Origin of the sequence: Shouchella shacheensis, assembly GCF_001484965.1 — a bacterium.
GTDB lineage: Bacteria > Bacillota > Bacilli > Bacillales > Bacillaceae_D > Shouchella > Shouchella shacheensis.
Genome location: NZ_LLYY01000022.1, coordinates 1 through 56,063, shown reverse-complemented (window position 1 = coordinate 56,063; position 56,063 = coordinate 1). Strand labels below are relative to the sequence as shown.

The window sequence follows — 56,063 nt, the reverse complement described above, 5'->3', positions numbered from 1 at the left end:
GATTGTTAAGGTCGAGGATGCAATGGAAGAGATGGAATTTTCCATTGCGCTAACAGCAATCTGGCAACTGGTCAGTCGCACGAACAAGTATATTGATGAAACGCAGCCGTGGATGCTTGCGAAGGATGAGGACGAGCGGGAGCAGCTCGGAACGGTGATGTATCATCTCGCCGAGTCACTGCGCATCATCTCCGTGCTGATTCAGCCGTTCATGACGCGAACGCCGAAGAAAATGTGGACACAGCTTGGCATTGACGAAGCGATCACGACGTGGGAGTCGATGAAGGAATTCGGTCAGATTCCTGAGGGCACAGTTGTGACGAAAGGGGAACCTGTCTTCCCACGCCTCGACGTGGAGGAGGAAGTGGCTTACATTGTGGAGCTCATGGGTGGAAAAGCAGAGCCTGAAGTGGAGGAAGTAGAAGACGAAAACGAAAACGAAATTACTATCGACGACTTCTCGAAGGTCGAGCTTCGCGTCGCTGAAGTGACAGCGGCCGAGCCTGTCAAAGGCGCAGACCGCCTCCTAAAAATTCAGCTCGATCTTGGCTATGAGCAGCGTCAAGTGGTCTCCGGCATCGCGAAGCACTATACGCCGGAAGACCTCGTCGGCAAAAAAGTGATCTGCGTCGCCAACTTAAAGCCGGTCAAGCTTCGTGGCGAGCATTCGCAAGGAATGATCCTTGCGGGAAGCAAAGGCAAGAAGCTTCAGCTGGCCACGGTGGATGGGAGTTTGCCGAACGGGGCGCAGGTGAAGTAAATAAATCGAGAAACCCCGCTGTTTGCGGGGTTTTTTTGACGAAAAACGTCGCAGGATAATGAAAAGGAGGCGTTTAACATACGGGGAAGCGCGCTTAGAGTTCAGGACTCCTCTCGTTTTTGATCATGAAGTGCTTTTTTACGCCCTATTTTCTAGGTATAATAGGAGCAAGAAAGGATGTGACCAGATGAGCATTCCTGAAAATCGTAGATATTCCATTGTTGAGTATCAAGAAATTTGTGAAAAATACCCTGCTAAATGCGTAGAGTATTTGGATGGGTTCGTTCTAATGAGTCCCTCTCCATCCGTGGAGCATCAGCGAATTTCGATGAGGCTTTCTGCGACTCTGTATAACCTTTTAAAAAGTTCTAGTTGCGAACCGTTTGCCGCGCCGTTTGATGTCGAACTTACGAGTGATGACGTTGAAGGACTGCACATCGTCATGCCAGATTTAGCTGTCATTTGCAATCAAGAAAATTTGACGAACAACAAATACAAAGGTGTACCTGAACTCATCTTAGAAATCCTAAGCCCATCGAACCAATCACATGATTTAGTGTACAAATTGGATCTTTATATGCGATATGGCGTGAAAGAGTACTGGATTATCAATCCATTGAACCGGTCCGTGCAACTCTATGTACTAAATGATGAACGATCGTATAATCAAGTGGCAGCAGCAAACGTTGGGATCGTTACATCGCACATTGTGGAAGGGTTTGAAATCGATACTTCTTCATTTTTTGGGGATTAATTAGGGGCATCTATAAGGATGTTTTCCTAGAAGCGTTCTTTACAGCCCGTGTCAAATCGTATATCCTATTTATAATGAATGAAAAGGAGGTGGGTAGAGTGAATCTTTCAAGTGGTAGCGAAGCAGCCATCCGTTCGTACTTATGGATCTGTCGAGCGATTTTTTCCGAAGCCGTTGCAAAATTGGACCAGTCTGTCCTTTTTGAGAATGCAACTGCATAGAAAAACCACTAGGAAGAGACATCTACCCGCAAACGGAATACGTATGAAGGCGGTACGAGGAGACTCTGCCGCTTTTTTTGGCATGGGAAAAACGTCTCTTCCTAACCACGGGAGGAAGAAGCATGGTGATTTGTCAGCTGAAAAATGTTACTCGAACGTTTGGAGCGCATACGATTTTTACAGGTCTGTCCCTAGAGGTGAAGCACGGAGATCGAATTGGACTCGTAGGACGAAATGGGGAAGGCAAAACGACGCTGCTGCACATTCTTGCAGGAGCAAGTGAGCCGAGCGCAGGGACGATCGGCTGGAGAAAAGGGCTCACGAAAGGGTTGCTCGAACAGATTCCCGAGAAGTCTGAGAACTGCACGACCCGCGAGGTACTGCTTGAGGTTTTTGAAGAATTACGAGCGATGGCGCAAAAAATGACGGAGCTTGAGCGCACGCTTAGCACGGATTTATCGCCTGCGAAAATGGAGAGAGTGCTCTCGGAGTACGGAAGACTACAGGAGCAGTTTGGCGAAGAAGGCGGCTATGAGATGGAGGCCAATATTCGCCGCGTTGCCGATGGACTGCAGATTGATGCTTTACTTGAGAAGCGTTGGTGCAGCTTAAGTGGAGGAGAGCGGACAAAAGTTGGTCTTGGGCGGTTACTTTTGCAAAGACCGGAGCTGTTGCTGCTTGACGAACCGACGAATCATCTGGATTTGCCGGCACTTGAATGGTTAACGGAATGGATGGGGCAACACGCGGGCAGCATCGTCGTGATTTCCCACGATCGTGCCTTTCTTGATGAAGCCGTCAACCGCATTGTCGAGATCGAAGGCGGGGAATTGCATGAATATCACACCAACTACTCAGGCTATGTGCAAGAGCGGGAAGAACGTTTGTTTCAGGAATTCCAGCAGTATCAAGATCAGCAAAAGAAAATTAAAAAAATGCGCGACACGATTAAACGCTTAAAGGAGTGGGCAAACCGAGCCAATCCCCCGAATGATGGTTTGCATAGACGGGCGAAAAGCATGGAAAAGGCGCTTGCAAGAATTGAGCAGTTGAAGAAACCGCTGCTCCAGCGCAAAAACGTCGAGCTGGCATTTGCTCATCTTGGTCGTAGTGGCCTGGACGTGTTGGCGCTTGCCGGTGTATGGAAAAGCTTTGAGGAACGTGACGTGCTGCGGGGGGTTGATCTTACGCTTCGCTATCAGGAAAGAGTAGCGATTGTTGGTGCGAATGGAACCGGCAAGTCGACGATTTTTGATTTGATTTTAGAGAAGGTCATGCCGGATGAGGGAGAGGTGCGTCTCGGCTCGAATGTGTCTATTGGCTATTTATCACAGCATGGCACGGAGTTGCAGGACGATCTGACGGTACTTGAGGCTTTCCGCGAAAGTGCAGCCTTAACCGAGGGGGAGGCGCGCGGTCAGCTGGCGAGGTTTCTGTTCTTCGGGCACGCGGTTTTCCGAAACGTCTCGAGTTTAAGCGGTGGAGAGCGGATGCGCCTGCGTCTCGCGCAGCTCATTTCTGAGAAACACAATGTGCTGTTGCTTGATGAGCCGACAAATCATCTGGATATTGATTCGAAAGAAGTACTCGAGGAAGCACTTAGTGAGTTTAATGGGACCATTCTTAGCATCTCCCACGATCGTTATTTCTTGAATAAGTTGTTTGAGGTCACATACTGGCTGGAAGGTGGAGAGCTTGAGCGGTACGAGGGCACGTATGCGTATGCCCGAAGTAAGAGGAAGAACGGATAAAAGAGAGCCCTGGAGATCGTAAAATCTCTCAAGGGCTCTTTGATCCAGAAAAGCTAGCTTTCATCCACGTCTACTAACTCATGGACGATGTTTTCGTCCACACGAACTTCAAAGACCTTATGATCTTGGGTAAAAGCGAAAATCCCATTGTCAAAATCGGTATGCAATGACTTAAAAAAGACGCCTTCGTAGGTGAATCCTTCGATGTCATCGAAGTGCAGCTCGTAAGTACCATCGTCTTTCGCAAGCAAAAACGCATGCACGCCGCGTTCGAAATTCCAGTCGTCCTCTTCCCCTGAGCGCTGCTTTGGTACAACATGCAAGTCGGCAAAAGGCACTTCATGAAGCAAAACGTCAATGATAGAACGACCAAGCAAGTTGGTCCAAAGACTTTCCACGACTTGTCCAATAATGATTTGGGTCGCCTCTTTTTCTTTTGCAGCTTTCGTGATGATCTTTTTGATGTCAGGGGCACGGCTTTTTTCGATTATAACCTCTGCCCCTGCTTCATCGGCAAGCTCTTGGAAGATCGACATATCCACTTCTTTATCATGTTTGAACTCGTCTTCTGGCAAGGAGTCAAAGACGAGAATGGAGAGCGGCGCCTCAAGCTGATGGGCGAGCTTGGCTCCACGTTTAATCAGACGACTTCCGTTATGCCCATAATTGACACAAACGAGAATACGTTCTTGTTCATGGCTAGATGACATCCAATCACTTCCTTATCTTTAATTAGCACGTAGGTAGAGAGTAGTATACCCGCTCAAGGCTGGATATAAACGGAAAATGGATTTCGAGGAGAGAGAACTTTCAGGAGAGATGCAAAACAATCCAGATAGCTCAAGCCGCTTTTGTCGACCCACCTGTGTCTTAGATCGCTGTCCGTTTATTTGCATCCCTCGTGCGAAAAGCATAAAATGCAGGCAAGGAGTAATAGAGGTGAAGAAGATGTTATTTGATACACATGTACACTTAAATGCCGATCAGTTTGAAGAGGATGTTGAAGAAACCATCGCCCGTGCTCAGGAAGCGGGTGTTCGTGAAATGGTCGTTGTTGGCTTTGACGAGCCCACGATTAAACGTGCGCTCGAACTTGTTGAGACGCACGAGGAGCTCTATGCGGCTGTTGGCTGGCATCCTGTTGATGCCGTTGATATGAGGGAGGAACACTTCGCGTGGCTTGAGGAGCTCTCGACTCATCCAAAAGTAGTGGCACTGGGTGAGATGGGGCTTGACTATCATTGGGACAAGTCACCAACGGATGTTCAAAAGAACGTCTTCCGGAAGCAGATTGCCCTAGCGAAAAAAGTGAACCTGCCCATTATTATTCATAACCGTTCAGCGGACCAGGACGTTGTCGACATTTTGCGAGAAGAGAACGCTGAAGAAGTGGGCGGCATTATGCACTGCTTTGGTGGCAGTGTAGAGATTGCGGACCAGTGCTTGAAGATGAATTTTCATATTTCGCTCGGGGGTCCCGTCACGTTTAAAAATGCGAAGCAGCCGAAGCAAGTGGCCGTACACGTGCCGCTAGACCGCCTTCTGATTGAAACGGACTGTCCATTTCTTGCTCCGCACCCTTACCGAGGCAAGCGCAACGAACCAGCGTATGTAAAACGAGTGGCCGAGGATGTGGCCGAGCTTCGAGGGATGAGCTATAAAGAACTAGCGAGTGCTACGCGGGAAAACGCTCGGGTGTTGTTTGGTTTGAAAGGCGGAGACTGAAAAGCGCTGAGAGTGAGTGACGCATACGAAGCACAAGCGTTAATTTCGATTCACAACAGCGAAATACGAACGAAGCACAAGCATTAGAATACGACGCATAGACAGAAGAATATGGGGCATAAGCGCTAGAATACAACGCAGGAGCAGATGGATACGACTCACAACAGCAAAAGACAGACACCAGCATCCAGCGCACGGAGGGGACAGGGGGAAGAAGGAGCTTTTCGTGTCCTTTCATTACAACTCGTTTACATTTCTGTAACATTCATTGACATAGGTCTTTTTCCCCCCTATATTAGCTTCGGGGAGGAATGAATATGAACCATACTTCGAATCAAGGCGTGTCGCAAGCAAAGCGAATAACAGTGATCGTAACAAGCGTATTTGCTGTCCTTGTTGTCGCTGTTTTTGCCCTCTATGAGTGGACAAAGACTTCTGTAACCGTGGAAGCGAGTGGCGAGGAGCAAGTCGTACGGACACACGCGGGAACCGTTGAAGAATTGCTTGAGCAACTAGGGATCGAACTCGAGCATCATGATCAGGTGGAGCCAGAGGTACATACAGATGTTTCTCACGATTTAACCGTACGTTATAAAGAAGCACAGAACGTCACGCTAATGCTTGGGGAGGAAGAAGAACGCTTCTGGACAACGGCTTCAACCGTTGGAGAGATGCTCGAGGAAGAGGGATTCTCTTTGAAAGAGAAAGACGTTCTCGAACCTAGCGTTGAGACTGAAATCGAAGCAGGGATGAACATTGCGTACCACCCAGCCGTTCAAGTGAGCTATACCTATGACGGTAAAGAGCATCAAGAGTGGAGCGCATCAGCGACTGTCGCTGACTTTTTGAAACAAGCTGACGTACCCCTTGGCGAGTATGACCGAGTAGAGCCAGGCTTAGACGAACAGATTGAAGCGAATACAACCATTCAGATTGTGCGTGTTGAAAAAGTCACCGATGTCACTGAGGAAGCAGTTGCTTTTAATACGACTCACCAAGAGGATGCTACTCTAAACAAAGGCGAAAAGAAAGTGATTGAACAAGGGGAAGAGGGACAGTTAGAAAAACACTACACCATCACTTTAGAGGATGGGGAGGAAGTATCGCGCGAGCTGGAGAAAACAGAAACGGTTGCCGAAGCAAAAGATGAACGTGTTGCAGTTGGTACAAAAGAGCTGCCGACACAGGAGGACGTCCAGACAGCACCAACGGCCGTCGAGACCGTTGCCACTTCTCAAGAACCGAAGAAAAGTGAGCCTGTAGAGCCAAGCGAAGAAGAATCAGTCGAGGAGACCGAGTCAAAGGACTCCAGCAATGGCAAGGATTCGATGACGATGCAGGCAACCGCCTATACGGCTGGATGCGATGGATGCAGTGGAGTGACGGCGACAGGAATCAATTTATCGAACAACCCAGGCAAGAGGGTGGTGGCGGTAGACCCAGATGTCATTCCACTTGGATCGCGGGTTCATGTTGAAGGATACGGAGAAGCGATTGCTGGAGATACCGGCGGAGCCATCACAGGCAACAAGATCGATCTTCATGTGCCGAGCAAAGGAGAGGCGAACCGTTTCGGTCGGCAAAGTGTAAAAGTGACCGTTTTAGATTAGGGGAACGTTGGGCTCAGCAGCTACTTAAGCAGCTGGCCTTCTTTTGTTTTCCTGCAAAACAGGCTACAATAAGAACAAACAGACAGGAATGAGGAAGCTCGGTGTACATACATGAAGTGATTGTCGTTGAAGGGCGTTCGGACACGGTTGCTATTGGGCGAGCGGTAGAGGCAGACACGATTGAAACCAACGGGTCTGCGGTTGGAGAGAGTGTCCTAAAGCAAATAGAGCTCGCCCATAAGCGGCGGGGAGTCATCATTTTAACCGATCCCGATTACCCGGGAGACCGCATAAGGCGAATTGTCGCAGGCCGCGTCCCTGGTTGTAAACACGCCTTTCTTCCAAAGAAAGAGGCCGTCAGAGCCGGACGCAATATCGGGGTCGAGCATGCTTCACCAGAAGCGATCAGGCGAGCGCTACAGGAAGTCAAAAAGGAATGTAGCGCCCATCGTCCGTCCGTTGAGGAGACGATTACGCTGGCGGATCTACATGCGGCGGGGCTCGCTTCCGGTGAACATGCGAGGTGGCGACGAGAGAAGCTCGGCGAGTATTTATCCATTGGGTATGCCAATAGCAAGCAACTCCTCAAGCGCCTCCACGTATTTCGAGTGTCTAAGGAAGAATTTAAGGAGGCGCTGCGTGATGTGTACGAGAAGGAGGAGTGCTTGCGATGAAGGATATAGCAACGCCGAATCGAACGAATGAAATTTTAAAAAAGCACGGCTTCCACTTAAAGAAAAGCTTAGGCCAAAACTTTCTCATTGATACGAATGTGCTCCATAATATTGTTGAGGCTAGTGGTGTGGGGGAAGAAGACGGCGTCATTGAAATCGGGCCGGGCATCGGCGCATTAACGGAACAGCTTGCTAGGGCTAGTAAAAAGGTAGTTGCCTTTGAAATCGATGAGCGACTGATTTCTGTACTCGTTGACACATTGTCGCCTTATGACAATGTTCAAGTGATTCACTCTGACGTTTTAAAAGCGGACGTGCGTGCAAGCATTGAAGACATGTTTGCTGATGTTCGTCATGTCCATGTTGTGGCAAACTTGCCTTATTACGTCACCACTCCAATCTTAATGAAGCTTCTGGAGGACAAGCTGCCTTTAGCAAGCATCACGGTGATGATTCAAGCGGAAGTGGCGGAGCGAATTGCTGCAAGGCCAGGAACCAAGGAGTACGGAGCGCTATCGATTGCGGCGCAGTACTACGCAGAAGCAGAGGCCGTGCTGCATGTGCCTGCGAGCGTATTTGTGCCACAGCCGCGGGTGGACTCTGCCGTGCTTCGCTTGACGTTAAGAGAAACACCTGCCGTCGAGGTCCTTGATGAGGACTGGTTTTTCAAGGTGTTTCATGCAAGCTTTGCCAACCGCCGCAAGACTCTTTTAAATAATCTCGTTCATAATTTGGCAGGCAAGGAAAAGAAGCCTGAAGTGGAACAAGCCCTCGCTCAAGTGGGCATGGACCCAAGACGAAGGGGAGAAACGCTTTCTCTGGAGGAATTTGCTGCCCTAAGTGATGCCCTCCTGAAGCCACTCGGAAAAACAGAGTAAAATGCACAACACGCCCTCTCTGGTCATAGGCTACAGACAGAGGGGGCAACGCAATGACAATTCAAGTAGGAGACATCGTGGGCCGACTCTCTTATAAATGTGATGTGCTGTTTCGTGTGCTGAAGTTGGAATCTGGAACGGCGATCCTCGCAGGCGAGGAGATGCGCTTACTCGCTGATGCGAGCATTGATGATTTAGAAAAGGTGACGGCAGCGGAGCACAGTAAAAGAAGAGAGGCGAGCAAAGAAATTGAGGAAGTTTCATACCGTCTCTTTCGCCAAGATGCGAAACTGATGAAACGACGACATGAATACAATGCGACATCAGGATATGAAACAAAGCCACATTTCTTTGAGCTTAGGGGTCGTGTCCTGCATTTGGATGGCGATTCCAATTATCTGCAGCGCTGCACAGCCCTATACGAAAAACTTGGCGTGCCCGTATACGGCGTGCATCTTACAGAAAAGGAAATGCCCTCGCAAATCAGTTCGCTCATGGAGATGGTGCAGCCCGATATCATCGTGATCACCGGTCACGATGCGTATTTAAAGGCTCGTGGCGATGAGGATGATCTAAGATCCTACCGGCATACCAAATACTTTGCCGAGTGCGTGAGGATCGCCAGGAAGTCCGTATGTAGTCGAGATGAGCTCATCATTTTCGCGGGTGCTTGCCAATCCCATTTTGAAACGTTAATTAAAGCAGGGGCCAATTTCGCCAGCTCGCCCAACCGTGTGAATATTCATGCCCTTGACCCTGTATACATTGCTTCCAGATTGAGCCGAACGTCTTTTATGGAATCCGTCAGCTTATGGGATGTGATCCGAAACACCATCACAGGTCAAAAGGGGCTCGGTGGAGTAGAGTCAAGAGGCTGCATGCGGCTCGGCATGCCATTAAAAGACGAAACGTCATCATCTACGTGAGATGGCGTTTTTTTTGTTTGAGCGGCCCGCCTACGCTTTTTTAGATTCCATACATAAAAATACGGAGTATGCACACCCTAGTAGTACCAGAAATCGACAAAAGTTCCGTATTGACACTAACACATATGCTTGGTATAATTTTAAACTTTACTTTTTTCCTTGAATGTGATATGCTATATGAAACAGTGAGGTGGTTGTGCAAATGGCAAAATCGTTAATTGACATTAAACGAGCACTTGATCAAAATGTAGGAAAACAAATTACAATAAAAGCAAACGGTGGACGGCGCAAAACGCTTGAGCGTTGCGGGATGATTGAAGAGACGTACCCTTCTGTCTTTATTGTGAAGCTTGATGAAACGCAAAATGCGTTTGAGCGTGTATCGTATAGCTATGCGGATGTTTTAACGGAAACGGTAGAACTACTACTTACTGGGGAAAATGGCAGCAAAGCAACCCTTATATAAACGCAGTACTATAAAAAGGACTGGCTTTCTTTTCTACATAAAGAAAGTCATTTTTTTTGCCTCAATGAGCAAACTAAGTGGGCTGCTGAGTGTTGAAAGCAAGCAAAAAAGGAGCTGTTTTTATCATGGGTAGGAGACGAGGAATCATGTCTGACCGCTTCAAAGAGGAAATAGCAAAAGAGCTTGGGTTTTATGACACTGTTCAGAAAGAAGGTTGGGGCGGAATTAAATCACGCGATGCAGGAAACATGGTCAAGCGCGCGATTGAAATTGCCGAGCGCCAGCTAACTGAAGATCAGAATCGCTAACAGCAGCAGGGCCAGGTTCAACGCAGATGTGTTGCACCTGGCTTCTTATCTACATGGCTGAACATTTCAAGTTTAAATCGCTCCTGTTCGGGAATACTAAGATTACCAACCTACTAAAAGGGAGCGATAAAACATGAGTTTACAAGAGTACATTCATGACATTAACGAAATGCTTGAAGAGGCCAAAGATGAGGTACATAGTGAGGAAGCGGCGGAGCATTCTTGCTGAGGCAAGGGTGCTTTTTTCGCGAGTAGCAGCACTACGCTAGCGTTCAGGCTTTCTTTCCTTTAAATCAAAACAAGCGTCACACTAACCGCTATATAGATACTTAGGAGCCACTTGCGGAACAGTATTAGCTTTTTTAATGGCTACTCATTCTAGGAGCGATGAAAAAATGAATTATCTTCTAAGGAAATTGGTAGTAGGGGTTATCATCGTATTAACGACGAGCATAATAATGGCGATCCCAGACCCCCACCCCTTTGGCGCAATGTATTTTATTATACTCTATACGTCTCCTGTCGTTTTGCTGTTTGGTACTCTTGCTTCCTATTTTTCAGATTTTTTAATGAAGAAGTTATTTCATAATGACAGTCTTTGGCCGTCTCTATTCCTACACTCATTGCTGGCACTATTAATTATGCTTGGGTTCATACTATACTTTGCTGCTATGAGTGGAGACTCGTACTTAACAGAATTAAGGGTATGGAGAAGATTAGTTATTCATGGCGTCGTTTCAGGTTTTTCTTTCGCCATTCTTGATTACTTATTCAAAAGAACGAGATGGTTTACGCCAACTGTTTAAGTAAGCCTATTTTTTTGCTGCATTCTCTACGTTTCAGGAGTAAGAAAGCTGATTGCCCAAAAAAGAACTTTTGTTTGATCTATGTTTTGTACGACCCGCCTGCGCTTTTCTTGATCCAGCTCCGGCGGGTAGAAGCTCGGGATTTTTCGCCCCGATAACGAAATCCAAGACCGGGATTTCTTTTATCGGGTCTCCAAAATCCGCACTTCTGTCAGACCCGCCTGCGCTTTTCATTAAAGTTGTTATGTTAGACGTAGGAATGATAAAATAACGTCAGCATATGGAAGCATAGAAGGTGACGATGTGAAATGTTCAGTAAAAGCCCCGGCAAAGATCAACTTGTCGCTTGATGTTCTCGACAAAAGATCGGATGGCTACCACAACGTTGAAATGATTATGACAATGGTCGACCTTGCTGATCGGATTGATTTAACGAAGAGAGAGGACGGACGGATAAGCATTGATGTATCAGAGGGGTTCGTCCCTGTAGATGAACGCAATTTCGCTTATCAGGCCGCCGCTTTGTTAAAGAAGCGATTCTCTGTAAAAGCGGGTGTCCACATCTATATTACAAAGCGTATTCCTATAGCTGCGGGTTTAGCTGGTGGAAGCAGCGATGCAGCCGCCACGCTTAAAGGCTTAAACGAGCTATGGGGGGTTGGCCTCTCGGTTGAAGAGCTTGCCACTCTAGGGGCAGAGATTGGGTCCGATGTCCCCTTTTGCGTGTATGGTGGCACCGCTCTTGCGACAGGTCGAGGAGAGATCATAGAGCCGCTTCCGGCACCGCCTCCGCTTTGGGTGGTCCTGGCCAAGCCGCCCATTGGTGTTTCTACGGCTCATGTTTACGGTGGGCTAGACGTGAATACGATTCAACATGCCAAAACAAGCGAGATGATTGACGCCCTCAAAAGGCAGGATGGACAAGCGATTTGCCACTTGCTTCACAATGTGTTGGAGGGGGTTACGCTTAAGCTTCATCCGGAAGTGGCTCATATTAAGGAGCAGATGCAGCGTTTCGGCGCTGACGGTGTGTTGATGAGTGGAAGTGGTCCCACAGTCTTTGGTTTGATTGAAAAAGAGTCACGCGTTAATCGCGTATACAATGGACTTCGAGGATTCTGTGTGGATGTGCATGCAGTGCGGCTGATCCGATTGGGAGAGGCTTGCTTGAATACGGATAAAGATGATATGTTATAGATACATTATTCGGTTTTTGGCGGAGGTATTATGAAAAAACTAAAGCGCAGTGGGCGCCTTGTTGATATGACGTATTTTATGCTGCAGCATCCGCATGAGATTATTTCCTTGTCGCATTTTTCGGAGCGCTACCAAGCAGCCAAGTCCTCTATTAGTGAAGACTTGGTCATTATAAAGGAAATGTTTGAAGAAGAAGGATATGGTTCGCTTTTGACCATCCCTGGAGCGAGCGGTGGGGTGAAATTTATCCCGAAGATGAAGGAGGAGGAGGCACACAGCCTTGTCGATCAGCTCGTTCTTGATTTAAATGCCCCGGAGCGTATTTTGCCAGGTGGGTATTTGTACATGATGGACATGCTTGGTAGCCCCCGTCTCATGCATGAGGTGGGGCGACTGTTTGCATCCGTGCTCCATCATAAACCAATTGATGCTGTGATGACGGTGGCAACCAAAGGCATTCCGCTTGCCTATGCCGTCGGTCACTATTTAGGGGTGCCGATTAGCATTGTCCGACGAGATCATCGTATTACGGAAGGTTCGATGGTCAGCATTAATTACGCGTCTGGTTCGTCCGACCGTATTCAAACGATGACCCTTGCTAGAAGGAGCCTTGCCCCAGGTTCTCGTGTGTTTATCGTCGATGATTTCATGAAAGCTGGGGGCACGATTCACGGGATGGTCGATTTGCTTACAGAATTTGGCGCAGACCTGGTTGGCATTGGTGTCCTCGTGGAATCGGCCGAAGTGGAAGAACGGCTAGTCGATGACTACATCTCTTTAACGAAACTGTCGAATGTTAATGTGCGCGACAAAAAAATCAACGTCACGCGCGGCAATGTCATGGAGAAGCTTTAACGCCTGAGAGGAGAATGGAAATGAAAACGGTACATACAACGAATGCGCCACAAGCGATAGGGCCTTACGCTCAGGGGATCATCGTGAATAATCTAGTTTATAGTTCTGGCCAGATTCCGCTTACGGCTTCTGGAGACCTGGTGGCAACGACAGTGGAAGAGCAAACCCATCAAGTGTTTGCGAACATCAAAGCGGTTTTAGCTGAAGCGGGATCGTCGTTGGAGCAAGTGGTGAAGACCACCGTCTTTATTAAAGACATGAATGATTTTCCGCTCATTAATGAGGTGTACGGCGAGTACTTTAGCGAGCATCAACCTGCACGCTCCTGTGTAGAAGTGGCGCGCCTCCCCAAAGACGTACAGATTGAAATTGAAGTGATTGCTCTCGTAAACTAAGAGGGGAATGGGTATCCTTCTGGCTTTGTGCTAGAAGGATTTTTAGTGAGGTCTCAGAATTCTCCTTTTTGTGTTGTCTAGCACTCGTGCCAGTAAATTTACCGCTCACTTTAGAAGGACCACCGTCCCATCCCTTAAGCGCCACGAGGGCCCCTTCTTATCACGAGCTAGAGCTCTCGCTCCAGAAATTGCGCCGCGAAGCTTTTTAACAAAAGTTTCAATATTCAAGAAGGGTTTCTAAAAAAAAACGCGAATGGTATAGATATAACATCATTTAATGAGGTGACTAACGTGGAAATAACGGACGTGAGGCTTCGTCGTGTAAATACTCAAGGTCGAATGAGAGCGATTGCATCCATTACGATCGATCATGAATTTGTTATCCATGACATTCGCGTGATTAATGGGCAAAATGGTTTATTTGTGGCGATGCCAAGCAAACGCACGCCAAACGGAGAATTTCGTGATATTGCCCACCCTATTTCATCAAAGACGAGGGAGAAACTCCAAAGAGCGATTTTAAATGAATACGATCGCGTGGGAGAGTACGAAGATTCGGCCAGTTATCAAGGGGCGGGGGCTTCCTAGTCTCTTTGAAGCGAAATCGTAATAATTAGCTATGGTCCTTAAAGGGCGATAGCTTTTCCGTATCCAACTTGTCTATGTATGTGCAGCACCCAGACCTTCCGACAAAACCGTCCATTTAACCGCTCACCCCTTCATCTCTGCGACCAATTTACCTTGAAATACCGCTGTTTTTAGGATATAGTCGTATTGAAAAAGAAACGCGTGGGGGGAAACTATGAGCGGTCGGTTTGCAGTGATTCTTGCAGCTGGGCAAGGGACGCGAATGAAGTCGAAATTATATAAAGTGCTCCATCAAGTGTGCGGAAAGCCGATGGTACAGCATGTTGTGGACCAAGTGCAAAACGTGGGCTTTGATGAAACAACCGTCGTGGTAGGACATGGCGCAGAGCAGGTCAAAGACACGCTGAGAGGAGAAGTGACCTTTTCCGTTCAAGACGAGCAGCTAGGTACAGGGCATGCAGTGCGCTGTGCAGAGGATGCACTTACGGGGAAAAAAGGAGTCACCGTTGTGCTGTGCGGAGACACGCCGCTTCTCACGGCGAAGTCGATCGAGAAATTAATCAAGACCCACGAAGCAGCTGGGGCAAAGGCTTCTGTTCTAACGGCGGTCGCTCCAGATCCAACGGGCTATGGGCGCGTCATGCGAAACGAAGCTGGACATGTACAGAAAATCGTCGAGCACAAAGATGCGAGCGAGGAAGAACGGCTGGTTTCCGAAATTAATACCGGGACCTATTGCTTTGATAATGAACAGTTATTTGCGGCTCTTGCCGAGGTGACGAATGACAATGTCCAGGGCGAGTACTATCTGCCCGACGTTATTGAAATCCTACAGCAGCAAGGGCAAACGATTGCCGCTTATCAAACCGAGAGTTTTGATGAAACGCTTGGAATCAATGATCGGGTCGCTCTCTCTTCGGCGGAAGCTGTGATGCAAGCACGCATCAATGAGTATTGGATGCGTGAAGGGGTCACCTTGATTGATCGCAAGACCACTTATATTTCAGCTGAGGCAAGGATCGGCCGGGATGTTGTCGTGCATCCAAATGTAACTATTAAAGGTCCTTCGCTGATTGGGGAAGACTGTGAGATCGGCGCTGGTTCAGAAATTGTCAACTCAACGCTCGGTTCTCTTGTTCATGTTCGACAGTCGCTTGTTGTCGATAGTGAGGTTGGGAGCGGGGTGGCGATTGGGCCCTTTGCTCATCTAAGACCGAACACGAAGCTTGAAGACGATGTGCGAGTCGGCAACTTTGTCGAGCTTAAAAAATCAACCATAGGCAAGGCAAGCAAAGTTTCTCATTTAAGCTACATTGGGGATGCGGATATTGGATCTGATGTCAATGTCGGTTGCGGGGTCGTGACCGTGAATTATGACGGGAGGAACAAATTCAAAACCACAGTGGAAAAAGAGGCCTTTATTGGGTCTGGTTCCAACCTCATTGCTCCAGTGCAAATCGGGGAGCGCGCCTTTGTGGCCGCTGGCTCAACGATTACAGACGACGTTCCAGGGGAGGCACTGTCCATAGCGCGGGCCCGCCAGGTGAATAAAGAGAACTATGTTAAGAAAGAAGATTGATACTAACTGGAGGTACGACCGAACATGGTGAAGTACAGCGATCCAAGCTTAAAAGTATTTACGCTTAATTCCAATAAAGAATTAGCTCAAGAAATTGCTGAACACATTGGCATTTCCCTTGGGAAAAATTCGGTGATGCGCTTTAGTGATGGCGAGGTGCAAATTAATATTGAGGAGAGCATCCGCGGCTGTGATGTCTATTTGATTCAGTCCACATCAGCGCCGGCAAATGAACATATCATGGAACTGCTCATTATGATTGATGCACTGAAGCGAGCATCTGCTAGGACAATTAATGTGGTGATGCCTTACTACGGGTATGCACGTCAGGATCGCAAAGCACGCGCCCGTGAGCCGATTACGGCGAAGCTCGTCGCCAACCTGCTAGAGACGGCAGGAGCCACGCGTGTACTTACACTTGATCTCCATGCCACGCAAATCCAAGGGTTTTTCGACATTCCCGTTGATCAGCTTATGGGTGTGCCGATCTTATCTGACTACTTCCAGAGCAAAGAGCTTGATGATCTCGTTGTCGTGTCTCCAGATCACGGGGGCGTGGTCCGCGCCAGGAAAATGGCGGACCGACTCAAGACACCGATTGCGATCATCGATAAACGTCGCCCTCGCCCGAATGTTTCAGAGGTGATGAATATCGTCGGAAACGTAGAAGGGAAGACGGCGATCATCATTGATGATATTATAGATACAGCAGGAACCATTACACTTGCAGCGAACGCCCTTATTGAACAAGGGGCGAAAGAAGTGTATGCTTGCTGCACGCATCCTGTGCTGTCCGGCCCGGCGATTGAACGCATTCATAACTCGAAGATTAAAGAGCTTGTCGTAACGAACACGATTGAGCTTGAAGAAGAAAAGAAAATCGACAAGGTCACGGAGCTTTCAGTGGCAGCATTAATGGCCGAAGCGATTGTACGTGTGCATGAGGATGCATCCGTGTCTACGTTGTTTGATTAAGTTGTGGTTTTAAAATCAATGTTTTAGGGAACACATTAGAAGATGTGCAAAATTCAGTAGAGGTGATAATGATGGCAACAGTACTACATGCGCAAACACGAAAGGATCTTGCGGGATCTGCAACGAGAAAAATTCGCAAAGAGGGATTCGTTCCCGGCGTTGTATATGGTAAGAAAATGGAAAGCGAAGCAATTTCCGTAGACAGCATCGCGTTCTTGAAAACCGTACGCGAAGTCGGACAGAATGGCCTTTTCTCTTTAACCATTGAAGGTGGAAAAAGCCACAAAGTAATGATTCAGGATCTTCAAGTCGATCCACTGAAAGACCACTATGTGCACATTGACTTCTTTGAGGTAGACATGAAGTCCGAGCTAGAGGCCGACGTTCCCGTCCACCTCGAAGGCGAAGCGCCTGGAACAGGTGAAGGTGGCATTCTCGCTCACATGATGTATGAAATCAAAGTACGCTGCTTGCCAGCTGATATTCCAGAGAACATCACGGTTGATGTGTCACAACTTGGCATTGGGGATTCGGTTCAAATTTCCGATCTTCGCTCAAGCGTTCCGGTTGATCTCGTGAATGAAGACGACGAGACGGTCGTTACGGTGCAACCACCAACGGTTAACGAAGATCCGGAAGAAACGGAGGAAGACACGACCGACGCTACTGGTGTGGAAGCAACAGAAGAACGTGAAGGCGACGACAAGAATCGTCCAGGCCGTGAAGAATAATATACGCTTCACTGCGTGAAAGGTATAGCTTCTGCTATGCCTTTTTCGCACATGGAGCGTTTAGGGTGGAGAGCGAAATGAAGGTAATTGTAGGACTTGGGAATCCTGGAGTGAAGTATGCAGGAACGCGCCACAACATTGGATTTGACATTGTTGATGCCTGTGCGGATGCTCTGGACATTCCTATTGATAAACAGAAATTCAAAGGCATATACGGCGAAAAGCTGATAAACGGTGAGAAGGTCATTCTTCTGAAGCCTCTGACGTATATGAACTTGTCCGGAGAGTCGGTGGCGGCCTTCATGAATTACTATCACATCGGGGTAGAAGATCTGGTGGTCATTTATGATGATTTGGATTTACCGACGGGAAAAATTCGCCTGAGGCAAAAGGGAAGTGCTGGAGGCCATAACGGCATGAAATCACTGATTGCGCAACTTGGAACCCAGACTTTTAATCGCATTCGCGTCGGGGTGGATCGCCCGGCAAATGGAGAGCCTGTGGTGAATTACGTTCTCGGGCGTTACCGGCCGGAGGAACGAGAGAGGATGGGCACTTCCGTGGAACACGCAACAAACGCTGTGAAAAGATGGCTTGAGAAACCGTTTTTAGAGGTGATGAACGAATTTAACAAAGCATAGAAGCATCGACTCCCGTCCATACTAAAGTCAAACTGAACCTTAGGAGGATGGACATGTCGATTTATTACACATGCAGCCACTGCAACGCCCATATGGGAACGCTTGAGGAAAAGATCTCAGAGACAAAATTAGGTTTTGCCCAGCTCGACCCTATGATGCAACGCGAGCTATTGACTTATAAAGAAAATGGTGATATACATGTGAAGACGATATGTGAGGAATGCCATCAAGCATTCTTGCAAAACCCTGATCTTTATGAGAGGGGAAATGTTATACAGTGATTGTATGCACGAGCTTTGGTCGAGTCGTTGAACCAAAGCGTTTTTCTATTCTTACTCGCACAAAAAGCGCATTAATCACATAATTTTTGAATAAAAAGTATAGTCGTTTCGCTCCTCGGAGAAAAGGCGGCTACTTCAACATGCATTAAAGCGCTTTCTAGTAATGTTAAAATACGTGAAGAAGGTACAAACAGGGGGAAAGAAACATGTTAGGACTTCAACATTTTGTGGGTTCGACCTCGGAGGTAAGGGGGGTTGCCGAGGGCTTTGAAAAAGGGATGAGTGAGCAGCTTCTCTCAGGGTTGAGCGGGTCGGCGAGAACGGTTTTTGCGGCGGCTCTTTATCGCGAGACGAAAAAAAGTCAGCTTGTCATCACTCATAATTTATATCAAGCACAAAAATTATATGAGGATCTCGTGGATTTGCTCGGGGAAGACAACGTGTACCTATACCCTGTCAATGAGCTTATTTCCGCCGAAATTGCGGTAGCGAGTCCTGAAATGAAAGCTCAACGCCTCGACTTGCTGAATCAGTTGGTCGCAGGCTTTTCTGGCGTTGTGGTGGCGCCCCTTGCCGGCGTGCGCCGTCTGCTCCCGCCAAAGAGTCTTTGGGAAGCCAGCCGTCTGACGCTGGAAGTGGGAGCCGATATTGGCGAACTGGATGAATGGCTCACGCGCCTCGTTTCCCTAGGATATCGACGAACCGAGATGGTCTCAGCTCCTGGAGATGTCAGTGTTCGAGGGGGCATTGTTGACTTGTATCCGTTAACGGAGGAAAACCCGATACGGATGGAGCTTTTTGATACGGAAGTGGATTCGCTGCGCTCGTTTTTGCTTGAGACGCAGCGCTCGATTGAAAATATAACACAACTTGTAATCGGCCCGGCGGAAGAGGTCCTGCTCACAGATTCCCACTACAGCCACGCCGTGCAAGAACTGGAAGAACAATTGGCGGCAACGCTAAAGAAGGTTTCCTCCAAGCCAACCCGTGAAAAGCTGAACGAGCGCATCCCTTTTGAAATTGCTCAGCTGAAACAGCGCAGCACGTTTGAAGGAATGTACAAATATATGTCCTTCTATTATGACAGCCCGCAATCGCTCTTGTCGTTCATGCCGGAAGATAGCGTCATCTGGGTCGATGAAATGACGAGAGTCAAAGAAATGTCCGATCACCTGCAAAAAGAAGAAGCAGAGTGGCATACGCAAATGATCGAGCAAGGAGAAATCGTCCACGGAGCGACAATGTCCATTGATGTGATCGAGCGCTTCTCGAAGTCGCCGCAGTCGGTGTTGTATGCGTCTCTTTTTCAAAAGCATGTGCCCTCTACAAAGCCGGAAAAAATCACGAACATCGCCTGTAAGTCCATGCAGAATTTTCACGGGCAAATGCAGCTCCTCACTTCAGAAGTGAAGCGCTGGAGTGAACATGCCTATTCGATCGTATTTGTGGCTGGTACAAAAGAACGAGCGAAACGCCTCGCTCTTAATTTAGACGATGAGGGTATTGATGGTCACTTAGTGGAATCGGCAACAGAGCTAACGCAAGGGACGATCCACATTGTGGCCGGACACTTGCACACGGGATTTGAGTTGCCGGAGCACAAGCTGGTTGTGATTACAGAAGAAGAGGTCTTTGCCAAGCAAACCAAACGCCCACAGCGCCGTCAGAAGCTTACCAACGCTGAGCGAATCAAGAGCTATTCCGAGCTAGCCGTTGGCGACTTGATCGTGCACACCAACCACGGTGTCGGCAAATACTTGGGTGTGGAGACACTGGAAATTAACGGTGTGCATAAAGACTATTTGAACCTACGCTATGCCGGCAATGACAAGCTCTATGTTCCTGTTGAACAGATTGATCAAGTGCAGAAATACGTCGGTTCTGAAGACAAAGACCCGAAAATTTACGCCCTCGGCGGCAGCGATTGGAAAAAGGTAAAGAAAAAAGTACAGTCGACAGTGGAAGATATTGCCGATGATCTGATTAAGCTTTACGCGGAGAGAGAAGCCAGTGTAGGTCATCGCTTTTCAGAGGATGGACCAGAGCAGGCAGACTTTGAAGCTTCTTTCTCTTATCAAGAAACCGAAGACCAAGTGCGAGCGATTGCAGAGATCAAAGAAGATATGGAAAAGCAACGCCCCATGGATCGTCTTCTTTGCGGAGATGTGGGGTATGGCAAAACGGAGGTGGCAATTCGTGCCGCGTTCAAGGCGATTATGGACGGGAAGCAAGTAGCCATCCTTGTGCCAACAACGATTCTTGCGCAGCAGCACTTTGAGACGATTGTGGAGCGTTTCTCTGAGTTTCCAATCAATATAGGCGTGTTAAGTCGCTTTCGCTCTCGTAAAGAACAGAATGAGATCATCAAAGGGTTAAAAGCAGGGGCCGTTGATTTGGTGGTCGGCACGCACCGTCTCTTGTCCAAAGATTTAACGTTTAAAGATTTAGGGTTGCTCATTGTGGATGAGGAACAGCGTTTTGGCGTGACGCACAAAGAGAAAATCAAGCGGATGAAAGCAAACATTGATGTACTGACCTTAACGGCCACTCCGATCCCACGAACGCTGCATATGTCGATGCTTGGGGTGCGGGATTTGTCGGTCATTGAAACACCACCTGAGAACCGTTTTCCAGTGCAGACGTATGTGGTTGAATTTAACGAAGCGATCGCTCGGGAAGCGATCGAACGTGAAATGACTCGAGGGGGGCAAGTGTATGTGCTTTACAATCGGGTAGAAGACATTGAGCGCATGACCGAACAAATTTCTGAACTTGTCCCTGATGCGCGCGTCACGTATGCTCATGGCCAGATGAATGAACGTGAACTAGAGTCCGTCATTTTCGACTTTTTGGGGGGAGAGAGTGATGTGCTTGTGACCACAACGATTATCGAGACCGGCGTCGATATCCCGAATGTGAACACCTTAATTGTGAGCAACGCCGACAAAATGGGGCTCTCCCAGCTGTATCAGATCCGTGGACGTGTAGGACGCTCCAACCGCGTCGCCTATTCGTATTTTACGTATCAAGCCGATAAGGTGCTCTCCGAAGTTGCCGAACGTCGCCTGCAAGCGATTAAGGAATTTACGGAGCTTGGTTCAGGATTCAAGATTGCCATGCGCGATTTAACAATCCGCGGCGCTGGGAATTTACTCGGCTCCGAGCAGCATGGCTTTATCGATTCGGTCGGGTTTGATCTCTACTCGCAAATGCTGAAAGAAGCGATTGAAGAACGGAAGGGCGAGAAACCGAAAGAACCGGCCTTTCAAACGGAGCTGAATGTAAGTGTCGATGCGTATATTCCCGAGCGCTACATTCCAGATGCCAAACAGAAGATTGAAATGTACAAACGTTTTAAAGGGGCAGAGTCCACCGCAGAGATCGATGACCTACGAGACGAAATCATCGATCGGTTTGGGGAGTACCCAAAGCAAGTGGATTACCTGTTTACGATGACCAAAATAAAGCTTCTTGGCGATGCAGAACGGGTCGAAAAGATCGCTGAATCGAAAGACACGGTCACGATTCTGCTTACTCCTGAAGCGACCAAGGCCATGGATGGATCCAAGCTCTTTGAAATCGCCAATGAGCAAGGAAGAGCCATCACGCTCGGGACGCAAGGCGAGCAAATTAAGTTCACGATTAAAACCAAGAACATGCTCGATGACGAGGTCTTGCGTCATACTCTCGCCTTGCTCACTGCGTTTAAAGGCGCGCGTAAAACAAAGACGACCACTCCTGCTTCATAGGAAGTGCGCGCAATTAATTCTTCTATTGGTGAATAGTTCATGTATTCGGTAGGATACTACAGGTACAGCCAATGATTGCAATTTATCCTGCATGCATCATTTTGTTACTACACCCTTAGAAAGCGAGGCACCTATATGAAAGCAACAGGAATTGTACGTCGCATCGATGATTTAGGCCGGGTCGTTATTCCAAAGGAAATTCGCCGCACTCTTAGAATTCGTGAAGGCGACCCCCTAGAAATTTTTGTGGATCGCGACGGTGAGGTTATTTTAAAGAAATATTCCCCAATCTCAGAGCTTGGAGATTTTGCCAAGGAATACGCGGAAGCTCTTTATGACAGCCTGAATCAAAACGTATTGATTTCGGACCGTGATACCTTTATTGCCGTCTCTGGAGCTTCAAAGAAAGAATTTGCAAACAAAGCCGTCGGTGAAGTCATTGAGTCGGCCATGACCGATCGCAAAACTCATTTTGAACCGAATGCTGGCGAGTACAACATCGTTGGTGAAGTGAAAGACGACTATAAAGGTTATGTCGTGGTCCCTATTATCGCGAGCGGGGATCCGATCGGTGCGGTAGTGATTTTCGGAAAAGAGGAGGCGATCTCCGGGTCACTTGAGCAGAAGATGGCAGAGACCGCCGCTAGTTTTTTGGCGCGTCAGATGGAGCAATAAGGAAAAAGGACTGTGTTTCTAATAGGAGACGCAGTCCTTTTTTTGTTAGCTCCGGTGGGGAGAGAGTGCAAGGCTCGGATGCGGGGAGAAGAGCCGTATGCGAGAGAGAAGAGAGAAGGGCTCGGATGCGAGAGAGAAGAGCCGGGATGTGGGGGAGAAGAGCTCGGATGCGAGAGAAAAGAGCTCGGATGCGAGAGAGAAGAGCCCGGATGCGGGGGAGAAGAGCTCGGATGCGAGAGAGAAGAGCCCGGATGCGAGAGAGAAAAGCTCGGATGTGAGAGAGAAGGGCTCGGATGCGAGAGAAAAGAGCTCGGATGCGAGAGAGAAGGGCTCGGGTGCGAGAGAGAAGGGCCCGGATGTGGGGGAGAAGAGCTCGGATGCGAGAGAGAAAGGCCAGGATGCGAGGGAGAAGAGCCTATAGGCGGCGGAAGGGAATGCTAAGGCCAGTCATGCCACCGTGGCTTGACTGGCCAGAACGTGCCGCTCGTCATCGGGACGAGCTTCATTTTTCTATTGAATTATAGCGTCTCTAATCGCTCAATAATACGAGGAACTGCCTGCGAGGCTTGGGCACTCGCCATCGTCTCTGTGATCAGATCTCGGTCTTGATACAGACTGGAGATCTCGTTTAAGAGCGTTTCTTGAGTTAATTCTTCCTCTTCAAGCATTCGCCCGTAGCCCTTCTTCTCAAACGCCTGGGCATTTAAAATCTGGTCACCCCGGCTTTGGTGACGTGATAAAGGAATGATGAGCATCGGAATCTTGAGAGCGAGAAACTCAAAGATGGCATTGGACCCTCCACGCGTGACGACGAGGTCAGCGGATTGCAATAAATCAGGGAGTTCATCGTAAACATATTCGTACTGCTGGTACCCATGTTTCCCCTCTAGCTCACGGTCCACGTTGCCTCGCCCGCAAATATGAATAATTTGATACGTCTTGGAGAGTCTCGGCAAAGCTTCACGCACGGCTTCATTGATGCGCCTCGCCCCGAGACTTCCTCCCATAACAAGAAGAACGGGTCGTTCTCGCGTGAATTCAGCAAAATGTAGACCTTGCGTTCGCGAGCCTGTCAGCAATTCCTTGCGAATAGGGGAACCAACGACCGTTGTGGCGTCCTGCGGGAAATGAGCGGCCGTTTCCTCAAAGGAAGTGTAGAAGGACGTCGCAAAGCGTTTCGCAAGGCGATTTGCAAGACCCGGCGTCAAATCACTCTCATGGAGATGAACAGGGATTTTAAGCGTAGAGGCTGCAGCAACGACAGGGACGGTGACAAAGCCCCCTTTGGAGAAAACAACATCCGGCTTTTGCTTGCGTAAAATTGAGCGGGCTTGCCTGAAGCCGTTCAAAATGCGAAACACATCTGTGATGTTCTTCCAATCCACGTAACGACGCAGTTTTCCACTGGAAATTCCAAAGTAAGGAATGTTCTTTTTTTCAACTAATTCTCTTTCAATCCCGGTATAGGAACCGACATAGGAAATAGCCCATTCCTTCTGGTCAAGCTCTTGAATGACAGCGAGGTTCGGCGTGACGTGCCCTGCCGAACCGCCACCCGTAAACATAATTTTTTTCATAATAATCCTTTCCTTGCGAGCGTCTAAACTCATTCTATGAAAATAGGAAGTGCGGATGAAGGGAGATGCGATGACGATCATCGTCGAAAGCGACTATACTCATTGACTCAACGTTCGAACATGAAAAAATAGATCTTGCCCACTGGTAAAAGGGGATTAAGTGAAGCTATCCGGAGAAGAACAGCGCTCCTCCCGACAAGAAGAGCGAAAATCGAGATAGGAACGGCGCTCCTCCACCATCAAGTGTACGATCACAAGAACGTAAATATGAACCCTCTTAAGCAATGAGTGCATGCACGATCATACTGATCCCAATAATAAGCACTAAGACGGCCGCTAAGAACACGAGGCCAATTAAAATCCCTTTCCAGGCCGAGACGCGGTGTGCTTGTGCGATACCGAAAACCGTAAGAATCACTACCCAACCATTGCCGATGCTGATCAGTAACTCTAGCTGGTCTTGAAGAAAGGAGAGAAAGCCCGTACGTTGACCGCGCAGCTCCATAGCAATGGTGAAAAAATGGATAAGGGCAAGAAGCGAAACGAGGATGGCCGGCATGAAATGCGTAAAAAGAAGAGCCACTTTCACATCCCTTCTGTTGCCTGTTCCACTGTACCACTTACCCACGGTGCCAATAAGTAAGCTCATTATATAAAGAAAACTTGGACCAAGTAAAGAACCAATGAGGCTAATGCCAAGGAATAAAGGCAACGAAAGATCTCCGAGAAGAAGAAGGGCTTGCAAGTCACTATTGGTTAACGTCATCAAACACCCAAAAATCAGCGACAAAATCAAGACGCTCCGCTGATTCAGCTCATGCGCCGTAGCGTCGGCAACAACCCGTCTTGGCTTAATCCAGACGTGTAGCCAGGGGTTGACAGAAGTCTTCGATTTGTTCAATGGATCACCTGCTCTAGTTAGCTCTTCCTATAATAACATGGCACGTCTGAGGATGGAAAATGCTAAAAGAAATTAGTATCATAAGAGGATGTTCAAAAAGTCTGGGAAAAGTAGCTGTCTCCTCTCTGTTGGCTCAACCTTCTCCGCTCTTTTTCTCCTTTTTGAAACTTTAGAAGGAAAACGGAGGGTTCGGGATTGAGTGAGCCAAAACAAGACAATCAATCACTCATCAAAGGGGCGATGCTTCTCACCCTTGCCGCCCTTATGGCCAAGATATTAAGCGCGGGTTACCGCATTCCGTTTCAAAATATGGCGGGGGACATGGGCTTCTATGTCTACCAACAAGTCTACCCTTTCTACGGTGTGATGACGACGCTCGCTCTTTACGGTTTTCCCGTCGTCATTTCAAGGCAGCTTGCCCAGGCGCGGGCCAAAGGATTGGAAAAGGAAGCGCGGCTTTCGTTCGCTCTTGCCATCGCCGGGCTTGCCGTTCTCTCTCTTCTCAGCGCCTTCCTTTTCTTCTTTTTTGCGCCCCAGATTGCCTTTGTCATGGGAGACGAGCAGTTAACGGGCCCTCTTCGTCTAGTGGGGACTGGATTTTTGTTTCTGCCTATACTTAGTGCGTTGCGTGGGTTTGGCCAGGGCCATGAGCAGATGGGTCCAACCGCACTCTCTCATGTTGGGGAGCAGTTGGTTCGAGTCACCTGCATCTTGCTGTTTGCCTATCTATTGCTAGAAGCTGGCGCAGGGGCGTACGGGGCTGGCCAAGGCGCGGTCTATGGTTCGCTTGCGGGAAGTGCAGCTGCCTGTACGCTTCTACTGGTGAGCGCGAGGCGCGTGAGGTGGAGAGAGTGGGTCAGGATAAGCGGGCTTTCTTTGGTTGAGATAGCCAGAAGCAGTGGTCAGGTGTTGATGCAGAGTCTTTTTATCTGCTTGAACGCGCTCATTTTATTATTGTTTCAACTGGTCGATGTGTTCACGGTGATCCGACTGCTTGGTGCTCATGGCATGAGCGAGACGAGCGCCTATCTAGCCAAAGGGATTTATGATCGCAGTCAGCCGCTCCTGCAGCTTGGCACCATTCTGACGACGACTGTAGCGCTTGCTCTCGTGCCCCTGCTTGCAAAAGCGGTAGGGAGTGGGCAGTACAAGGAGGCGAGGCGCTACCGGGATGTTGCCTTGCGTTTGGCGCTGCTTATCGGCGGCTCGGCAACGATCGGCCTCTTTGTCATCATGGAACCAGTCAATGCGATGCTTTTTACCGATTCGTCTGGTTCCAACGTGCTTCGTGTGATGGCAACAGCAATTGTGATTGGTTCGCTCTACATGTCAGCCGCAGCGATCCTGCAAGGCTATGGGTATACGCATATTCCGGCCATCTCGATCGCCTATGGCCTATTTGTAAAACTAGTGGCGAATTTTATTTTCATTCCCCTCTATGGAACGATGGGTGCTGCGATTGCAAATGTGCTGGCCTTTTCGACGATGGCGATCATCGTCTTAGCAGTCATTCGCCGAGTGGATCAAAAGATTATGGTCAGCAGACGGGCCTATGCGGCCATCGGGATCACTCTTGTTTTCTTAGCGGCTGGCGCCTATGGATGGAAGATGGCCGCAGAGAGAATTCTTATCTCTACGAATCCCTCACGACTGACCGATACACTCATTGCGCTTTCTACCTCGCTTGTGGGTGGACTGATCGTACTGGCCTGCCTCGCCTTTCTGCCGATTTTAAGCGAGCAGGAGTGGAAGGAAGTACCGAAGCTGGATAAGCTGCGGCGGTTGATAGCGCCGAGAAAGTAGGGCCCAGCTAGCAAAACAGGTGGATATTCAGTATGATAAAGGAACGAGAACCTAAAGATTTTGGCGCAATGCCGTGAAAGGATTGAAACACATGGGCAAGCTGCAAATTTTGGGACTCGGGGCAGGCGATCTCGCGCAAATGCCTCTGGGGTTCTATCGCGAGTTGAAAAAGGAGCAGCCGCTCTTTGTACGTACAGCAGACCATCCGGCTTTAGCGGAGCTTGGGGAGGAGGGCGTGACGTTCACGTCGTTTGATCAGGTGTATGAACGTCATGAGCAGTTTGAGGATGTGTATGAAGAGATCACGGATACGCTCCTCAAAGAGGCGCAAGCACAGAACGTCGTTTACGCGGTCCCTGGCCACCCCTTTGTCGCTGAACGCACCGTGCAGCTGCTTATGCAGCGGGCAACAGCTGCGAGCGTCGAACTAGAGGTGCTTGGCGGGAGCAGTTTCCTTGACGGCATGTACACGGCTCTGGCCATTGACCCTGTTGAAGGCTGTCAGATTGTTGATGGCACGGCTCTTAGAAAAGATGAGCTTGAACTCACGCATCATATCATCATTGTCCAAGTCTATGATGCGATGATTGCGTCGGAGGTAAAACTGACGCTGATGGAACGGTTGCCCGATGATTATGAAGTGGTGGTCGCCACAGCGGTTGGGTCTTCCTCTCAGTCGCTTACACGCGTACCGCTGTTTGAACTCGACCGGGTAACGACGGTGAACAACTTAACGGCGATCTATGTGCCACCAGTCAAAGAAGAAGTGCTTTTGCAGCGGGAATTTTCAACGCTACGCAGCGTGATCGCCACCCTTCGTGGACCCGGGGGCTGCCCGTGGGACCAGAAGCAAACGCATGAGTCGTTAAAAAAATACTTGCTTGAGGAAGCGTATGAAATGCTCGAGGCGATTGACGAGCAAGATGACGATCACCTCGCCGAAGAGCTGGGCGATGTGCTCTTACAAGTCATGCTTCACGCTCAAATTGGGGAAGACGAAGGCATGTTTGCGATTGAAGATGTGATCCAAAAGCTAACGGAAAAAATGATTCGCCGGCACCCTCATGTGTTTGCCACCAGCCAGGTGGAGGACGCAGAGGAAGTCGTGAGCAATTGGCAGCAGATCAAGCAGCAAGAAAAGGGGCTTGACGGTGATCAACCGCAGCCGGTTCTCGCAGATATTCCTACATCATTGCCGGGGCTAATGCTTGCAGAGGCCTTGCAAAAAAAAGCGGCCAAAGTCGGCTTTGATTGGACAGAGTCAGCGCCGATTTGGGCAAAGCTTCAAGAAGAAATCGGTGAATTTTTAGTGGAAGCAAACGCAGGGAATCGAGCCGAGATGGAGAAGGAATTTGGCGACATTTTGTTTGTGGCGGCAAACTTGGCTCGTTTTTATAAGGTAGACGCGGAGGTAGCGCTGCAAACGAGCAATGCGAAGTTTAAACGTCGGTTTACATACATGGAGGAACAGCTTTTGACGTCCGGAAAGACGGTTCAAGAGGCAACGCTTGAGGAGATGGACTCTTTGTGGGAAGCTGCGAAACGAAGCGAAAAGGAGGAATGAACCATGCGTCTAGATAAGTTTTTAAAAGTATCACGCTTAATCAAGCGGAGAACCCTTGCCAAAGAAGTCAGTGACCAAGGCAGAATCACCGTGAACGGGCAAGTGGCGAAGGCTGGTACCAATGTGAAGGCGGGGGACGAGCTCGTCGTTCGCTTTGGGCAGAAGCTAGTCACGGTCCGTATCGATGATGTCCGTGAAATGACGCGGAAGGGCGAGGCAGGCGAAATGTACACTATTCTGAGAGAGGAGCCGGTGAACCAATGAGTAAGGCCTTCATTTTTGATATGGACGGGGTCATCATTGACAGCGAGCCGCTGCACCAGGAGGTGGAGTTGGACGCGTGTGAGCGCTTCGGCATCCCGGTAGGTAAAGAAGGACTGGAGCCATACGTCGGCATGCGTACGCGAGACATGTGGATGGCGGTGACAAAGGAGCATGACGCCGCCGACCAACTTGAAGAGATTCTTGCCTATGCTGAGGAAGAGAAACGCAAAAGACTGGAACATAGCGAGGATGCGGCGATTGCAGGGATTCCCGAATTGCTCGAAGACCTCCAGCAGAACGGCTACAAGATCGGGCTTGGCTCCTCCTCGCCCCGTGCCTTTATTCTCGCTGTGTTAACCAAATTGAAGATCAAGGGTTGTTTTCACGTCATTGTCAGCGGCGAAGAGGTGGAAAACGGCAAGCCCGATCCCGATGTCTATCTCGAAGTGGCCCGACAGCTACACGTCGATCCTTCCAACTGCACTGTGCTTGAGGATTCTACGAACGGCGTGGCAGCGGGCCATGCAGCAGGGATGAAAACGATCGGCTTTCAAAACCCAAATTCGGGCAATCAAGATGTCGCCCACGCCGATATTGTGGTACAACAAATCGCAGAGATTGATGTAAAAGGATTGTAAGAAGAAGAGGAACAGCCTACGACGTGTCGAACGGTGGAGGCTGTTTTTTGTGCTGCAAACAATAAGGAGGAACGCAGATGTGGGCGAGGGAAATGATTGAAATCAGAGATGGTGCAGGAACTTGCTGAAGGTTAGAGATCGATAGGCATAGAACGACCTCTAGATCTGCAAATCCATGGATCAGATCGTCTTGGTATGTTTTTCGGAAGAAAGAAATTCGAGTTGCGCACAAATTTCACTGCACGAAACCAAACCAGTTAAAGCCATGTATACTTCCGTACAATACACAAATACTACGTTAAAACCAACATTGTGAAATGAGGGGAGTAGACGTATGCTTCAAAAATGGAAAATGACGTCATCAGAACTCGGTGCATTATGGATGACATACCAAAAGAAAACCATCATTCTTCGGCATTTGGAGTATTTTATCGAGACAGCAGAGGATAAAAAAGCCCAAAATCTCATGTCCGGACTGTGGAAAAAACTTCATCCAAAAGTCGATGAGCTGAGAACCATCATACAAAATGAAGGGGCCGCAGCACCCATCGGTTTTACGCATGAAGATGTGAATCTGGAAGCGCCCAGACTATATGAAAATGGATTTGACATTATGTTCAGCCGGATATTAAAGAAAATCAGCATGGGCATGTATACCCTCCATTTATCGATGTCTTATCGCAAAGACATCGTAAAGCTCTATAGAGATGTGACCAATATCACTCAGACCTATTACGATCAGTTCACGGAATACTTATTGGATGAAGGAATTCTTCCCCCTCCCACCTTCATAACGATGCCAACGTCGGTGGATTATATTACAGATAACAATTACATGAAAGGAACGAATTTTTTTGGTCAAAAACGCGCACTCAATACGGTGGAATTCGGGTACCTTCATCAAATGATTGAGACCAATGTGACCGGAATGCAGTTGATGGCGGGATATGCCCAATGTGCGGAGGATAAAGACATCCAAAAGTATTTCACCAAAGGAAAAGAACTTTCGAAAGAGATTATTCATGAGACGAGTGAGATCCTTCTTCAAAACGATATTCAGCCTCCTTCCACGCCCGGTGGCACAGTGACGAGTTCATATGCAGCACCATTTTCCGATAAACTCATGATGATGACGACATTCTTCTTGTGTAACTTTGCGCTGGGATCCCAAGCCTTTGGGGCAGCGTTTAGCCTTCGTAATGATTTGAGTCTGAAAAATGGGATCAAGGTGAAAGATGTCTATGAGTTTGCCAGAGAAGGAGTAACGATTATGATGAATAAGGGATGGTTTGAGGAACCACCGAAAATGGATGTTTGAAAAAGAAAAACAAAAAAGAGTATCGCAAGGATGAGGGCTCCCTGCGTTACTCTTTTTTCGTTTAGCAATCATTTGTTTTTAAAGCTTATTCCATCCAACTGTCAATGAGATCGCGGTTGTCCTCAATCCATTCGGCTGCAGCGTCTTCCGCACTATCGAGTTCTTCTTGCAGAGTTAACAATTCAGAAAGAGTCTCATCGTCAAAGAAACTATTGTTCATCCATTCCACCAGTTCAGGTTCTTCTTCAGCAAGGCCAGTACGAGCCATATAGTAAATGTCATCGGGCTCGCCATACATCGTGTCAGGGTCCTCGAGGTACTTTAACTCATATTCGCCAAACGCCCAATGAGGGCTCCACAATGTCACAGCTATAGGGTCTTCATTTTGGTAAGCCGTGTTTAACTGTTCCATCATCGCTGTTTCAGATGAAGCAGAAAGGGTAAAATCGTCTAGACCATAATGCGGCATGACTTCATCTTCCGTAAGTTCCATCTGGGAGGCTCCTGGATCCATACCAGTAATGGTACCATCTAACTCCTCATGGTAATTTTGCAGGTCTTCAATGGTATTGACATCTTCCATGTAGGTAGGAACAACCAACCCCATGGTCGCATCTTCGTAAAGAACAGCTTCTTCCTGAATATGATCTGAATCCAATTGTATGTACGCATCATCCGTAAAAGGCAACCATGCCACAAATCCGACATCCACGTCGTCACTAGCAACGCCTTCAAAAATAAACGCTTTTTCGAATGTGCTCAGCGTGACATCGTACCCCTGTTCTTCTAGAAGCTGTGCCCACACATGCGCAAAGGCTGTCGCCTCCGTATACGTCGTGTGCCCAATCGTAATTTCACCTGAACCCGATTCTTCAGAGCCGTTTTCATCCGTATCGCCATTTCCACAAGCAACAAGCGCAGTGGTACCGATCGCAATCGCAGTTGATCTCATAAGGATTTTTTTCAAAATGTTCCCTCCTAAGTAGTTAAAACGTCTATATAGAAGCTTAATGTACTTTGAGTAGAATGAAAAGGTGCATTTTGCATTTTTCTTTTGTTTGCAGTGCGCAACCGTTCAAGTAGCTTACTTTTGCGAGATGATCTGAGGGGTGTATAAGCCGTTCTAGCAATGGTTCTATGTTCGTTTTCATGCTAAAATGGGGTATTGCTAGGAGGGTAGTCGATGCTGAATAATACGAATGTAATCACTGAAGCACTTCATTATACTCGTGCAGGGGTACTAATTACCGATCCCAGTTTAGAAGATAATCCCATTGTCTATGCCAATCAAGGATTTGTAGACATGACGGGGTATACGCGTGAAGACATTATCGGGAAAAATTGCCGTTTTCTCCAAGGGGAAGAAACGGATACGGCTGAAATCGATCGATTAAGGGACGGCATTCGCAATCGAGAATCTGTCTTTGTAGAACTGATCAACTACAAAAAAGATGGGACAATGTTCTGGAACAGTCTTTCGGTCGATACAATCTATGTGGAAGAGGAAGGTCGTCACTACTTTGTTGGGGTGCAAAAAGACGTGACCGAACGTAAAAACATCGAGAAAAGCTATTCCAAATCCGTCGAAGAAGTGAAATCTTTGGCTTTTCCTATTGTCCCGTTAACGGACCATCTGGCGGTTCTTCCTTTAATTGGAGAGATGAGTGAAGGGCGCTTCGAAACCATTTTTAACGATGCATCGAGATATGTTCAAAATAGAGAAATTGATACATTAATTATTGATGTGTCAGGCTTAACGAAGCTAAAAGAGTTTGAGTTGGAAGGCATTCTTAGGCTGAAATCGGTTTTATCTTTATTAGGAACGGAGATGCGCTTGAGTGGGATCTCAGTAGAAATGGCCATACAGGCCGTTCACTTGACGGATATTGCAAAAATGGAAATTCGGCCAGCCACTTCTGTTAAAGATATTTTAGAAGAACTGGTAAAGAAGTAATGTTTTAGAATAGCGGCTCTCGAATTCCGAGAGCCTATTTTAGCAAGCTTCGTTCCTTGTTCTCACGGATAAACGTTGTGAGCGCAAGTGCAAGTAACGACAACAGAGCCATCACAATCAAGGCATACGTCGTTCCCCAGTAGGTACCAACTTCATATGAAGTATCCATGGTGGATGTGGTGATACTTATAATCGTGGAGAGAACAATAATGCCAAACGTCATTCCAAACTGGCGTACGGTGTTCACAATGGCAGATCCATGAGGAATGTCCCCATTGTCTAACGCGTTCATACTTACAGTAACGAGAGGCATGAGCGTTAATCCAAAACCGATCATAAATAGACAAAAATGGGCCATGATCCAGTATGGCGAACTGTCCATCCTCACAGTGCTCAGTAAGAGTAACGACACGAACGTAAAGGCAAACCCGATAACGGCAATTTTCTTACCTCCGTACCGATCATATAGATTTCCGGAAACAATGGTCATGATCGATAGAAGAATGGTTCCTGGAACGAGGATGAATCCAGAGAAGAATGCACTCGTCCCTAGAACATCTTGTGCGAACATCGGTAGAATCGTTTCCGCAGATAGAAGAAGCATCATATTAATAAAGATAAGAACCATTGCCAAACGGAACGTGGAGTGACGAAACAATCGTAGATTAAGAACTGGTACGGCTAAGGCGAATTGTCGGCGAACAAAAAGGAAAAGGAATAGAACGCCAATCAAGATTGGCACGATGACAATTAGGTCTAAAAATCCTGACACACTAATATTGCTTAAACCGAAGATGAAAAAAGAAAATCCAATTGCAGACAGACTAATTGAGGGAAGATCTAACTTCGCATGTTGCTTCTCCAGCACATCTTTCATTACAACGATCGCTAAAAGTAAAGTGACCATCACGATAGGCAGTAGGACCCAGTGAAGCGAGCGCCAGTTGAAAACGTCAAGAAGCATACCTGAGATGGATGGGGCACTGGCAGGTGCTACATTCACAACAGCACCTAAAAGCCCCATCGCGAACCCTCTTCGTTCATATGGAAACACTGTCAATAATATGGTCTGTACCAAGGGTAAGATGATGCCAGCACCAATGGCCTGAACAACTCTTGACGAAATTAATGTACCGAAGTTTGGAGCGAGTCCCCCGATGACCGTACCAACGAGTAAACAGGAAAGCGAAAAAACAACAAGGGTTCTTGATGAAAACGTATTTGACAAATACCCTGTCATTGGGATTAAGACAATGGTTGTGAGTAAGAAAGCCGTAGTGAGCCATTGTACTTGAGTGGCATTCAGATCAAATTCATCCATAATCGTTGGATAGGCTGTGATTAAAAGGAATTGACTAAACGTAAATAAAAAAGCTGCTGTTAAGATGACAATAACAACACCTTTTGATTCTATTTTTCTTCCCACTGATGAAACAAACCTCCTTTCATGGAATAATGGAATTAGGAAATAATCCAACACCTTTGCAAAGATTCCTTGGAACGAAAAGGTAAGAACCTGTTTTGATCGATCTTCGTCAAAAGCAGCATCTCCAATTATGGACCCTTCCCATTTGACACCCCTCGCCAAAACACCGTCCATGCGCCTTCCAAACGTTCCCGGAACTCTTCTTCCCGATAAATAAAACGTTCCGTAAACAACCCATCCATCAAACAATAGAAACCCGCTCTAAACGTGGAAAAAGACTCATCACTTAATTCCCCTTCCTTTACCCCCTGCTCATATAAATTTAAGAGTAGCTGATCAATTGTTGCATCCCCCGATTGGCAAAGGTCTCGTAACTCTTCAGCAAGAGCGGTAGGAGGGAATATCATTAGACGTTTATACATCATCCCTTCATGTTTTCGAAAAATAAAATCAGTGCTGTTGTTCAAAACTACATAGATTCGTTCATCGATGGCCTTGTCCTGATGCTCGTTCGAACTCGTTGTCATCACGCTTATCAATTCTTCCATGACCTGTTCAGCCACTGTAAAGAATAATTCATCTTTACTCGAAAAGTGATTGTACAGCGATGGCTTTTGGATGCCGACCGATGCTGCGATATGTGCAAGCGTAGTGCCGTCATACCCACTTGTCGCAAACGATGAAAGTGCTGCCTGGATGATTTTGTCTCGTGTCGTTTTTGACATTGGTGATCCCCTCCTTTGTTCTTAGACGTGCTAAAAAACGGATTGCCTATCATCATGCGCATGTGCTAAACTTACTACCGTTAGTTAGTTTTTCGTTCATTTTACCATAAGAAGAGGTGTTTGCAAAATGAAGATGAAGTGGTTTCTTGTCGTCATTGCCGCTATCTTTGAAGTGGGTTGGGCAACAGGACTTAAATATGCAAATGATACGCTCACATGGACGTTCACTGGGATCGCTATTGTGGTTAGTTTTGTGCTGCTAGTTAAAGCGGCAACTGTCCTTCCCACGAGTACGGTTTACGCTGTATTCGCTGGCTTAGGAACCGTTGGCACAGTCGTCGTGGATATCGTCTTTTTTAATGCTGCCGTTAATAGTTGGATGCTCGTATTTGTTGCCCTTCTGCTGATTGGAGTCATCGGCTTGAAAGTGGTCACAGGTGATAAGTCAGGGGATACGTCAGAAAGGAGGGCTCGCTCGTGAGTTGGTTTGTTCTCATTATCGCAGGGCTCTTTGAAGTCGTTGGTGTAACCGGCATCCAAAAAATCGCAAAAGGGGAAAAGGGAATGGGTTTTCTCTTTCTTGTTGGAGGATTCCTTCTCAGTTTTAGTTTATTATCCATTGCTATGCAAGCGATTCCCCTAGGCGTGGCTTACGCTGTTTGGACGGGGATGGGGACCGTGGGAAGCGCGGTGGTAGGGATGATCTTTTACAATGATTCGGCCGATCGCATACGTCTAATGTTCTTGGGGATGGTTGTCGTGGCGATCGTAGGACTGAGGCTTGTTTCATAAACAATCGGTGAGAGAAGTTCTCCAATCATATGGCAAGAAAGGAAGTGGAGGAATTATTCTTCCACTTCCTCTGCCTTTCATTATTATACTTTTTTTACAACTTTCGCTGGAACTCCTGCGACAACCGTATTTTCTGGGACATCCTTAGTGACCACTGCTCCTGCTGCAACAATAGCGTTGTCCCCAATTGTCACTCCGGGTAGTATGGATGAGCTCGATCCAATCCATGCATTTTCACCAATGATAACGGAAGATGGGTAGGTTGTGTTTCTTGCTTCCATGGATAATCCATGATTAAGCGTAGAAATCGTGACATTCATTCCAATCAATGCACCGTCTCCTATGCTAATGCCACCTCGATCTTGGAATGAACATCCTGTATTAAAAAACACGTTTTTTCCAATCGTGATATTCTTGCCAAAGTCTGTATAGAATGGCGGAAAACACATAAAGGACGAATCAACATGGTTGCCTGTCAGTTCACTAAAAATCTCTACGATTTCGTCTTTTGAATGATAGGATGTATTGAGTTCCATCGTGATTCTCTGAGCTTCGAAGCTACATTGCGTTAACCGTCCATGGAGCTCCTTATCCTCTCCGGAGATCGAGTTTCCTGCTTTGCAATAGGCAATAAATTCTTCCGTATTCATGCTTGCAATCACCTGTCTTTCTAAGTATAGGGGTGCCCGATTAGAGTGTCTGCTCGGTAGGACGGATAATTACTTCATTTAATGCCTGCCACATGTTCTTCTTCGTTAATGGCAAACGCAAGTACACGAGCGACTGATTCAGCTTCGATTGCATTTTCGCTTAATGCATCAAATTTGGCTCTCAATCCTACCACAAGTCTCCATAGCAAGCTCCACGACTTTGTTGACATCTTCAAAGTTGGTTACATCTGCTTGCTGAATAAGAATGTCTACTTCCGGGAATTCTTCTTTGATTGCCTCTAAACGATCCAAACGGCGTGCACTTATGATTAACTTGGCATCTTGTTCTGCAAGTAACTTCGTTGTGGCTTCGCCAATCCCGCTTGATGCACCCATAAGCACAATCACTTTATCTTTAACCGCCATATATAACTCCTCCTCCTGAGAGTCGTATCCTTTTCAATACCATGATAAGATGATACGATTCAGATAACAAATACCTATATCAAATACGTTGATATGCTCTTTAGATATAGGAAGGAGTTCATTATGGAAATCCGATTGTTGCGGTATTTTATTGCGGTAGCGAACCAGCAGAGCATCTCGGCTGCAGCACAATATTTACATTTATCCCAACCGTCGTTATCGAGGCAATTAAGTGATTTTGAAAAAGAATTGGGTACTCCTTTATTCATTAGAGGAAATCGAAAAATTACGTTAACAGATGAAGGGGGGTTCTTACTAAAAAAAGCAAAAGAAATTGTGGAATTAGTAGATAAAACGGAAGCTAATTTTAACCCATCCATAGAAATGATTGGCGGAGAAATAACCATCGGTGGTGGCGAAACAGAAGCGATGCATCTAATTGCCAAAACGTTAAAATCGTTACTAAAAGATTATCCAAGTATCCAGTTTCACTTATACAGTGGCAATGCGGATGATATTACGGATAAGTTAGACAGTGGATTGCTAGACTTTGGTGTGGTCATAGAACCAACAAATAAGCAAAAATACGAGTACGTAAAATTACCCGCTACAGACGTTTGGGGCGTTTTAATGCGCAAAGATAGTCCTTTGGCGGAGAAGCCATCGATTCAGCCAATCGATTTACTAGATAAACCTCTATTAACTTCACGTCAAACCGCTGTCAGTAATGAGCTATCCGGATGGTTTGGACAAACTATTGAGGATTTAACGATTACTGGAACCTACAACTTACTTTACAACGCTGCACGTATGGTGGAAGAAAATCTTGGGTATGCCTTATGTTTAGATAAACTGATTAATACCTCGGGAAACAGCAACCTTTGCTTTAAACCATTACACCCCAAACTGGAGGTCAACTTAAATATTATCTGGAAAAAACATCAGGTGTTTTCGAATGCAGCAAATAAATTTTTAGAGCAGCTTCGAAGGGATATTAAAATAGACAATCTTGAAAATAGGTTATAATTAGTCTGAAATTACCTTTGAGCAGGAAGGAAGCGAGATCATGGAAGAAATACTAAGGGAGATAAAGGAACTCAGTATCAAAGAAAAGAAGACACTTGAGCAAATGGTACTTAAATTAACGGAAGAAGTAGGGGAAACCTCTCAGGCCATGCTTTCATATAGGCAAGCAAATGGAAGTGAATATAAGCAATTAGGTTTATCAGATGTAAAAGAAGAATGTGTTGACGTGATGATCGTTGCTTTGGCTCTTTTCTATAAATTAAGTGTAGATGAATGTGATTTGTTAGATCATTTGAGAGTGAAAGTAGATAAGTGGAATTCGGTGATGACATAAGTTGTACGCTTGCTGCGTACGGTTTCAAGAAGTTGTTAGCAATACGATGTTGTATTAGCATTTAGAAAGGTTGTTTTTTTTTTGAGTAAACTTATTTTACTATTTATCGCAGGATTTATTGGGCTTTTCCTTCGCTTTATTTTTTTAGGAGAGTTCGAACTCGAACAGCTAATGTTACTGATTCTGTTTCCAGTTGGCTCAATACTTGTATATGTCATTATGAAATGGCAATACGATAAAGATAAAGCTTTTGAACCTGGATTGAATGAGGAGTACTATGTTACTCACTTGGGAGATCGTGTATCGTCGACATTTAAGCAAATGTATAATGGCAAGGTTCACATAGGTACATATCAGCGTTTCTACAACAAGTGGTGGAAACGAGTGGTCGCAGACACCATGAAGAGTCCTGGTATTTGGTATTTGAATCTTAAATTTTCATTCTCGAATGGAGACAACGTTGTCTTTAAAGGAGTGGAGGAGCGAAAAATACATAGAGACCCTGAATGGCTCATTTACAGAAATGGTGAAAAAATAGGTTTTGTTCGTACTCGTGTTGAGTATAAAAATAAAGAAATACTCAACAAGAATTTGTATTTAGAGTATAAAGAGAACACATATCATTACCAAGCATCTATGATCGGTTCACAAACACAAATTTATAAGAACGAACTTCACATGGCAACAGCGGATCGGCTTCACGGAGCAATTTACGAATTAAAGACGAATAATAATTACGACGAAGAACATCTGTTGTTTATGGGATATATTTTATTCAATTATCTGTTTGGGAAGTAGGGTTCAGCTATCGGAGCGCTTTTCATAACAAAGATCAGCGCCCTTTTTCGTATAAAGCTCTTGGGTATGATTAGTGCAGACAGATCATCACTCGTAATTATCTTTGCTCACCACCAAATGACTGATCAATTTCTGCAGCAAAGTACGCCTTTTTCAGGTCTACAAAACCATGTAATTGAGGGGTGAGCCATTTATTTTTGTGAAAATCCATTTGTTGGTTAATACGGGCAGTTGTACGTCCCAATTTAATGCCACTAATAATCCCTCATTGTTGTCCAGTATTCCATGTCTAGATCAACTGCCACACGTGAGAGTGACAAGAATCGGGCGCCGTTACAAAATAAGCGGAAGACGTCCTTCTGAATCGAATTCAAACATACGTATTTGTTACTTCTCTCATGCGTTTAACCAGTGTGAATGGTATAGTTAAGGTGATCTTGCGTAGGAGGTTGTTTGTATGAAGATTATTGATGAGAAGAAAACGTCCCGACGCTTACTTGAAGAAATTCTTTCACGTCCCCTATTTGCGCATTTATCAACTTATCATGAGGAAGGGCCTCGTGAGTCACCAGTATGGTTTTTATGGGAAAGTGAATCAATCTGGATTATCGGCAATTACCATTCAGATTCTTTTCCAGAAAGAATTGAGAGGTTTCCAAGATGTTCGATTGGCATCATAGATTTCAGTATTGATACAGGTCTGGTACATCATGTTGGTTTTAGAGGGAGCGCACACCTTGTGCCGCAAGATGGATTAAGAGTAAAACGGTTGTTGAGCCGATATATGGGAGACGAAGAAAGATGGGATCCACGTTTTAAGGCTGTTCCAGGGGATATAAATTGGTTATTTGTAAAGTTCAATCCTGAGACGGCTGTAGTAAGAGATCAATCGTATAGTCTTCAAAATTAGGGCGCTTTTTTGAACGGAATAGCGAATACCGAGCATCTTCTGAATCGGGCTACTTTGTCGGATATATTGTGTTAAAATTGAAATAAAACAGTACTGTTAAGGGGGTTCACTTGTTGGAAGCGAAAGAGAGGGATGGGTATTTTAAAGCCAATAACGCCGAAGAATTGCTTTTCGCGTTAAAGAATAAAGAATCTTACATTCTCATTCAGGAAGAGTTTAAAACAGAATTTGTGCAAAGCACGCAACAACCCTTATCAGATACAGAAGAAATGGGCTTTCATCTGGGATTTAATGGTTGGGGAAGTATTTGGGGATCCCTATTTTTTCATATTGTCAATTTCTTCAGCAAAGGAAGTAAGCAACAAAAGAAAATTGACAGCAAGATCCGCAACTACAGCTTAAAACATTTGAATGAACGCGAGATGCTCTTGTATCTGCGTCAATTGGACTATTAAAAATGATAGGGCGCGTATGCAAATGGGGAAGAAATTATGAAAAAAGCGGATACAAGCGGGGTTCGCCATTTTATCATTATGAATTAAGCTTGACTTAATGGTGATGAAAGCAGAAGGCATACGAATAGGTTAGGGAGGGTTAAAATGATACGCACGTTTAAGGCAGAAGATGTAGACTATATTATTCATTCACATTATCAACTTTATAACAGGGAATTTGGTTATGATTTATCCTTCAAGAATTTTATCGCTGAAAGTGTCAACAGATTTATTGAAAGGTCTAGTGCTGAGGAAAACATATGGATTTTAGAGCTAAATGGGGAACAAAAAGGGTCAATCAGTATCAAAATAGTTAATGAACGAACGGCACAGTTGGGTTTATTTCTTGTTGATCCCAGCATAAGAGGTGGTGGATGGGGAAAGAAGTTAGTAGAACAAGCGATACGTTTTTGCAGAAGTTTAAACGTACAAGAAGTAATGTTGCTCACGAATAAAGAGTTAGAAGCAGCGAGAAAGATTTACGAAAGAAGCGGTTTTAAATTAATGGAAACCTGGGTTGAGAATAAGTCTAATAAAGATTTGGTAGAAGAAAAGTGGGTTTTAGCATTGTAGAGAATAGTTATCCAAGAAGCGGACGCGCACTAGGAATACCCCTAGTCTTGCTTGGTGCTATTGGTGCACACATGATTGATGCTCTATTATGGTTGTCTAATCATGAAGTGTCCTTTATACAAGGGTTCACACATACTCACGTCAAACAAGCCGCTGAAGAGAAGAGAGATGCGGATGATGCGTTCTTTCTGCATGGGAAAATGGACAATGACATGACGTTTTCACTTCAAGTATTTACTGGAGTTAATCATGCCGAGGGATCTAAATTAAGCATTTACGGTAGTGAAGGAACTGCAACATTAGTCAATGATAGGCATTTGCACTTGGGGATGAGCAACCAAGATTTAGAAGAAATTCCTGTTAGCACGGGTTACACAGTCCCAAATGACTTAAACGAAGAAGCAAAAGGTTATTTTTATGCACTCTATCCATTTCTAGATAATGTCGTTGATTATATTAAGAAAAATTATTTAGACAGTGATTTGCCCTTATTTAGTGATGGTCATAAAAATCAGATGGTTATCGAGCTGGCGTTAAACAGTTAAAACTATATTGCGAATATAAGGTTATACGCTAAAAGTTGGTTTTCTGAAAAAAGAAAGTTCTAAAATAATTACAGAAAGAGGTCACTGTTTGAAATACATCGAGTGCGGCATAGGGAATACTTGGTTAGTTAGGACTGAAACAGAATTGGAAGATGGCAAAGAATACGAGCAAAAAGGTGTTGTCGGGCCAATAAAGTTGAAGTCTCTATACATAAGAATTTGGATTGGATACATTGTTTTGGTGTTGGACTCAAAAGAGGGTTTTAAGCGAATGAGGAAAGAACGTAAAGGATTTAAAGTTGTTTTGGGTGTAGTGGGTGAATAATTCCCATTGAAGTTAAAGGCGCAAAACACTAGTAGTGGTTTGTGTCTTTTTAAATTTAGCTACACTCAATCCGCATTGAAAGATTACCCTTGAACCCTTTGATATCACATGATACGATTATATCGTAATAAACGATATAAAGGAGCCGAATCATGAATAAACCCCTATGTAAAACGATTAATCAAAATTGGACAGAAATTTATTATCACCTGCACTATGAACATCAAGATCCGATTACCCACCAAGCTATACGTTTGCTCCAACATCTCGATTTTAACGGCAAAGCAACTGTTGGTGAGTTGTCTCACTTTCTGTCCGTCAGTCACAATACAGCTTCTGAACATGTGAAGCGACTCATTCAAAAGGGGTGGGTTAAAAAAATAAGAAGTACTGAGGATGAACGGAGAGTCCACGTTGTGATAACCGCAGATGGCAAAAACATTTTGGTACACAATACACAACTCAATGAAGAAAAGCTATCGTCTATTCTTGATAGCATGACAAAAGAAGAAATTGAGACAATAAAAAACGCCTTTGCGATTTTAAGCAGGGAGGCTAAAGCATGTTCACGATAGTAAAAATCCTTGTCTCTGCGTTAGTCATTGGCATTATCACTGAAGTTGCACGGCGATCTCCATCGGTTGGTGGTGTTATTGCTGCGCTGCCTCTCATAAGTTTATTGAGTTTATTCTGGCTTTCTTTTCAAGGGAAAAGTGCTGAGGAGATCAGTCAGTTTGCCACGGGGGTTCTATGGGGTTTTCCAGCAACAGCCGTTTTAATTTTAATCGTAGCTCTTCTATTACGATCGGCTTTTCCTCTTTCCCTCGCTCTGCTTTTAGGTGTTGGTGGCTGGTTCTTGTGTTTGAAGGTTCAGGGTTCAGTGTTTGGATGAAAAAATATTTCTCAAGAGTGTTTAATCTATAGAAGTGTTCCTTTTATTAAAACTTATAATGTTATATTAGATAAGAAAGAGCTGGTCCTTTGCCGCATGCATTTATTATCGGAGGCACAGGGAAAGGGGTCCACTCAACGTCGATGCACACTCCGCTGCGTGGAGTTCGGATGAAATGAGCCATTATAAAAATAAATAATGTAAAATTAAATAAAAAGGTTCATTTTACTTGTGATTATCCTCTATAATTAGAAAAGGATCATAAAATGGGGGAAGTGAATATGATGAAGATAGAAAATCTACTCGTATTTTTCCTTGAAAACGCCCATCGTTCATTGGGAAGAACAGAGTTAATGAAATATGTATATTTGTTTGAATATTATTTTCAGCAGCTATTCGGAGAAGCCTACAGCGGCTTGACATTTGAACGCTACCTGTATGGTCCGAATCATACAGAGATCGTTCAGACCGTTATGAAACTCGAAGCCGAAGGTGTTATCTTTGTGACCACTTATAAAAACCGCTACAACGGGACATCCTACAGTCACAGTCTCCAAACAGATGATACCTCGTTCTATGCATTAGATGAAAAAGCTGAATTCGTAGCAAGTTTTGTCTCGGAAGAATTGAGGAATAAAGATTATAACGGCGTCATTGAGGCGGCATATGCCACCCCTCCAATGGCGAATATTTTAAAAACGGAAGGCGCAGGGGAAAAACATTTAGGGAGGCTGATTGATATGTCTGAATCAAAGCCTGTCTATAAATCCACCCGTGAAAAAAGACGCCTGGCAAGACAAAGACTCCAAGAACAAGACACGAGCAGGGGCACCGATGAGGAGTACTATGCTAACCTTCTTTCTCAGTATAAAGAATTCGAAGATTTGAGGAAGAGGGTAAGCAATGTCGAGATCTAGGTATGCCGATCGCAGAGCATTATTTGATCGCCGGGAATTTTCATTCGGCTCTGTATGGGTCATTAAAGATGCTGAGGTCAGCATCCCTCAAGCGGATAAAATAGGCAAACGGTGGCAGCATGATGAAAGATGGGTGGTGGTGATTTCTAACAACATTGAGAATTACCATCCCCTTTGCCCCATCGTTACCATCGCTCCTTTATCTCCTCGAACAGATTTAAAAAAGAGGTACGATTTGGAATTACATTCAAGTCATGACAATGTAGCTGTTGATTGTTTAGGCCAGTTACAACTTACCCAACCCGTCATCAAAAAAGATTTAACCGATTATAAAGGCATTATATCTGAAGATAAATTGGATGAACTTCAAATATTACTTGAAGATTATTACGGACTTACATATGAAGATTAAATGGATTAAAAGAGCGGTTATTGTCGCTCTTTTTACATTTCAGTTCAGTCGGTCTGATATAGTAGTGGGTGTGGACGCAGAGACCAAACCTTCGATCGCTACAGTGCGTTTACAACTGATTAAGATCGCCGGGCGCATCAGTTGGTCCGCACGATATCTCACCTTCAAGCTCAGCAGTCACTGCGTGTACCAAAAGGAATTCTTACAAACGCTGAAAGAGATTCAACGGTTACCGGGGTTCAGTTAGCTCGGAAACGTCCGTATAAAGTGGGAATATACGTTCTGTTTGTTCGTGTTCCTAGAATACGTCTGCCCTTTTAGAGGAAGTGCCCCCCTGTATGGGAGAAATAGGGCCAGGCAGCCATAGGAACAACAAAAAAGCCACGTGCAGAGTTCGGAACGTCAACAAAATGACATTTTCGTCGATTTTTCACTGGGAAGGCTCTTTTGAGAGCGTTCTATGAATAATCCGGATTATAGAGGTGTTCCATTTATTTAAACTTGCAACAAGAGGGAGGACTGGTCCGTTGCAGCACGCATTTATTATTGGAGGGACAGGGATGCTTCGGGATGTATCCGTGTGGCTGAGTAAAAAGTATTCTCATACATCAATCCTAGCCAGAAACAAGGAGAGGTTAACTCAGTTATCTGAGTCAGGAACGGGGCTAAACTTACTTTCTTTGGATTATAAAAAGACCGAGGCTTTAAAAGAAGCAGTCAGGGAAGCCATAAACATGCATGGCCCCATTGATGTAATGGTGACTTGGATACATAGTAACGCGCCGCACGCTATTCCTGCTATCCTCAAAGAAGTAAGGGCTAACCAAAAAGAGCCCTTTGATTTTTATCATATTAAGGGAAGCAGCGAAAGTTTGAAATCGATACAATCTCAGGTTTCTTTGCCTAGCCACTGTACGAAACATGATATACAACTAGGCTTTATGGTAGGAGAGCAACGATCAAGATGGTTAACACATCACGAAATCTCAGAGGGCGTCATTGATGCAATCAAAGATGGAAAGAAGAAAACGGTCATTGGACAGCTAGAACCATGGGGATTAAGGCCATAAGGCATGGCACCCGTTACTTTGAAGGGCCAGATTACGGACTAAGGGAGTTTTTCTAATGATTAGGGATTCATGGTTTACAATACAAGAAATTGATAGTAGCACATTCGCCATTAGCGAATACGGCCATTGGGAGAACGTGCATTCATTTTTATTAATTGGGGAAGAAAAGGCTGCGTTAATTGATACAGGTCTTGGGATTGATCAGATAAAAAGAATCACCGATCAACTTACAAACCTGCCCATCACCGTTCTGACGACCCATGTTCATGCAGACCATATTGGAGGCCACGGTGAATTTGAGAGGATCTATGTCCATGAGAAGGATTCAGACTGGCTTAGGAACGGCATTAAGGGGCTGCCTCTAGAACAAATAAGAAAAGATATAGGCCGAGATATTACTATACCTGCTCCAGAAACCTTTGATCCTACTACCTATACGCCGTATCAAGGAGAACCAGCGGGGCTTATAGCAGATGGGGATGTCATGGATATGGGGAACAGAAAATTAATGATATACCATACTCCAGGGCATTCACCAGGCCATCTATGTGTTTTTGATGAGACGAATGGGTATTTGTTCACGGGCGATTTGCTGTATGATGAAACGCCTGTGTATGCATTTTTTCCCTCAGCGAATCCAATTGATTTGGTTCAATCTTTGGAGAGAATATCAGAGATAAAAAACGTTTCAATGGTGTATGGTTCCCATAATACCTTAGGCCTGGACCCGGACATTTTAAAGGAAGTGAAGCTGGCGGTTAAGTTTCTAAGAGAAAACGAACTTGTTAGGTTTGGCACGGGGGTTCATGAATTTGACGGTTTTAGTGTACGGTTCTAGCTCTGTTAAACGGGAAGTTCTGTAGGCTACATATTCATGTGATAAGAAATACTTATTTATTTTGATAAGAAACAAACATTATAAATTATAAATGATTCGAGGTATACTTTTATATGACAAACGAAATTAAAAAGGATGGTGTGTGTGATTATGTTATACTCTTTCACTAGAATTGATCACGTTCAACTGGCTGCACCAAAAGCTAGCGAGGATGAGGCCCGTAATTTCTTTAGCAGTATTCTTGGCATGAAGGAGATTCCAAAACCTGTAAATTTATCAAAACGTGGGGGTGTTTGGTTTCAATGCGGAACACATCAATTGCATATTGGCATTCAAGAAGACTTCATTCCTGCTAAAAAGGCACACCCTGCTTTTCATGTTGAGAATTTAGAAGCATTGCGTGAAAGACTCATCAATAAAGGGGTTGAGGTAAAAGAAGGGGAGCCGCTGGAAGGCGCTAAGCGTTTTTATGTAAACGATCCGTTCGGGAATCGTTTAGAATTTCTTCAATGGAACAAATAATGCTACTTTTAGTGAAACGAGAATGTATCATAGCTGCAAGAGAGGCGCTAGAAGGGGGCAAGAGCTTGCGCCCATATGTTTATTAGGGCTACAGTGTGGAACGATAACGCTATCATAGAGTTGTTGGTTACGTTGCAACTTGAATCCTGTTACATTATTGGAGTGATTTGTTTGGGAATTGACTTTCATGATGAGAAAAACAAATACAGTTATACAACAAGAAAAGCCAGTGATTCTTGGGTGATTGCTGTTAAAACATTAATTGAGGTGCCTGAAGTAAAACGAGCTGTTGATATTGGAACAGGTGGAGGGATTTATGCAAAAGAACTTGCTGATCTAGGTATCCCTAAAGTAACTGGAGTTGACTTCTCCGAATCCATGCTTGACGGAGCTAAAATAAATTGCAAAATGTATAATGAAATAGAATTTTCAGTAGGTACAGCATATGATACTCTTTTACCCAATCAATATGCTGAATTAATGTTGGGGAGAGCACTTATTCATCACCTTGACGATCTAGCACCTTTTTTTCAAGAAGCTCATAGAATTTTAACGCCAGGTGGCTCTCTTTTAATACAAGATAGAACTCCTGAGGACTGTTTCTTAAAAGGAGACAGCCAACATATAAGAGGTTTTATTTTCTCCTTATTCCCACATCTTAGAAAGATTGAGCAGAAAAGACGATATAGCTCAACTTTAGTTAAACAAGAGCTTGAAAAAACGGGCTTCCATTCACTTAAAGAAATAAAGATCTGGGAAGAACGAGAAATTTATACCAACAAGGAAGATCTATTCGAGGATATTAAGGCTAGAACGGGTCGATCAATTCTCCATGAATTATCAGATGAGGAGATACTTTCACTTGTAAATGATATTGATCACTCCATTCCAGATGGTCGTATTACTGAACAAGACAGGTGGACGATATGGAAAGCGAGCAAATAAGTTCAATGGAAAATCTTCAGTTCAAAAAAGTGGATAGAGATTGTGTAGCTGATGCAAGGAATCTTGTCTTGCAAGGGTTAAAAGAAAGATTTGGAGAGATCAATCCCTTGTACAACAGTGATTTGAATAACATCCTGACCTATTATAGTCATCATAATTGTGTTTTTTTGGTTGGTATATATCATCATAAAGTAGTTTGCACTGGTGGTTTAACTTATGAAGGTGATCGTGTGGTTAGGATTGAGCGTGTGTCTGTGAACAAAAAGTTAAGAGGAATGGGATTAGGTCGTGCTTTAGTAAAGCAACTAGAGAACTATGCAATAAGAAAGGACTTGCTGAAAATAACCGTTGAAACCAATTTAGATTGGGATAGTGCTATAACTTTATATAAAAGATGTGGGTACACGGTTACGCACACAGATGATGAGTGTATTTATTTTGAAAAATTCTTACGTTAACGATTTCTTAGATCTTCTAACGGGCGCTAGAGCTGCAGGGTGATATTCGTCAAACGAGGCGCGAGAATGGAGCAAGAGGTTGCGCTGGATATGGGTATAAGGCCTATTAGAAATAACCCCCCCTCTGCATTAAAGGGGTTCCAATTGTAACAGAACCACACCAACTATAATGATACCGATGGAAATGAACTTTCTTCGGCTACTGCTTTCTCCAAAGAAAACCATTCCTAATAAGGCTGTCCCTGCTACAGTGAGGCCTGCCCAAATCCCGTATAAAACCCCTAGCTCCATGTATCTCACGGTTAAGACTAAAAATAGTGCGCATAGACCGTAAAAGACGAATGCTCCTATACTGGCTAACTTCTTTGTGAAACCATAGGATAATTTTACGCAGATATTGGCGAGTATGGAAGTGACTAGACTAAGGACTAACAAGAAATATCCCAATTTAATGTGTGGACTCCTTTCCCGAAGAAGATGTTGGGTTTACAGTGATACCAATCACTCCTACAATAATTAAACCAATACCAAGGAATTTCAGAAATGAAATCGTTTCTCCAAAAAGAATAATTCCTGACATAGCAATAAAAACCGTTCCTCCACCTGTAAATACAGCACTGATAATGCCTACTTCTGACTGACTGGTTAAATGAATGTATAGAAAAAGTGCTGTATACCAAAATCCCATAACGACGATAAACATGGTCCAATTGCTAGAGGCAGCTGGCATAAAGGAAGCCCCGAGTACTTCAAGCACAATGGATAGTATCAATAGAAAGTAAAACACAATAGAACCTCTCCCCGTTCTTTAAATGCTGATGAGCCTTATTCGTTTTTCGTTTGTTGTGACTTTATTATATAATGGGTTTATAATTCGGTAAAATAGATATATTTGAATGAATGGTTCAACTTTATTGAATGAAGGGAGACCGCATGGAACAGCGACAACTCGTAACATTTAAAACCATTGTGGATGTCGGAGGGTTCAAAAAAGCTGCAGAGAGACTGGGATACGCTCAGTCGTCTGTAACGACACATATCAAAGAACTAGAAAAAGAATTGGGGGCTCCATTGTTTGACAGGCTTGGGAAAACCGTCATTCTAACGGAGGCAGGGGAACGCTTTTATCCATATGTTGATGAAATGATCAATCTATATCACGAGTCCATAGAGGCCGCAAGAGGAGATGAGGAACCCTCTGGGACACTGACCGTTGGTGTTTCTGAATCGTTAATGATTTACTGGCTCCCCCATTTCATTCCATCTTTTATGGAAAAATATCCGACTATCCAGCTGGAGGTTAAAGCGATTGATTATCAAAATGTCACGCAACAACTAAAACGTGGAGATTATGATGTGGTTCTTTTTGTAGAAATGTCAGGTTGGCAATCAAACGAATTAACGATTAAAAAATTAACAGAGTCAAAGCTGGTTCTCGTTGGTTCTCCCACTGGTACGAATCAGCCTACTTCGGAAGAAACAATATTCCTACCAGAACGATCGTGCAGCTGGCGCCCTACTTTTGAGGAATATGTGCAGAAAATGGGGGAACGATCAGGTGAGATCGTAGAACTCCCGAGTATTGAATCCATAAAGCAATGTGTTATGAGCGGACTAGGGACTTCTTTATTGCCATTCTTCGCAGTCAAGACCGAAATTGAGAACGGGATACTGAGAGCATCAGAGATTGAACTTTCTGATGAGTACGCCGGCATTTACACGGCGTATCACAAAAACAAATGGCTCTCTGCCTGTTTAACTATTTTTCTCAAGGAGTTATCGTCAGTGGGGGTGAAAGAATGGTAAGAATTAAGGCATTAAGGGAGCCTATTCATGACGGCCACAAAAGCACCTCTTATAACCGAAGAGACCTGCGGTAGTATGTCAAGTTGAGAAAACCGATTTATTTGGTTGTCAAAGACCTGTCGTCGAAAAAAAGACCGCACGAAACCAGACCAGTAAATTAATGGTATTTACTGGAAAATACGAAAGGTAGCTCTCTGACGGAAATGGGTCAGAGCTTCACGCCCCTTTCTGGCGAGAAGAGTTGACGGGTGCGTAGTAGCGCATCCACCAAGCGCACGAGTTTTCTTGCGGTTAGCACGAGGGCACGTTTGTGTTGGTGGTTGGGCACTTCCTGATACTTCTTCGCGTAAAAATCTTGGTATTCCGGTACTTGCTTTCTGACCGAGTTGGCGGCTTCAACGAGGTAGTAGCGCAAGTACTGGTTGCCATGACGCGTGAGCGATGTATCTTCAGCGGTAAAGCGGCCGGACTGGTGTTTTCGCCAATAGAGGCCGGCGAATTTGGCGATCTTCGTCTCATCTGGAAAACGCTCCACCTGTCCGATTTCAGCGATGATGCCTGCCGTAAAGACGGGCCCAATGCCGGGAACGGATGCCAAGGTCTGCGTGACCCCATCCATGAGGCGTGTAATCGTCTTATCAATCTCTTTGATCTGGCGTTGAAAGGAGCGGATCAGTTCAATGGATGTCCCGAGAAGGACGTCCAATGAATTCTCAACCACCTTGTCCAAACGGTACGAAGAGCGCACCGCGCGTTGGATCGAGGTGGCGACGGCTTCTGGATCCGGGAACCGGTTTTTGCCTTTTTCCTGCAAAAAGGCGCTCAGTTCTTCAAGTGGCAGCTGGGCCAGTTCTTCCAGGCTATATTTTTCTAAGAAGAGTTCCATCATCGCGTGCCCGAAGACCGAGGAATCGACTTCTTGAGAAAACGTGTTGCACTTGAAACTTAAATGCTGGAGAAAGTGCTGTTTCTCCTTGGTCATCGCCTGAATCAAGTGATAGCGTGTTCGTGTCAACTGTTGAAGAGCGACATACTGACTTTCTTTCACAACGGACATCTGATTGCGTCCAAAGCGCATGTAGTCGGCAATGACAAAGGCATCGATTTCATCGGTCTTGTTCATATCCGCATAGCTCTTCTTGAAGTTGGCGATCTGCTTCGGGTTGATGACAAACACTTGGGCGCCATAGGCTTGCAGGTCCGGGTCATAATGCAAGAACATCGATGGATGAAAGCTGTAGACGGAGGTAGATTCTAGACCGATCTTTAGGATGTCAACCTCTGTATCGGCGATGATCTCCATCAGTCTTTCTTTCAGCACCGTCGCTCCGGGCACGTCATTGGTCACCGTAAAGGCAGCCAGTTGCCCGCCTTCTTGGTCAAGCACACACACTTTCATATCACGGGAGCTCACGTCTAAGCCTACAAAATAGCGCATAAGGGAAAATCCTCCTTTCGATTTAGAATCAATGGGCCTTTCTTGGACGCCTCGAGATATCTCTAGTGTGAACGCCGATCATCAACCTCGTGTATCAGAACTCCTTCGGCATCCAAAGCCGCCTCAGGGCTACTAGATTCCGAGTTCGAGAGGCCGAGGGCTCAGCCTGCGAGTAGGAAGTGCCGCACGTACACTGAGAAACAGTCTTTTCGTGTAGTCGAGCTACAAGGAGGGAAAGAATTGTCCCAAATGATCCTAAGACCATTATCTAGAAATATCTAGAGACGTCCAAGAAGAAACCCTTGGATTACGTCCGCAAGGAAGAGAAAGTGGCCTGGGATTTCTAGGCCTAAACATACTATACGAGGGGGTTAATAGTGAACCAAAGTAGAGAAAGAACAGAAGATCTCCTTTTGGAAGAGTTGAATAGTCATCATGCTGAACATCTCTATGACATTTTGCAAGATGACAAAATTTACACTTATATTCCGGAGAATGCTCCAGTATCTATAAAGGCATTAAAGGATAGGTACAAAATCTTAGAAAAGGGATCTTTAAAAGAAGAAGAGATTTGGTTGAATTATGCTATCTATTCCTTTGTAAAAAAAGAATACATCGGCACTCTTCAAGCAACTGTGCTATTAGATAAAAGCAGTATCATGATGGCATACGTTTTAGATCCAAGAGTGTGGGGAGAAGGATATGCAAGCAAGGCGTTGTCAATGATGATAGCTGATTTAAATAGTAAATTTAAAGACTTTAGTTACTATGCTTATATAGATACTCGAAACAAACGCTCAATTAAACTTGTTAAGAATTTAGGTTTTAAATGTATCGATTATATTGAGAATGCAGATTTTTTTAAGGGTAGTTCGAGCAACGAATTTGTTTTCAAAAAAGTACTATACTAGCAAATCAAGACTAAACTATACTACTAGCGCTTTTTCTGGTATTTAAACTATTGGAGTCGAAACTATGAATCTCAAAATAAGTGATGGAATCGAATTGTATTACGAACGAAAATGGAGAAGGTACGCCATGTTTGCATTGCATGAGCAGGATTTCATGATTAAAAGTCGAATGAGAAAATAAGTGGACCTCATTTGAAAAAGGAGCGTACCAATGAATCCGCCAACCATTAAAGAACTTCAAACACAGAAGGAAATCCTTGCAGCCTTTCCCGTGATGAATCAGCTGCGTACACACCTTGATGAAAAAGCGTATCTCGATTTGGTGTTGGAGGCCAAAGAAAAGGATATGTATCGATTGTTCGCCTTGTATGAACAAGGAGAAATGGCTGCAGTGGTTGGATTTAAACCGATGATCACTCTTTATTACGGGCGCTTTGTGTGGGTCTGTGATTTCGTGACGGAACAACATATGCGTTCAAACGGATATGGGGAAAGACTCCTTTCCTACGTACATGAATGGGCCAAAGAAAATAACTATGACCATGTGGCCTTGTCATCGGGGCTACAGCGCACCGATGCTCACCGCTTTTATGAGGAGAAGATGGGGTATGACAGAGTCAGTTATGTGTTTAAAACATCTTTGGATTCGTAAAAAACGTAAATCATCAGAGCGCTGTCCTTGACTAAAAGGGTTAGCGTTCTTAGTGCTTAATCACGGCGTTTACTTCATGAGCCAAAATCACAAGCCTTTCTTGATTTCTTCAAAGGTCCCATACGAATAAGAAGGTCTTCGGTGATATTGACGAAGGGAGGGTCTTATGCTTGGTTCCTTTTTCCATGGCTTTATTTTATCCATCGGATTAATTCTCCCATTAGGGCCGCAAAACATTTTCATTTTCAACCAAGGTGCTGCCCATCAAAAATTAAGGCGAACCATGCCTGTGGTGGTTACAGCAGCCCTGTGCGATACTATTTTAGTTCTGCTTGCTATACTGGGTGTCTCTGTGGTGGTGATGACAATCCCGGAGCTGCAGTTCATCCTTTATGTCCTTGGCTTTGGGTTTCTGATCTACATTGGTTGGTCCATCTGGCAAAGCAATGCCGAAGAAGTGCATCAAAAGCACGCAGCGATGTCCGGAAGAAAACAAATCCTTTTTGCCGTATCGGTCTCATTGCTCAATCCCCACGCAGTAGTAGATACGGTCGGTGTGATTGGCACAAACTCGATTCAATATACAGAAGTTGCGGAGAAATGGGCGTTTGGGTTGGCCTGTATTCTCGTATCATGGGTAGCGTTTGTCATCCTGGCGCTGATGGGAAAAACCGTTCGGAGGCTCGATCAGAAAGGAACCATGATTGCCGCCATGAATAAAATATCCGCTATCTTTATATGGGGCGTGGCTGCGTTCATTGGCTACCAAATCCTTCATATCATTTAAGAGAATGTACGTTATTTAGAATAATTTTGTTGAGGTGATAGAGTTGGTTGTGAAGGGACTTAATCATTTTTTGTTTTCTGTTTCAGACCTGGAAAAATCCATTGCGTTTTATCAAGATGTATTCGAGGCGAAGCTACTGGTTAAAGGAAGGAGCACGGCTTATTTTGATTTGAACGGCATGTGGCTGGCTCTTAATTTGGAGAACGATATTCCCCGTGATGAAATACGTCAGTCGTACACTCATGTTGCTTTTTCCATTGATGAAGTTGAATTTGATCGTGTCTATAAGAAATTAGAGGGCCTGAGCGTCAACATCTTAACCGGTCGTCCTAGGGATGAAAAGGATAAGAAATCTATTTATTTCACGGACCCGGATGGCCACAAGTTCGAATTTCATACGGGTACGTTGCAAGATCGATTGGCGTATTATAAGCGGGAAAAGCCTCATATGGAGTTTTATAGTTAAGAGGTATGGGGCAGAAATGGGTACAAGATATGCTCTTACTTTATTTAAAAGGGGAGAGACAAGTGTATAGTCTATTAAATCGACTGAATCATTATGGCATACATAGTATAAAAAATGACACTACTATCATGTTAGAAGTATTTCAACAGGATGTGAGAAATTCTGATTCCGTAGATTTATTGATAGAAGAACTTCTTGTTGTTGCTCCAACCTATGGCTATAAAAGAGTAACGTTTGAATGTCCTGCGCATGTACTTGAAAAGTTACATAGGACTCGGGAACTCATGAATACTGTAGGAGAAAGGGTATTATATACAAAGGCATTCTCAAAGGAAATAGAGAAGGTGAATTTTGACTATGTTGTATGGTCGCCTACGGATCATAAATCAATCCATTTATTAGCAGAAGTTATGAATGTTGACAAGAGTAGAGCAAAGAAATATCTAAACAGCATGGAAATAGAACTTCCTACTCAATATAGTGAAATGTTCACGGCTTATCTGGTTAATGGAGAGCCTGGTGGAATTGTGTTTCCGCATATTGAGCCAGATACCGATCAAGAGGGGCGGTTATTCTGGTTAGGTATGCACCCGAAGTATAAGGGGGTGGGTCACGGCGCTACCCTTCATAAATTGGGGTTATATAGATTGCAGAAAGATTGTAAGGCTAAAACATATATGGGTGCCACGAATAAAGAAAACGGACCGATGAGGAAAATTATGTTATCGAATGGATGTAAACGGTTAAAGAATAACGTCATTTCATTAGCGTATATAGCAACGTAACTATCACTAAGGTAAGGAGCGATCATTCCTATGTAACTCTTCCTCTCTCTAACACAACAGAAAATTGAAGCAGAGAGGGAGATTGGATATGGTTGTTAGTGCCTTTACGCGCCTTCTGACAGGGCAAGCTTTTAACGGTGCAGGCATGGTGCTCTATATCGTCTGTTTAATGCAGATCATCTATGAGGCCAGTGCTTCGCCCGTTCTCATGAGTCTCGTTCCTGTTACGATCACATTTACGCGATTTGTTTCCGGCCTGGTCGTTCCCGTTTTCTTTCAGCGTTACTCGTTACCAATGATTCTTCTCTCAGCACAAAGGTTAAAGTCGGCCCTCTTTGTGCTGCTAATTTTGGTCGCTTTCTATGGGGAACTGTCTTTGATCTTCATCCTCATAAGCCTTCTCGCTTTTCTTGATGGATGTTCTAATCCCGCAAGCGATGCACTTATTCCACGGGTTGTGCAAAACGAAGCACTTGTAAAAGCGAACAGCACAGCGGCTATCGTCTATCAAACGGTGGAGTTTAGCTGCTGGGCGTTAGGTGGCGTATTCCTTGCCATGTTCGGTGCGCAGCCCTTATTGATAGTGGTTTTTGCTCTGTATGTTATCGCAACAATTATTTTCTGGACGATTAGACGAGAAGCACCTGTGACCAGAGAACAGACGCAACAAAGCTCCCCCTTTATGGAAATGCTCACAGGCTGGAGTGAAGTACGACGCCTTTCTTGGCTTCGGAACATCCTTGTCGTTTCATTCATGGATGCGGCGGTAGGGGTTGTTTGGATTGCAGCGAATGTCTATATCTTCGTTGAAGAAGCCCTTGGGGTTTCCGAGGTCTGGTGGGGATGGATGAATGCTAGCTTCTTTCTCGGGCTGATCCTGACAGGAGTTATCGTTTATGCACGCGAGCAATTTTTACAGCGTCAACTTACACGGATCGTGCTGATTGAGTTTCTTGGATCGGCGCTTGTGACTGGAATCTTTGCTTTCCTTACCGTACCTCTTATGGCTCTATTGCTATCGGTGGGGATTGGGATCTTCCAACAGCTACGAGGGGTTGGGGTGCATACCATTTTGCAGCAGAAAGTCGCCACAGCAAAATTGCCTCACGTTTATGCAGTTAACGAAGCCGTTACTACATTAGCGTTCGGCATCGGGGCGTTAACGGTGGGGTTGATTGCTGAAACCATGGGTGTGCGGTTCGTGTACTTGGTAGCCGCAGGAGTATTACTCCTATGTCTGGGCTTGTGGTTTGTGACATTTCGGAGTGAAAATAGATAATGGTTGGTCTACAAAGCTCCCTGTAACCAACCATTGCAGGGAGCTTCAATTCGATCAGAGGAAAATATGTACATATATGAACTACCAAGAACTTTTGCTCGTTCATGATATGGCACCGCACTGAAATGTGGCGAAATTTTTTTAATTAGACCTATTTTCAATGATAGCACCATTGGTAGTTCCTTTTTTTGCAGACTTATTCACAAAAGTAAAAACAATTAACGCAATAAATACACCCTGGAAGAAATGGAGGCCACTGAAAAAGTCTCCAAAAAGATGAACGGACCTCAAAATTAA

The 56,063-nt window shown here is 45.3% G+C and carries 67 protein-coding genes (1 of these 67 running past the window's edge); 56 read left to right on the top strand and 11 right to left on the bottom strand.

Annotated features, from left to right (window positions below):
• The 4 genes from metG to abc-f all read left to right on the top strand — a co-directional run.
• Positions 1–760 carry the end of a methionine--tRNA ligase gene (metG, locus tag AVZ68_RS14715; RefSeq protein ID WP_180316712.1) on the top strand. It extends 1,223 nt beyond the left edge of the window, so the window shows 760 of its 1,983 coding nt (coding positions 1,224–1,983); the start codon falls outside the window, past its left edge; its stop codon occupies positions 758–760.
• Between the two features lie 187 nt (positions 761–947).
• Positions 948–1,514: a Uma2 family endonuclease gene (locus tag AVZ68_RS14710; protein WP_059105324.1), complete on the top strand. Its 567-nt coding sequence runs from the start codon at positions 948–950 to the stop codon at positions 1,512–1,514.
• Positions 1,515–1,612: 98 nt separating this feature from the next.
• The gene (locus tag AVZ68_RS20935) at positions 1,613–1,735 is read left to right on the top strand and encodes a hypothetical protein (protein ID WP_281176630.1); all 123 of its coding nucleotides are present in this window, start codon (positions 1,613–1,615) and stop codon (positions 1,733–1,735) included.
• A 122-nt stretch (positions 1,736–1,857) separates the two neighbouring features.
• On the top strand, positions 1,858–3,486 hold the full coding sequence (gene abc-f / locus AVZ68_RS14705; protein ID WP_059105323.1) for a ribosomal protection-like ABC-F family protein: 1,629 nt from the start codon (positions 1,858–1,860) through the stop codon (positions 3,484–3,486).
• Between the two features lie 53 nt (positions 3,487–3,539).
• Here abc-f and AVZ68_RS14700 read toward each other — a convergent pair whose 3' ends face one another.
• Positions 3,540–4,196, bottom strand: a complete 657-nt coding sequence (locus AVZ68_RS14700; protein WP_059105322.1) for a universal stress protein — start codon at positions 4,194–4,196, stop codon at positions 3,540–3,542.
• 238 nt (positions 4,197–4,434) lie between these two features.
• Between AVZ68_RS14700 and AVZ68_RS14695 the strand changes: the two genes are divergently transcribed.
• The 19 genes from AVZ68_RS14695 (at position 4,435) to AVZ68_RS14595 (ending at position 22,966) form a co-directional block, all read left to right on the top strand.
• The gene (locus tag AVZ68_RS14695) at positions 4,435–5,211 is read left to right on the top strand and encodes a TatD family hydrolase (RefSeq protein WP_059105346.1); all 777 of its coding nucleotides are present in this window, start codon (positions 4,435–4,437) and stop codon (positions 5,209–5,211) included.
• A 317-nt stretch (positions 5,212–5,528) separates the two neighbouring features.
• A complete protein-coding gene (locus tag AVZ68_RS20930) occupies positions 5,529–6,821 on the top strand; it encodes a G5 and 3D domain-containing protein (RefSeq protein ID WP_059105321.1) in 1,293 nt (430 codons plus the stop codon).
• Positions 6,822–6,922: 101 nt separating this feature from the next.
• Complete coding sequence (rnmV, locus tag AVZ68_RS14685) at positions 6,923–7,495, top strand: ribonuclease M5 (RefSeq protein ID WP_059105320.1); 573 nt, start codon at positions 6,923–6,925, stop codon at positions 7,493–7,495.
• The gene (gene rsmA / locus AVZ68_RS14680; RefSeq protein ID WP_059105319.1) at positions 7,492–8,373 is read left to right on the top strand and encodes a 16S rRNA (adenine(1518)-N(6)/adenine(1519)-N(6))-dimethyltransferase RsmA; all 882 of its coding nucleotides are present in this window, start codon (positions 7,492–7,494) and stop codon (positions 8,371–8,373) included. The genes rnmV and rsmA overlap by 4 nt, the downstream gene beginning before the upstream one ends.
• Positions 8,374–8,426: 53 nt before the next feature.
• Entirely contained in the window at positions 8,427–9,299 is an 873-nt protein-coding gene (gene yabG / locus AVZ68_RS14675; protein ID WP_059105318.1) for a sporulation peptidase YabG, read from the top strand.
• Positions 9,300–9,501: 202 nt separating this feature from the next.
• On the top strand, positions 9,502–9,765 hold the full coding sequence (gene veg, locus AVZ68_RS14670; RefSeq protein ID WP_059105317.1) for a biofilm formation stimulator Veg: 264 nt from the start codon (positions 9,502–9,504) through the stop codon (positions 9,763–9,765).
• A gap of 125 nt (positions 9,766–9,890) precedes the next feature.
• A complete protein-coding gene (locus AVZ68_RS14665; protein WP_059105345.1) occupies positions 9,891–10,073 on the top strand; it encodes a small, acid-soluble spore protein, alpha/beta type in 183 nt (60 codons plus the stop codon).
• Positions 10,074–11,182: 1,109 nt separating this feature from the next.
• Positions 11,183–12,076: a 4-(cytidine 5'-diphospho)-2-C-methyl-D-erythritol kinase gene (ispE, locus tag AVZ68_RS14650; RefSeq protein ID WP_059105314.1), complete on the top strand. Its 894-nt coding sequence runs from the start codon at positions 11,183–11,185 to the stop codon at positions 12,074–12,076.
• A gap of 30 nt (positions 12,077–12,106) precedes the next feature.
• Complete coding sequence (gene purR / locus AVZ68_RS14645) at positions 12,107–12,931, top strand: pur operon repressor (RefSeq protein ID WP_059105313.1); 825 nt, start codon at positions 12,107–12,109, stop codon at positions 12,929–12,931.
• Between the two features lie 20 nt (positions 12,932–12,951).
• Positions 12,952–13,326, top strand: a complete 375-nt coding sequence (locus AVZ68_RS14640; protein ID WP_059105312.1) for a RidA family protein — start codon at positions 12,952–12,954, stop codon at positions 13,324–13,326.
• 291 nt (positions 13,327–13,617) lie between these two features.
• Positions 13,618–13,914 carry a septation regulator SpoVG gene (spoVG, locus tag AVZ68_RS14635; protein WP_059105311.1) on the top strand — a complete coding sequence of 99 codons (297 nt, stop codon included), beginning with the start codon at positions 13,618–13,620 and terminating at the stop codon, positions 13,912–13,914.
• Between the two features lie 214 nt (positions 13,915–14,128).
• Positions 14,129–15,493, top strand: coding sequence for a bifunctional UDP-N-acetylglucosamine diphosphorylase/glucosamine-1-phosphate N-acetyltransferase GlmU (gene glmU / locus AVZ68_RS14630; protein ID WP_059105310.1), 1,365 nt, complete (start codon positions 14,129–14,131; stop codon positions 15,491–15,493).
• Between the two features lie 24 nt (positions 15,494–15,517).
• Positions 15,518–16,468, top strand: a complete 951-nt coding sequence (locus AVZ68_RS14625) for a ribose-phosphate diphosphokinase (RefSeq protein WP_059105309.1) — start codon at positions 15,518–15,520, stop codon at positions 16,466–16,468.
• A 71-nt stretch (positions 16,469–16,539) separates the two neighbouring features.
• Positions 16,540–17,199, top strand: a complete 660-nt coding sequence (locus tag AVZ68_RS14620) for a 50S ribosomal protein L25/general stress protein Ctc (RefSeq protein ID WP_059105308.1) — start codon at positions 16,540–16,542, stop codon at positions 17,197–17,199.
• 77 nt (positions 17,200–17,276) lie between these two features.
• Positions 17,277–17,840 (top strand): aminoacyl-tRNA hydrolase, encoded by a 564-nt coding sequence (pth, locus tag AVZ68_RS14615; protein WP_059105307.1) that lies wholly within the window; start codon positions 17,277–17,279, stop codon positions 17,838–17,840.
• A 53-nt stretch (positions 17,841–17,893) separates the two neighbouring features.
• A complete protein-coding gene (locus AVZ68_RS14610) occupies positions 17,894–18,121 on the top strand; it encodes an anti-sigma-F factor Fin (protein WP_082676644.1) in 228 nt (75 codons plus the stop codon).
• A gap of 206 nt (positions 18,122–18,327) precedes the next feature.
• A complete protein-coding gene (mfd, locus tag AVZ68_RS14605) occupies positions 18,328–21,870 on the top strand; it encodes a transcription-repair coupling factor (protein ID WP_059105305.1) in 3,543 nt (1,180 codons plus the stop codon).
• Between the two features lie 135 nt (positions 21,871–22,005).
• Positions 22,006–22,545, top strand: a complete 540-nt coding sequence (gene spoVT / locus AVZ68_RS14600) for a stage V sporulation protein T (protein ID WP_059105304.1) — start codon at positions 22,006–22,008, stop codon at positions 22,543–22,545.
• A gap of 97 nt (positions 22,546–22,642) precedes the next feature.
• Positions 22,643–22,966, top strand: coding sequence for a hypothetical protein (locus tag AVZ68_RS14595; RefSeq protein WP_059105303.1), 324 nt, complete (start codon positions 22,643–22,645; stop codon positions 22,964–22,966).
• A 97-nt stretch (positions 22,967–23,063) separates the two neighbouring features.
• Here AVZ68_RS14595 and murG read toward each other — a convergent pair whose 3' ends face one another.
• Together murG and AVZ68_RS14585 are read right to left on the bottom strand one after the other, a co-directional pair.
• Positions 23,064–24,122, bottom strand: coding sequence for an undecaprenyldiphospho-muramoylpentapeptide beta-N-acetylglucosaminyltransferase (murG, locus tag AVZ68_RS14590; protein WP_059105302.1), 1,059 nt, complete (start codon positions 24,120–24,122; stop codon positions 23,064–23,066).
• Positions 24,123–24,399: 277 nt separating this feature from the next.
• Positions 24,400–25,023: a YIP1 family protein gene (locus AVZ68_RS14585; RefSeq protein WP_059105301.1), complete on the bottom strand. Its 624-nt coding sequence runs from the start codon at positions 25,021–25,023 to the stop codon at positions 24,400–24,402.
• A 195-nt stretch (positions 25,024–25,218) separates the two neighbouring features.
• Here AVZ68_RS14585 and AVZ68_RS14580 point away from each other — a divergent pair, with 195 nt between their 5' ends.
• The 5 genes from AVZ68_RS14580 (at position 25,219) to AVZ68_RS14560 (ending at position 30,610) form a co-directional block, all read left to right on the top strand.
• Positions 25,219–26,826 (top strand): putative polysaccharide biosynthesis protein, encoded by a 1,608-nt coding sequence (locus tag AVZ68_RS14580; protein ID WP_059105300.1) that lies wholly within the window; start codon positions 25,219–25,221, stop codon positions 26,824–26,826.
• A 91-nt stretch (positions 26,827–26,917) separates the two neighbouring features.
• Positions 26,918–28,390 carry a bifunctional methyltransferase/pyrophosphohydrolase YabN gene (gene yabN, locus AVZ68_RS14575; protein WP_059105299.1) on the top strand — a complete coding sequence of 491 codons (1,473 nt, stop codon included), beginning with the start codon at positions 26,918–26,920 and terminating at the stop codon, positions 28,388–28,390.
• Positions 28,391–28,393: 3 nt separating this feature from the next.
• On the top strand, positions 28,394–28,654 hold the full coding sequence (locus tag AVZ68_RS14570) for an RNA-binding S4 domain-containing protein (protein ID WP_059105298.1): 261 nt from the start codon (positions 28,394–28,396) through the stop codon (positions 28,652–28,654).
• Positions 28,651–29,292 carry an HAD family hydrolase gene (locus tag AVZ68_RS14565; RefSeq protein WP_059105297.1) on the top strand — a complete coding sequence of 214 codons (642 nt, stop codon included), beginning with the start codon at positions 28,651–28,653 and terminating at the stop codon, positions 29,290–29,292. The genes AVZ68_RS14570 and AVZ68_RS14565 overlap by 4 nt, the downstream gene beginning before the upstream one ends.
• 334 nt (positions 29,293–29,626) lie before the next feature.
• Positions 29,627–30,610, top strand: a complete 984-nt coding sequence (locus AVZ68_RS14560) for a DUF3231 family protein (protein WP_059105296.1) — start codon at positions 29,627–29,629, stop codon at positions 30,608–30,610.
• Positions 30,611–30,695: 85 nt separating this feature from the next.
• Here the strand turns inward: AVZ68_RS14560 and AVZ68_RS14555 are convergent, their stop codons facing one another.
• Positions 30,696–31,577: a glycine betaine ABC transporter substrate-binding protein gene (locus AVZ68_RS14555; RefSeq protein WP_059105295.1), complete on the bottom strand. Its 882-nt coding sequence runs from the start codon at positions 31,575–31,577 to the stop codon at positions 30,696–30,698.
• Between the two features lie 216 nt (positions 31,578–31,793).
• Here AVZ68_RS14555 and ytvA point away from each other — a divergent pair, with 216 nt between their 5' ends.
• Positions 31,794–32,564, top strand: a complete 771-nt coding sequence (gene ytvA, locus AVZ68_RS14550) for a YtvA family blue-light photoreceptor (RefSeq protein ID WP_059105294.1) — start codon at positions 31,794–31,796, stop codon at positions 32,562–32,564.
• Between the two features lie 34 nt (positions 32,565–32,598).
• Here ytvA and AVZ68_RS14545 read toward each other — a convergent pair whose 3' ends face one another.
• Positions 32,599–33,990 carry a DHA2 family efflux MFS transporter permease subunit gene (locus tag AVZ68_RS14545; protein WP_059105293.1) on the bottom strand — a complete coding sequence of 464 codons (1,392 nt, stop codon included), beginning with the start codon at positions 33,988–33,990 and terminating at the stop codon, positions 32,599–32,601.
• Positions 33,991–34,118: 128 nt separating this feature from the next.
• On the bottom strand, positions 34,119–34,715 hold the full coding sequence (locus AVZ68_RS14540) for a TetR/AcrR family transcriptional regulator (RefSeq protein ID WP_059105292.1): 597 nt from the start codon (positions 34,713–34,715) through the stop codon (positions 34,119–34,121).
• A gap of 133 nt (positions 34,716–34,848) precedes the next feature.
• On the opposite strand from AVZ68_RS14540, the gene AVZ68_RS14535 reads away from it, so the two are divergent.
• A complete protein-coding gene (locus AVZ68_RS14535) occupies positions 34,849–35,196 on the top strand; it encodes a DMT family transporter (RefSeq protein WP_059105344.1) in 348 nt (115 codons plus the stop codon).
• On the top strand, positions 35,193–35,507 hold the full coding sequence (locus tag AVZ68_RS14530; protein WP_059105291.1) for a DMT family transporter: 315 nt from the start codon (positions 35,193–35,195) through the stop codon (positions 35,505–35,507). The genes AVZ68_RS14535 and AVZ68_RS14530 overlap by 4 nt, the downstream gene beginning before the upstream one ends.
• A gap of 83 nt (positions 35,508–35,590) precedes the next feature.
• Here the strand turns inward: AVZ68_RS14530 and AVZ68_RS14525 are convergent, their stop codons facing one another.
• Together AVZ68_RS14525 and AVZ68_RS14520 are read right to left on the bottom strand one after the other, a co-directional pair.
• The gene (locus AVZ68_RS14525) at positions 35,591–36,157 is read right to left on the bottom strand and encodes a sugar O-acetyltransferase (protein WP_059105290.1); all 567 of its coding nucleotides are present in this window, start codon (positions 36,155–36,157) and stop codon (positions 35,591–35,593) included.
• Positions 36,158–36,325: 168 nt separating this feature from the next.
• Entirely contained in the window at positions 36,326–36,583 is a 258-nt protein-coding gene (locus AVZ68_RS14520) for an SDR family oxidoreductase (RefSeq protein WP_059105289.1), read from the bottom strand.
• 123 nt (positions 36,584–36,706) lie between these two features.
• Between AVZ68_RS14520 and AVZ68_RS14515 the strand changes: the two genes are divergently transcribed.
• The 18 genes from AVZ68_RS14515 (at position 36,707) to AVZ68_RS14430 (ending at position 47,642) form a co-directional block, all read left to right on the top strand.
• Positions 36,707–37,609: a LysR family transcriptional regulator gene (locus AVZ68_RS14515; protein WP_059105288.1), complete on the top strand. Its 903-nt coding sequence runs from the start codon at positions 36,707–36,709 to the stop codon at positions 37,607–37,609.
• 40 nt (positions 37,610–37,649) lie between these two features.
• Positions 37,650–37,943 (top strand): MazG-like family protein, encoded by a 294-nt coding sequence (locus AVZ68_RS14510; protein ID WP_059105287.1) that lies wholly within the window; start codon positions 37,650–37,652, stop codon positions 37,941–37,943.
• Between the two features lie 81 nt (positions 37,944–38,024).
• Positions 38,025–38,741 (top strand): tubby C-terminal domain-like protein, encoded by a 717-nt coding sequence (locus AVZ68_RS14505; RefSeq protein ID WP_059105286.1) that lies wholly within the window; start codon positions 38,025–38,027, stop codon positions 38,739–38,741.
• A gap of 457 nt (positions 38,742–39,198) precedes the next feature.
• Positions 39,199–39,651 carry a pyridoxamine 5'-phosphate oxidase family protein gene (locus AVZ68_RS14500; RefSeq protein WP_059105285.1) on the top strand — a complete coding sequence of 151 codons (453 nt, stop codon included), beginning with the start codon at positions 39,199–39,201 and terminating at the stop codon, positions 39,649–39,651.
• 113 nt (positions 39,652–39,764) lie between these two features.
• Positions 39,765–40,106, top strand: a complete 342-nt coding sequence (locus AVZ68_RS14495; RefSeq protein WP_059105284.1) for a hypothetical protein — start codon at positions 39,765–39,767, stop codon at positions 40,104–40,106.
• A 144-nt stretch (positions 40,107–40,250) separates the two neighbouring features.
• Positions 40,251–40,718, top strand: coding sequence for a GNAT family N-acetyltransferase (locus AVZ68_RS14490; protein ID WP_059105283.1), 468 nt, complete (start codon positions 40,251–40,253; stop codon positions 40,716–40,718).
• Positions 40,700–41,263, top strand: a complete 564-nt coding sequence (locus AVZ68_RS14485) for a Gfo/Idh/MocA family protein (RefSeq protein WP_157404677.1) — start codon at positions 40,700–40,702, stop codon at positions 41,261–41,263. The genes AVZ68_RS14490 and AVZ68_RS14485 overlap by 19 nt, the downstream gene beginning before the upstream one ends.
• Before the next feature lie 88 nt (positions 41,264–41,351).
• Positions 41,352–41,588: a DUF3977 family protein gene (locus AVZ68_RS14480; RefSeq protein WP_059105281.1), complete on the top strand. Its 237-nt coding sequence runs from the start codon at positions 41,352–41,354 to the stop codon at positions 41,586–41,588.
• A gap of 152 nt (positions 41,589–41,740) precedes the next feature.
• Positions 41,741–42,163 (top strand): MarR family winged helix-turn-helix transcriptional regulator, encoded by a 423-nt coding sequence (locus AVZ68_RS14475; protein WP_059105280.1) that lies wholly within the window; start codon positions 41,741–41,743, stop codon positions 42,161–42,163.
• Positions 42,151–42,480, top strand: coding sequence for a DUF3147 family protein (locus tag AVZ68_RS14470; RefSeq protein ID WP_059105279.1), 330 nt, complete (start codon positions 42,151–42,153; stop codon positions 42,478–42,480). The genes AVZ68_RS14475 and AVZ68_RS14470 overlap by 13 nt, the downstream gene beginning before the upstream one ends.
• Positions 42,481–42,761: 281 nt before the next feature.
• Positions 42,762–43,397 carry a Panacea domain-containing protein gene (locus tag AVZ68_RS14465; RefSeq protein WP_245628152.1) on the top strand — a complete coding sequence of 212 codons (636 nt, stop codon included), beginning with the start codon at positions 42,762–42,764 and terminating at the stop codon, positions 43,395–43,397.
• Positions 43,384–43,809 (top strand): type II toxin-antitoxin system PemK/MazF family toxin, encoded by a 426-nt coding sequence (locus AVZ68_RS14460; RefSeq protein WP_059105278.1) that lies wholly within the window; start codon positions 43,384–43,386, stop codon positions 43,807–43,809. The genes AVZ68_RS14465 and AVZ68_RS14460 overlap by 14 nt, the downstream gene beginning before the upstream one ends.
• On the top strand, positions 43,757–44,056 hold the full coding sequence (locus AVZ68_RS21080) for a transposase (protein WP_082676640.1): 300 nt from the start codon (positions 43,757–43,759) through the stop codon (positions 44,054–44,056). Before AVZ68_RS14460 ends, AVZ68_RS21080 begins: the two co-directional genes overlap by 53 nt.
• A gap of 280 nt (positions 44,057–44,336) precedes the next feature.
• The gene (locus tag AVZ68_RS14450; RefSeq protein ID WP_157404676.1) at positions 44,337–44,879 is read left to right on the top strand and encodes a Rossmann-fold NAD(P)-binding domain-containing protein; all 543 of its coding nucleotides are present in this window, start codon (positions 44,337–44,339) and stop codon (positions 44,877–44,879) included.
• A 55-nt stretch (positions 44,880–44,934) separates the two neighbouring features.
• Positions 44,935–45,717, top strand: a complete 783-nt coding sequence (locus AVZ68_RS14445; RefSeq protein WP_059105276.1) for an MBL fold metallo-hydrolase — start codon at positions 44,935–44,937, stop codon at positions 45,715–45,717.
• 150 nt (positions 45,718–45,867) lie between these two features.
• Entirely contained in the window at positions 45,868–46,239 is a 372-nt protein-coding gene (locus AVZ68_RS14440; protein WP_059105341.1) for a VOC family protein, read from the top strand.
• Positions 46,240–46,410: 171 nt separating this feature from the next.
• Entirely contained in the window at positions 46,411–47,184 is a 774-nt protein-coding gene (locus AVZ68_RS14435; RefSeq protein ID WP_059105340.1) for a class I SAM-dependent methyltransferase, read from the top strand.
• Positions 47,166–47,642 (top strand): GNAT family N-acetyltransferase, encoded by a 477-nt coding sequence (locus AVZ68_RS14430; protein WP_059105275.1) that lies wholly within the window; start codon positions 47,166–47,168, stop codon positions 47,640–47,642. The genes AVZ68_RS14435 and AVZ68_RS14430 overlap by 19 nt, the downstream gene beginning before the upstream one ends.
• A gap of 129 nt (positions 47,643–47,771) precedes the next feature.
• On the opposite strand, the gene AVZ68_RS14425 is transcribed toward AVZ68_RS14430, so the two are convergent.
• Both AVZ68_RS14425 and AVZ68_RS14420 read right to left on the bottom strand, forming a co-directional pair.
• Positions 47,772–48,077, bottom strand: a complete 306-nt coding sequence (locus tag AVZ68_RS14425; RefSeq protein WP_245628151.1) for a DMT family transporter — start codon at positions 48,075–48,077, stop codon at positions 47,772–47,774.
• 13 nt (positions 48,078–48,090) lie between these two features.
• Positions 48,091–48,429 (bottom strand): DMT family transporter, encoded by a 339-nt coding sequence (locus tag AVZ68_RS14420; RefSeq protein WP_059105273.1) that lies wholly within the window; start codon positions 48,427–48,429, stop codon positions 48,091–48,093.
• Between the two features lie 146 nt (positions 48,430–48,575).
• Here AVZ68_RS14420 and AVZ68_RS14415 point away from each other — a divergent pair, with 146 nt between their 5' ends.
• Positions 48,576–49,448 (top strand): LysR family transcriptional regulator, encoded by an 873-nt coding sequence (locus AVZ68_RS14415; RefSeq protein WP_059105272.1) that lies wholly within the window; start codon positions 48,576–48,578, stop codon positions 49,446–49,448.
• A 208-nt stretch (positions 49,449–49,656) separates the two neighbouring features.
• On the opposite strand, the gene AVZ68_RS14410 is transcribed toward AVZ68_RS14415, so the two are convergent.
• Positions 49,657–50,886 carry an IS110 family RNA-guided transposase gene (locus AVZ68_RS14410; RefSeq protein WP_059105271.1) on the bottom strand — a complete coding sequence of 410 codons (1,230 nt, stop codon included), beginning with the start codon at positions 50,884–50,886 and terminating at the stop codon, positions 49,657–49,659.
• A 377-nt stretch (positions 50,887–51,263) separates the two neighbouring features.
• On the opposite strand from AVZ68_RS14410, the gene AVZ68_RS14405 reads away from it, so the two are divergent.
• The 6 genes from AVZ68_RS14405 (at position 51,264) to AVZ68_RS14380 (ending at position 55,766) form a co-directional block, all read left to right on the top strand.
• Positions 51,264–51,797 (top strand): GNAT family N-acetyltransferase, encoded by a 534-nt coding sequence (locus AVZ68_RS14405; protein ID WP_059105270.1) that lies wholly within the window; start codon positions 51,264–51,266, stop codon positions 51,795–51,797.
• A 211-nt stretch (positions 51,798–52,008) separates the two neighbouring features.
• A complete protein-coding gene (locus tag AVZ68_RS14400) occupies positions 52,009–52,449 on the top strand; it encodes a GNAT family N-acetyltransferase (protein WP_059105269.1) in 441 nt (146 codons plus the stop codon).
• Positions 52,450–52,615: 166 nt separating this feature from the next.
• Positions 52,616–53,236, top strand: a complete 621-nt coding sequence (locus tag AVZ68_RS14395) for a LysE/ArgO family amino acid transporter (protein ID WP_059105268.1) — start codon at positions 52,616–52,618, stop codon at positions 53,234–53,236.
• 43 nt (positions 53,237–53,279) lie between these two features.
• Positions 53,280–53,702 carry a FosM family fosfomycin resistance protein gene (gene fosM / locus AVZ68_RS14390; protein ID WP_059105267.1) on the top strand — a complete coding sequence of 141 codons (423 nt, stop codon included), beginning with the start codon at positions 53,280–53,282 and terminating at the stop codon, positions 53,700–53,702.
• 62 nt (positions 53,703–53,764) lie between these two features.
• Positions 53,765–54,487 carry an N-acetyltransferase gene (locus AVZ68_RS14385; RefSeq protein ID WP_157404675.1) on the top strand — a complete coding sequence of 241 codons (723 nt, stop codon included), beginning with the start codon at positions 53,765–53,767 and terminating at the stop codon, positions 54,485–54,487.
• An 88-nt stretch (positions 54,488–54,575) separates the two neighbouring features.
• On the top strand, positions 54,576–55,766 hold the full coding sequence (locus tag AVZ68_RS14380; protein WP_059105265.1) for an MFS transporter: 1,191 nt from the start codon (positions 54,576–54,578) through the stop codon (positions 55,764–55,766).
• Positions 55,767–56,063 lie beyond the last annotated feature (297 nt).

Bases quoted from the DNA above. Each gene is read 5' to 3' on its own strand.
- glmU (WP_059105310.1), top strand. From the start codon at position 14,129: ATGAGCGGTCGGTTTGCAGTGATTCTTGCAGCTGGGCAAGGGACGCGA.
- AVZ68_RS14415 (WP_059105272.1), top strand. From the start codon at position 48,576: ATGGAACAGCGACAACTCGTAACATTTAAAACCATTGTGGATGTCGGA.
- AVZ68_RS20930 (WP_059105321.1), top strand. From the start codon at position 5,529: ATGAACCATACTTCGAATCAAGGCGTGTCGCAAGCAAAGCGAATAACA.
- AVZ68_RS14500 (WP_059105285.1), top strand. From the start codon at position 39,199: ATGAAGATTATTGATGAGAAGAAAACGTCCCGACGCTTACTTGAAGAA.
- AVZ68_RS14560 (WP_059105296.1), top strand. From the start codon at position 29,627: ATGCTTCAAAAATGGAAAATGACGTCATCAGAACTCGGTGCATTATGG.
- AVZ68_RS14700 (WP_059105322.1), bottom strand. From the start codon at position 4,196: ATGTCATCTAGCCATGAACAAGAACGTATTCTCGTTTGTGTCAATTAT.
- AVZ68_RS14625 (WP_059105309.1), top strand. From the start codon at position 15,518: ATGGTGAAGTACAGCGATCCAAGCTTAAAAGTATTTACGCTTAATTCC.
- AVZ68_RS14380 (WP_059105265.1), top strand. From the start codon at position 54,576: ATGGTTGTTAGTGCCTTTACGCGCCTTCTGACAGGGCAAGCTTTTAAC.
- AVZ68_RS14620 (WP_059105308.1), top strand. From the start codon at position 16,540: ATGGCAACAGTACTACATGCGCAAACACGAAAGGATCTTGCGGGATCT.
- AVZ68_RS14465 (WP_245628152.1), top strand. From the start codon at position 42,762: ATGATGAAGATAGAAAATCTACTCGTATTTTTCCTTGAAAACGCCCAT.
- veg (WP_059105317.1), top strand. From the start codon at position 9,502: ATGGCAAAATCGTTAATTGACATTAAACGAGCACTTGATCAAAATGTA.
- yabG (WP_059105318.1), top strand. From the start codon at position 8,427: ATGACAATTCAAGTAGGAGACATCGTGGGCCGACTCTCTTATAAATGT.
- AVZ68_RS14470 (WP_059105279.1), top strand. From the start codon at position 42,151: ATGTTCACGATAGTAAAAATCCTTGTCTCTGCGTTAGTCATTGGCATT.
- AVZ68_RS14445 (WP_059105276.1), top strand. From the start codon at position 44,935: ATGATTAGGGATTCATGGTTTACAATACAAGAAATTGATAGTAGCACA.
- AVZ68_RS21080 (WP_082676640.1), top strand. From the start codon at position 43,757: ATGAACTTCAAATATTACTTGAAGATTATTACGGACTTACATATGAAG.
- AVZ68_RS14640 (WP_059105312.1), top strand. From the start codon at position 12,952: ATGAAAACGGTACATACAACGAATGCGCCACAAGCGATAGGGCCTTAC.
- purR (WP_059105313.1), top strand. From the start codon at position 12,107: ATGAAAAAACTAAAGCGCAGTGGGCGCCTTGTTGATATGACGTATTTT.
- AVZ68_RS14395 (WP_059105268.1), top strand. From the start codon at position 52,616: ATGCTTGGTTCCTTTTTCCATGGCTTTATTTTATCCATCGGATTAATT.
- AVZ68_RS14695 (WP_059105346.1), top strand. From the start codon at position 4,435: ATGTTATTTGATACACATGTACACTTAAATGCCGATCAGTTTGAAGAG.
- AVZ68_RS14525 (WP_059105290.1), bottom strand. From the start codon at position 36,157: ATGAATACGGAAGAATTTATTGCCTATTGCAAAGCAGGAAACTCGATC.
- AVZ68_RS14430 (WP_059105275.1), top strand. From the start codon at position 47,166: ATGGAAAGCGAGCAAATAAGTTCAATGGAAAATCTTCAGTTCAAAAAA.
- AVZ68_RS14460 (WP_059105278.1), top strand. From the start codon at position 43,384: ATGTCGAGATCTAGGTATGCCGATCGCAGAGCATTATTTGATCGCCGG.
- spoVT (WP_059105304.1), top strand. From the start codon at position 22,006: ATGAAAGCAACAGGAATTGTACGTCGCATCGATGATTTAGGCCGGGTC.
- AVZ68_RS14490 (WP_059105283.1), top strand. From the start codon at position 40,251: ATGATACGCACGTTTAAGGCAGAAGATGTAGACTATATTATTCATTCA.
- rsmA (WP_059105319.1), top strand. From the start codon at position 7,492: ATGAAGGATATAGCAACGCCGAATCGAACGAATGAAATTTTAAAAAAG.
- AVZ68_RS14520 (WP_059105289.1), bottom strand. From the start codon at position 36,583: ATGGCGGTTAAAGATAAAGTGATTGTGCTTATGGGTGCATCAAGCGGG.
- mfd (WP_059105305.1), top strand. From the start codon at position 18,328: ATGTTAGGACTTCAACATTTTGTGGGTTCGACCTCGGAGGTAAGGGGG.
- AVZ68_RS14710 (WP_059105324.1), top strand. From the start codon at position 948: ATGAGCATTCCTGAAAATCGTAGATATTCCATTGTTGAGTATCAAGAA.
- AVZ68_RS14475 (WP_059105280.1), top strand. From the start codon at position 41,741: ATGAATAAACCCCTATGTAAAACGATTAATCAAAATTGGACAGAAATT.
- murG (WP_059105302.1), bottom strand. From the start codon at position 24,122: ATGAAAAAAATTATGTTTACGGGTGGCGGTTCGGCAGGGCACGTCACG.
- AVZ68_RS14410 (WP_059105271.1), bottom strand. From the start codon at position 50,886: ATGCGCTATTTTGTAGGCTTAGACGTGAGCTCCCGTGATATGAAAGTG.
- AVZ68_RS14595 (WP_059105303.1), top strand. From the start codon at position 22,643: ATGCGAGAGAGAAGAGAGAAGGGCTCGGATGCGAGAGAGAAGAGCCGG.
- AVZ68_RS14540 (WP_059105292.1), bottom strand. From the start codon at position 34,715: ATGTCAAAAACGACACGAGACAAAATCATCCAGGCAGCACTTTCATCG.
- AVZ68_RS14515 (WP_059105288.1), top strand. From the start codon at position 36,707: ATGGAAATCCGATTGTTGCGGTATTTTATTGCGGTAGCGAACCAGCAG.
- AVZ68_RS14665 (WP_059105345.1), top strand. From the start codon at position 9,891: ATGGGTAGGAGACGAGGAATCATGTCTGACCGCTTCAAAGAGGAAATA.
- AVZ68_RS14440 (WP_059105341.1), top strand. From the start codon at position 45,868: ATGTTATACTCTTTCACTAGAATTGATCACGTTCAACTGGCTGCACCA.
- AVZ68_RS14510 (WP_059105287.1), top strand. From the start codon at position 37,650: ATGGAAGAAATACTAAGGGAGATAAAGGAACTCAGTATCAAAGAAAAG.
- yabN (WP_059105299.1), top strand. From the start codon at position 26,918: ATGGGCAAGCTGCAAATTTTGGGACTCGGGGCAGGCGATCTCGCGCAA.
- AVZ68_RS14400 (WP_059105269.1), top strand. From the start codon at position 52,009: ATGAATCCGCCAACCATTAAAGAACTTCAAACACAGAAGGAAATCCTT.
- abc-f (WP_059105323.1), top strand. From the start codon at position 1,858: ATGGTGATTTGTCAGCTGAAAAATGTTACTCGAACGTTTGGAGCGCAT.
- AVZ68_RS14535 (WP_059105344.1), top strand. From the start codon at position 34,849: ATGAAGTGGTTTCTTGTCGTCATTGCCGCTATCTTTGAAGTGGGTTGG.
- pth (WP_059105307.1), top strand. From the start codon at position 17,277: ATGAAGGTAATTGTAGGACTTGGGAATCCTGGAGTGAAGTATGCAGGA.
- ytvA (WP_059105294.1), top strand. From the start codon at position 31,794: ATGCTGAATAATACGAATGTAATCACTGAAGCACTTCATTATACTCGT.
- AVZ68_RS14565 (WP_059105297.1), top strand. From the start codon at position 28,651: ATGAGTAAGGCCTTCATTTTTGATATGGACGGGGTCATCATTGACAGC.
- AVZ68_RS14570 (WP_059105298.1), top strand. From the start codon at position 28,394: ATGCGTCTAGATAAGTTTTTAAAAGTATCACGCTTAATCAAGCGGAGA.
- AVZ68_RS14610 (WP_082676644.1), top strand. From the start codon at position 17,894: ATGTCGATTTATTACACATGCAGCCACTGCAACGCCCATATGGGAACG.